The following is a 57671-nucleotide window of genomic DNA, read 5'->3' on the forward strand; positions in this document are numbered from 1 at the left end:
TCTTGGCGATATCGGATCTGTACAGCCCGCTGACCTTTCCCCAAGCGCCGCTGAAATCGCCGATACCGTATTGAATACGGTCGCCAACATGGCCAACAAACAAGGCATACAGGTCGCTTTTGTTGTATTCCTTCAGAACGTAGAAGTTTGGCGTAACCAGAAAAGCCGGACCATGTCGTCCTGCGGGCATCATCAAGTACCCGTCACCACGCAGCTCATGGGCCGGAAAGGGTTTGCCCGAGACGCGACGTATCCCCATCTCAACCCAGTCCTGTATAGGTCGCCCCTGATCGGGGCCTTCTAAAGCACAAGAGACATTTTGGGGCACGAAAACCTCGAATCCCCAGTCCCGTGCAGTGACCCAACCGTGTTTCATGAGGTAGTTTCCGATTGAAGCAATCGTATCTTCGGGTGACCCCCAAATATCAGCCGCCCCGTCGCCGTTGCCGTCGACAGCATACGACAAGTAGTTGGACGGCATGAACTGAGGCTGACCCAAAGCGCCAGCCCAACTGCTTTTCATTTGCCGGGCAGGCTGATGCCCTGCTTCTGCGATTTGCAGAGCGGCAACAAGTTCGGCTGTGAAATAGTCTGCACGGGTGCTCATGAAAGCCTTGGTCGACAATACCCGGAAAGCATCATGCCGGATCGGAACCTGTCCGTATCCGCTCTCTCTTCCCCAGATCGCCAGAATAATGCGGGCAGGAACGCCGGTTTCGGCTTCGACCGCCGCCAGAGTTGCGGCATGGCGCCGTGCCATATTCCGTCCTGCCGATGTTGCGCCTTGTACCGACCCCGGATTGAAGTAGCGACCGGGTGAGCCAAACTCGGCCTGCTTCTGGACCTTGGGTGTTTTGCGCGCGCTTCCCGGTGGCACCAGATCCGGCAATTTCCAGTCAATGGTCACGCCGGAAAGGGCTGCTTGCATCGTCTTGTGTGTCACTCCTTTGGCCTTTGCCCGAGGCCAAATGGTTTCCTGCAACCACGACTGAAATTGACTTTCGATCGCCGCACGATCCTGTGCCAACGAGGGCTGAAAGAGCAGGATGAACCCGAAAGAGAATACCAGAATACGCATCGTCATTTTGTCTGTCCCGGTTGGGATTGCAAGTCAACGGGAAGATGCCGCAGTGGCTTGGGCCCATTTACCCGAAGTTGAATCGGGATTAACTTTGGCAATTAGCGGTTTGAAAAACTCTTGAGAAAATTCACGTACTTGTCGATATTCGAATGATATTTTGTTTGAGGAAAGGGCAGTCAGTTATGGCACTAGAAAAAACGCCCAATCCAATCCCCTTGCTTGCGATGGCGGTGATCCTGTTTGTGTCGATGTCGCAAATGGTTGCCGCCAGCGACAGTTTCATGGATCCGCAAGGACCCATTGCCGCCATCCAGAAAACGCATCTGCTGCGGGCGACCGCTTTGATCATGGTTGCTGTTATCCCTGTCCTGGTACTGGTGCCGTTGATCGCGTTCCGATATCGCCGCCGAAGGAACAGTCACGCAGCCTATCGACCGGATTGGGATTTTTCCGCGAAACTGGAATTCCTCATGTGGGGTGTGCCCGTTCTGATTGTGGCGCTCCTGTCGTTCTACCTTTGGAAGGCCACCCATCGGCTTGACCCGTACGCATCGGCGTTTGGCGAAGACCCGGCCTTGCGCGTGCAGGTTGTCGGGCTGGATTGGAAGTGGCTGTTCATCTATCCCGATCTTGGTATCGCCAGCGTGGGCGAGTTCGGCATTCCCACCAAAAGGCAAGTGGCCATGACGCTGACCACCGATACCGTCATGCAATCCTTCATGATTCCTGCGCTGGCCGGCCAGATTTACGCGATGCCGGGAATGACCACCCAACTGCATCTGGTCGCGGACGTCCCCGAGGTCATGCAAGGCGAGAACACGCAGTACAACGGGCGGGGTTTTACCAAACAGAAATTTCGCACCGTTGCCATGCCCAGTGATGAATTCGAAAGCTGGGCACAGAAAGTCCGCGAAAACGGTATCCGACTGGACCCGGAAACGTATCAGATGCTCGCGATGCGGACAGATAGGGATGAGATGCAGGCGGCGCTGGGCACCGACAAGATGCCAAGGGACGCGCTGTATTTCACGATGGAACAAGATTTGTTTCAAACGATCCTGCACCGCTATCACAGCGGCAAAGCGCTGCCGGTTGATCAACAGCCGGGAACGGCATCCTTCGGGCAGGAGGTGCAGCAATGACGCCGTCCTATTCAGGGTTCCTCGGCCGCCTCGACTGGGATGCGCTTCCGATCACAGGGTTGATCCAGAACCCGAACGCGAATGAGATCGTTGCCAACGCCGCTGCCGCAATCGTCTTGATTGGCGTTGTCGTCGTGGTCGGCCTGCTCAGCTGGTTTCGGTTGTGGACGCCCCTTTGGCGCGATTGGCTGACCAGTGTGGATCACAAGAAGATAGGGATCATGTATGTCGTCTTTGCCATCGTCATGCTGGCGCGCGGCGTGTTGGAAGGCGTTGTCATGCGCGCGCAGCAGGCCGCCGGCCCGGGCGACGGGTTCCTGGAAGCCGAACATTTCGCCGAGCTGTTCAGCACCCATGGCACGATCATGATTTTCTTTGTCGCGGTGCCCTTTGTCTTTGGCATCGCGAATTATGTCGTTCCGCTGATGATCGGGGCGCGCGATGTGGCGTTCCCACGCTTGAACCAGATCAGTCTGGGCCTGACGGTGTCCTCCGGCATGATGCTTATGGTTTCGCTGGTCGTAGGGCGGTTCTCGACCGGTGGCTGGACGGCCTACCCACCGTATACCGGGGCCGCCTTCAATCCGGGCGTTGGGCCGGACTACTGGATCTGGGCGATCGTTGTATCGGGTGTCGGCACGACGCTTACCGGTATCAATTTTGCCGTTACGATCTACAAGATGCGCGCGCCGGGCATGACCTTCATGCGGTTGCCGATGTATTGCTGGACCATCATATGCAGTTCGATCCTGATCGTCTTCGCCATGCCGCCGTTGGGCGTCGCGGCGCTTTTGCTGGCCGCAGACCGCTATTTGGACTTCCACTTTTTCACCAATGACCTCGGCGGCAACATGATGAACTACGCCAATCTGTTCTGGCTGTTCGGCCACCCCGAGGTTTACCTGCTGGTTCTGCCCGCTTACGGCATCTACTCCGAAGTTTTTGCGACTTTTTCGGCCAAGAGGCTCTACGGCTACAACTCGCTGGTCATAGCCACGATGTCGATCGCGGTTTTGTCGTTTACCGTCTGGCTGCACCACTTCTTCACCATGGGGCAGAGCGCCCTGATAAACGCCGTTTTTGGCATCGCAACCATGCTGATCGCCATTCCCACCGGTGTAAAAGTCTATGACTGGATGGCGACTTTGTGGCGGGGGCGCATCCGATTCTCGGTGCCGATGCTGTATGGATTGGCCTTTTTGATGTTGTTCGTGATTGGTGGCCTGAGCGGGGTGATCCTGGCCAATCCGACCGTGGATTATCAGGTGCACAATACGCTGTTCCTGGTGGCCCACTTCCACAACGTACTGTTGCCGGGTGTGCTGTTTGGACTGTTGGCCGCCTATAACTACTGGTTCCCCAAGGCATTCGGATTTCGCCTGAACGAATTCTGGGGCCGCGTGACAGTCGCCCTCTGGACCATAGGGTTTTTACTGACCTTCATGCCGCTTTATTTCGTCGGGCTGATGGGGATGCCGCGCCGTTCTTTCAGCTATGATGACCCATCTTTCCATCCCTTCATGATGGTGGCGATCGTCGGGGCGCTGGTGATTACCTGCGCGTTGCTCTCGGTTCTGATCCAACTTTGGGTCAGCATCCGCGACCGCGAAAAGACCCGCGTTCCCGTTGGAGATCCATGGGATGGGCGGACGTTGGAATGGTCTATCCCGTCGCCGCCGCCGCCGTACAACTTTGCGATCATCCCAACCGTTACGGACCGGGATGATTTTGCGGCAGCAAAGGAAAAGGGGGCGGCCTATCCAACGCCCGACGCCTATGAAGATATCGATTTGCCGCGCAATACGGGCATTGGTTTCGTCCTGTGTGTCATGAGTGGTATCTGGATGTTCGCGCTGGTCTGGTGGATCTGGTGGTTGGCTGCATTGATGACGGTTCTGATGATCCTGGCGGTGATCGTCTGGACGTTCGACGACAGTACCGAGCTGACCATACCTGCGGAGGAAGTGCGCAAGGATCACGAAGCCTGGCTTGCACTGGTTCACGGTGAAAAGGCGGTGGATCGCGATTTCGAGACATCTCCGGAAAATCGCGGCCTCGCACGCCCCGATCTGGAGGCGGTGACATGAAGCGCGCGCCCACCCACAGCTATCCAGGTATCAACCTGGGGGAACGTCACGCGAGTGCTCACAAGGCGACCGAGGTCGTCACCTTCGGGTTCTGGGTCTTTTTGATGAGCGACCTGGTCTATTTCGGCCTGATGTTCGCGATTTACATCACGATGATCGATGCACAGGCCGGTGGTCCCGGCCCGCACGAGCTGTTTGATCTCAAAAGCGTCTTTGCGCAGACGCTCATCCTGTTGACAAGCAGCCTGACGGTTGGCCTTGCCATGCTGGCGCTGAAATACAATCTGCCGCGCGCTCGCATTGTCTTGTGGTTTGGCGTCACGCTTTTTCTGGGCATCAGTTTTCTGGTGCTAGAGGTGCGTGATTTCATTGCCATGGCGGAACAAGGTGGCATTCCGCAGCGCAGCGGTTTCTTGTCGGCCTTCTTCGGACTTGTTCCGCTGCATGGCCTGCATGTCGCCGCGGGGTGCCTGTGGCTGATCGTTCTGGGTATTCAGCTGCGCGTGAAAGGGATGACGGACGTCATTATCTCGCGCGTGGTGCGGTTGGCCCTGTTCTGGCATTTTCTGGACCTGATCTGGATCGGGATCATCACCATCGTTTATTTCGGAGGTCTGACCTATGGATAAACGCTCGGAAATGCACCGTCGCGAGCGTCGGCGCTATGTGATCGGATACGGTGGTTCGCTGCTGTTGACTTTTGCGACCTTCGGCGTGGCCCATCTGTTTGGGATCGAAACCCCCGGTGTTTACCTGACAATTGGATTGTTGGGTCTGGCCCAACTCGTTCTGCAACTTGTTTATTTCCTGCACATCGACCGCCGGCGCAGCAGCCGCGAAGACCTGCATCTGGTTCTGTTTTCCACGATGGTTCTGTTGATCATGATTTTTGGAACGGTCTGGGTGCTGGGCAATCTGGCAATTCGAATGCACATGCATGTGATGTGATGCGCATGGGTCGTGTGCAGAAAGAGATACGAAAATGAAGCCACTTAAAATCGCAGCCGTGGCTTTGATACTTGCAGCAATTGCAGTCGGTCTTGTTCTGTTCTGGAGGCACGAAGAGCGGTACCCGTCCACTCAGGATGCATATCTGGGCGCGAACATCATTTACGTCGCTGCGCAGGTGACAGGGCAGGTGGATGATGTACATGTGATCGAAAACCAGCCCGTGAAAGATGGCGATCTGCTTTTCACGATCGACGACACTCAATTCAAGGCTTCGGTGGATGCAGCCAAAGCCAATCTGGACAGTGCGATACAACAGGCCAAATCCTATTCCACACAGATTGCCGCGGCTGAGGCTTCCGTGGACAGCGCCCAATCGGCCTACGATACCGCATTGAAGAGTTTGGAACGTGCGAAGGCATTGTTTGCATCAGGCGATGTCGCACAGGCATCGCTTGATCAGACGGCATCGGAATTCGCGCAAGCCTCTGCAAGGTTGACGACCAGCCAGTCCAGCCTTTTGGCACTGAAAAGCGGGTTGCAGGCGAAACAGGATGATATCCTGTCTGCGCGGGCACAGCTTGAAATTGCGCAAACGAACCTTGCCTGGACCAAGATCCATGCCGCGGCCGACGGATGGATCGCCAATCTGACCCTTCGCCCCGGATCCTCGGTGTCCGCCAACGCCCCGCAATTCTCGATTGTCGAATCGTCCGATTGGTGGGTGGACGCGAACTTCAAAGAGACCGCATTGGCGCGCATTCGTCCGGGGCAGCCGGTCACGATACGTGTCGATATGCTCCCTGGAACGACGCTCACAGGTAAGGTGGCGTCAATCGGGCGAGGGTCCGGGGACACGTTTTCCTTGTTGCCCTCGGAAAACGCGAGCGGGAACTGGGTCAAGGTCACCCGGCGATTTCCGGTTCGGATCGCGCTTGACCCGACCGATGCGCCCTTGCGTGTCGGAGGCAGCAGCAAAGTTGTCGTAGATACAACAGGTCCGGTGGACGGCAAATGACCCCTGCGGCGTCCGGCCATGTGAACATGGTGATCGTGATCGCCGTCGTTCTCAGCGCCATACTGGAAGTTCTGGACAGTACGATCGTCAATGTGGCGTTGCCGCATATCCAGGCCGCATTCGGGGCGACGACCGATCAGGCGACATGGATTTTGACCAGCTATATCGTTTCCGCGGTGGTCATCATGCCGTTGACAGGGTTCGTCGCCCGACGCGTGGGCCGACGACGGTTGATCCTGACGGCGGTGACTGGTTTTGCCGTCATGTCGATGATGTGCGGCATGTCCTGGAGCCTTGAGGTCATCGTTGCCTTTCGGCTGGCTCAGGGCATGTTCGGCGCTTTCCTGATCCCCTTGTCCCAGTCCATTCTGTTCGATGCCTTCCCGCGGGAAAAGCGCGGACAGGCAATGGCCATCTTCGGTCTGGGCGTCGTGGTGGCTCCGGTTCTGGGGCCAACGGTCGGTGCAATCCTGACCGAGTATTTTTCCTGGCGGATGGTCTTTTTTGTAAATCTTCCCGTGGCGGCCCTTGCACTGCTTCTGCTGGCCGGAGAATTGCCGGAAGACAAAACCGAGGACGTTCAGATCGATTGGAAAGGCCTTGCTCTGCTGGCTCTTGGAATCGGGTGCCTTCAATTCGTTCTGGACCAAGGCGAGACACTGGACTGGATGTCGTCCCGCGTCATTCAGGTGGCTGTGATCGCAGCAATTCTCGGGGCTTTTGGTTTCATTTTTCACGCGTTGACCTCTCGCAATTCGGTTGTGGACCTGCGCTTGTTCGCAGATCGAAACTTTGCCCTGTGTAATCTGATCATCGCGGGTTTTGCCGTGTCTCTGTTCGGAGGTATTGCGATTTTGCCGACGCTTGTTCAAAGCCTGCTGGATTTCCCAGTCATCGCGTCGGGCCATCTGTTCATTCCGCGTGGACTGACCGCAGGGCTGTCCATGGTTCTGACCGGCGCAGTTCTGGTAAACCGCTTTGATCCGCGCCTGCTGGCGGGCATCGGTCTGTTGCTGACAGCGATCGGGAATTTCATGATGGGTGCCATCAACCTCAATGCCGGTTTTTGGGAGCTCGCATGGCCGGGGGCCATCAGCGGCCTCGGGATGGGTCTTGTGTTCGTGCCCATGTCGATACTGGCTTTCGAGAGCATCAGTAAAGGCCGGCAGGACGAAGCCTCTGGTCTGTTCAACGTGACAAGGCAATTGGGATCGTCGGTTGGCATCTCGCTGGTCGGCACCTGGGTTGTACGTGGGTTGCAGACCAATACGGCGGTGCTGAGCCAGAACGTGACGCCTTACAACCCTGCGGCCCAGGCGTATCTGAGCCCGCTTGGCCTCGCGCCAGACAGCGCCGAAGGTGCTGCCATTCTGGGCCAGGAAATCATGAAGCAGGCCGAGATGATTTCCTATTTGACCGTATTCAACAATCTGGGTCTGCTTGCCTTGGCCACAATTCCATTACTTTTCTTTTGTCGCGCTCCGAAGCTTGGGTCACATGTTGCCGCTCATGTGCATTAGCGCGTCAAGGTTAGCCCAAGCCACAGGGCGAACCAGCACAGCGCCAGGCTGATCAGGATATTGCCAGCTGCCAGAACCAGAGTCCGCTCGCGCCGAAGTTCAAGAGATTGATAGGCAAAGCTGGAAAACGTCGTAAACCCGCCGCAGAATCCAAAGACCAGCCGTCTTTGATCCTCGGGGATGTCGACAGGGCCGCCCAAATAGCCGATCCAGATCCCCAGTAGCAGGCTGCCCAACACATTTACGATCAACGTTGAAAACGGCAAGTCATGCCGCACTTTCAAAGCCAGCCAATGACGTAGGACCGCCCCCAGGCCTCCGCCCAGTCCGAACATCGCATGAAGATAAAGGTCATTCATGACGGTGACCTCTCGGAATGAAAATGGTTGCCCAGCTTCTCTCCGACCAGTGCAGCGCCGATTCCGACAACAATTTCCAACCCGACAGCAAGGGGGACGGCCCACAGATCACTTTCGGCAATACGTTCCAGATCAGCTACAAAAGATGAAAAGGTGGACAACCCACCACAAAATCCGACCGCGCCCAGATGCAGCACATGCGCGTGCACCTTGTGGCGTATTGAATACAGCCACCCCAAGACGAAACAGGCCGCCACGTTGATGCCGAAGGTCGACGTGAGGAAACTGAGGCCGGGGATTTCCAGCGCGAATATTTCGCGCAACACCGATCCCAGCGCCCCTCCGGCAAAGACGGCGAGAAACATAAGGCTCTTTCGGTCGCGCCGGGGTTGGGAATGGGTCTTTGTCAAGTGTATGCCTGTCGTCCTCTGGTATGCGTGGCATATCCACTGGCGACACCCTGTTCAACTGTTGAGCCGCTGTAACGCGTTTTCACGTTTTTGTCTTTGAGCGGTTAAATTCCCGCGAAAGCTTGCAATTAAAAATCAATCTGTTTCACGTTGAGTGCTGTTGGAACGCGCAACTACCGGTCTGAAACACGAGGAGACAGGAACATGATTGTACGCAGGATTTACTATTTTCTGAGCTATGTCTGCCTGCCGCTCGTGTTGCTGTTGGGGTTCTTCTGGCCACCCGTACATTGGCTTTTGGTCATCTTGGTGCCTTACGCGGTCATCGGCCTCTATGATGTTTTGACTACCAAGCATAATGTGCTGAACAACTATCCGGTGCTGGGGCATTTTCGGTACATGCTTGAATTCGTCAGCCCGGAAATTCGACAGTATTTCGTTGAAACCAACGAAAGCGGCCGACCTTACAACCGGATCGTACGCGGGCTGGTTTATTCTCGCGCCAAGGGCCAGATGGATACGCAGGCCTTCGGAACACAATACGACATAAACGAGGTTGGATATCACCGCGCAAATCATTCGCTTGCGCCCAAGCACGTGGACAAAAGCGAAGATCGCGTCATGTTGGGCGGGCCACAATGCACCAAGCCATACAGCGCCTCGCGTCTCAATGTTTCGGCCATGAGCTTCGGCGCGCTGAGCGCCAACGCCATCCGCGCGCTCAACGGCGGGGCAAAGGATGGAGGTTTCGCCCACAATACCGGTGAAGGCGGGTTGTCTCCTCACCATCTGGCCGAAGGCGGTGATATCATCTGGCAGATTGGGACGGGTTATTTTGGTTGTCGAACGCCGGAAGGCGGGTTTGACAAGGACAAGTTCGCCGAAAAGGCCACAAAGGATGTGGTCAAGGCAATCGAGATCAAATTGTCCCAAGGTGCCAAGCCTGCGCATGGGGGCGTTCTGCCCGCTGCCAAGGTCGATGCCGAAATTGCCGAAATCCGCGGGGTGCCCGAGCACCAGGATGTGATATCCCCCCCAACTCACAGTGCCTTTGACGGGCCGTCGGGGTTGATGCACTTCGTTCAAGATCTGCGCGAAATGTCAGGCGGAAAACCCGTCGGCTTCAAATTGTGTATTGGCAAACCTTCCGAGTTCATGTCGATCTGCAAGGCCATGCTCGAGACAGGGATTTTGCCGGACTTCATCACCATTGATGGATCAGAAGGGGGTACAGGCGCGGCCCCGGTCGAGTTCACCAACCGTCTGGGCATGCCCCTGAACGAGGCGCTGATTTTCGTAAACAATTGCCTTCGTGGCGTTGGGCTGCGCGACAAGATCCGGATCATTTGTGCGGGCAAAGTGGCGACCGGATACGACATGGTCGAGAAATTTGCGCTTGGTGCGGATATGTGCAACGCGGCACGGGCGATGATGTTTGCGGTGGGCTGCATTCAGGCGTTGCATTGCAACACCAACCGTTGCCCGTCCGGGGTCGCCACCCAGGATCCCGTTCGCGGGCGCGCGGTGAACATCCCGCAAAAGCGGCGGCGCGTTCACCGGTATCACGACGCAACGCTGGAAAGTTTCCGCGAACTCTTGGGTGCGATGGGAAAGGAAAAAGTGTCCGAGCTGCATCCACGCGACATTTTGCGGCGCACGGCGGACGAGCATGAGCGCACCTATGGCGAGCTTTACACCTATCTGGAGGATGGTGCGCTGCTGGCAGGTGTTGTGCCCGAGGAATTCGCGGCGGATTGGGAACGCGCTTCGGCATCTCGTTTCTGAGACCCGATCCGTTACAAACAACCGTTTACCCAGAACAGGTGTGGGCGAACTGCGACCGCGTTCACCGTTTTGACATGTGGCTTAACTCAACTGGGGTTCGATCTGGGATTGTTGGCCACATGCGTGCTGATCCTGCGAATGCTCCATTCAACGGCATCCCGCATCGCGCGCCCCAAGGCCAAATCAAACGCTTTGATCAGATCTGATGTCTGGTCGCTTGCGGCAACGACATTTTCCTGAAACGAATTCGAAGCGATGATCTTGTCGTCGTATTCATCGATGACCTTGATGTTCATCCGCACTTCGATACGGATTTTATCTCCGTTCTCGGGGTCCGCGACAACAATGCCCTGAAACTCGCGCAGGTCCGGTGCGATCACGTAATCAGCGCGCAGACCAACCGTTGACCGGCCAACGGCAGCGACTTTGCCAGAATTCTCAAAGCTCTCGATCAACAGCGTCTGAACGATCAGGGGTGCGCGATCCACCCAACGTGCCCGCGGCAAATACTGAACCTGTAACGGGGTGGGCTGAATGGCGATCTGATCCGTGTTCACAGCCGCGGTTGCTGTTGGTTCTTCAACGACGATCTGTTTCTGTATTCGCGGCAGCGCCGACGAAAACGTGCTTTTGGGTGTCAACAGATACAAATCGTTGGGTTTCGCGGCTTGTTTCAAAGTGCCCAACCCGGCACATCCACCGACCAATGCAAACGTCAGAATTGCAATTGCAGGCTTGATCATTGACGGAACTCCGATGCTTGGGTGCCCAGCAGAAACCGAGCAGGATCACGTTCGACCTTGTCCACCAGACGGTCGAGGCTGATTACCAGGCGTTGGGATTCTTCGACAAAGCGGATAAATTGCGGCAGACCCACACGCAGGAAGTCTGACACCTGCCGGCGGTTGGTCTGAACGATGCCGTCAATTGTTCCCAGCAGCTCTGACGCAGAGTTCGAAGCGCTCAGCACATCGTCTGAAATCTGATCGATCTTACCGGTGATGTTCGAGACTGTTTCGGTGACCTGGTTGGCCGCCTTCCGGATATCTTCCGCAACGGGCGCTACGTCTTCTTCCATGACGCGATTGGCTGATTCAAAGGCCGTTTCCGCCGAAGACAGCGCGCCCTTGGCCGAGTCCATTGCAGATGTGATCGATCCAAGTGTCGTGTTGGCGTTCAACACGGTCTCGTTCACGATCCCCAGCGTGACGCTGCCTTCGTCCGACAAGAGGGTCAACCGTTCGGCCAGTTGCGATCCGCGCTCGATGAAAGGTCGCACGTCCTGCTGCAAGATGCGGTCTGCCGTTTCGATCGTCATTTTCGCTTCGTCCAGCGCGGCCCTGGCTGACTCGGACGCGGACTTGACCGAATTGAGCGTGTCCGTGCCGGTCTTGAGGGTCGTATCCGCCGTTTCGATCAGCGGATCCAGACGTTTTGAAAATTCACCAATATCCTTGGCTGCACTGCCTATGTCGCTGGCCACGGATTCAAAGCTTGTCAATGTTTTGTCCAGCCGGCCAGTCGCAGAGGCAAGGTTGTCCAGAATGCTGCTCACGGCTTGCCGGTTCTTGTCGTCAACGACCTTGTTCAGGCTTTCCAGAAGTGTAACGGCCTCGTCCAACACTTTTGGTGCGCCTTCAAACAATGACTGGATGGTGCTGCGCTTGCTTTTGATCACGCTGTCCTGCGGCAATCTTTCGGCAGTCGGCGACCCGCCGGTAAGTTCAACGTAACCGACGCCGGTAACACCCAGCGATTGAAGCTGGGCGATCGTTTCTTCGGTGATCGGAATATCTGCATCCACTTCTATACGCACGCGAACCTTGGACGGATCGTCCTCGTCCAGGTTCAGAGAGATCACCTGCCCAACAGGAAGGCCGTTGAAATTCACCCCGCCCGCCGCCGAAAGCCCCGAGACGTTATCGAACAATACATCGTAATAAGCGTATTGCCGGGTCACTTCGAATTTCGCCAACCACAGGAAAAAGCCGAATACGCCCAACAGCCCCGCAAGGGTGAACGCGCCGATCAGGATGTAATTTGCTCTGGTTTCCATCGCCTTTACCTGTCCTGACCCTTCTGTTGCGCCGCGCGGGCGCGGGGGCCTGTGAAATATTCCTGCACCCAAGGATGATCCACTTTGGTCATATCCTCAATCGGACCTTCAACCAGCACGCGTTTTTCTGCAAGCACTGCAATTCGATCACAAATGGCGTAAAGGCTGTCCAGATCATGTGTGACCATGAAAACAGTCAACCCAAGTGCTCGCTGCAACTCGCCGATCAGTTCATCATATGCAGCCGCGCCAATCGGGTCCAATCCGGCGGTCGGTTCATCCAGAAAAACGATTTCGGGATCAAGCGCCAGTGCCCGTGCCAGCGCCGCGCGTTTTCGCATGCCGCCTGACAGCTCCGATGGAAATTTGCCGCAACTCAGCTGGGGCAGACCCACAAGGCTGATCTTCAACGCACCCAGCGATTCCATCAGTTTTTCACTGATGCCCGTATGTTCTCGCAGTGGGGCCATCACGTTTTGCAATACGGTCAGCGATGAAAACAGCGCACCGTCCTGAAACGCCACGCCCCAGTGGCGTTCGATCCTGCGGCGTTCTTCCTCGGGGCCGTTCAAAACATCTACTCCCAACACTTCTATACTGCCCGCAGCAGGTTTGTTCAGACCCACAATTGTACGAAGCAAGACGGATTTTCCGGTTCCGGACCCGCCGACAATGCCCAGAACCTCACCGCGCCAGACATCAAGGTTCAGATCGTCATGAACCACCTGCGTTCCGAATTGGTTCCTGAGACCGCGAACGCGGATCACGGCGCCACGCTGCGCGGCGTTCTGTTCCGTTTCGTGTTGCGTGCCATCGTTCATGTCAGATTCCGATTTCGGAAAAGAAAATCGAAAACAATGCGTCGATTGCAATCACCATGAAAATGGATTGCACAACCGAGGCGGTTGTACGCTGCCCGACGCTCTGGGCCGACCCTTTGACCTGCAAGGCCTGCCAGCATGCGATGACCCCGATGACCAGCGCAAAGAACGGCGCCTTGATCAACCCAACCCCAAGTTGCCAGACATCGGTGTTTTCTTTCAAACGGGTGACAAACATGCCCGGGCTTACGCCCAGATCGATCCAGCTCATCAGCGCGCCGCCGAACAGGCCGGCAACATCTGCGACAAAGCCAAGAATGGGCAGCATGATCAGCAACGCCAGGACACGTGGAATGACAAGAACCTCGATAGGGTCAAGGCCCAGCGTCCGCATGGCGTCGATCTCTTCCTGTACTTTCATCGAACCGATCGAGGCCGTGAATGCCGAGCCCGAGCGGCCGGCGACAATAATCGCGGTCAGCAAAATTCCCAGCTCTCGCAGAATTGAGATTGAAATCAGTTCGACCACAAAGATCTCGGCCCCGAACTGTTTCAGTTGTGTCGCACCCTGAAAGGCCAGCACGACACCGATCAGAAAACCCATCAGGGCCACGATGGGAAGGGCTTTGACCCCGGTTTCCTCCATATGTGTGACAAGGGCCGCTTTGCGCAGGCGCCACGGCATGACCAGGGTCCGAAACAAGCGGTGCAGGGTGAGGCCCAGAAATTCGAGGATCGACAGGGTATCCTTCCAGGCCCCGAATGTGCCCTGACCCACATGAGCGACCCAGTCCAGAAAACCGCGAGGCTCCTCAAGCTTGCCGGGTTTGTCCGGGATGCTGCGTGTCACCGTGTCTATCAGTGTCGCATGTGCGGGTTTCACACCTTGAAACTCCAGCGTGGCACCGTTTGACGTGAACCTCCGGCCAAGGTCCGCAACCAGCCAGGCTCCGCCCGTATCCAGTGCTTCTATGCCAGACAGATCAAAAATGACCTTGCCCCCGCAAGGTTGGACCGCAGCAAAATCACGCTCCACGGTTTGCAGGGATTGTGTGAGCAACTCACCAGAAATGCGCACTTGATTGCCGCTGGCGTCGCGCTCTGATGTGATCGTTGGCTGCGTCATGGTGCCATGTGAAGTAAAACATTCAATGCCTGCAATGACTTTGTGCCCTTTGACCCGGTTTTTGCCGCAAAGGATGGCCTTGGCGTCACGCCGGACCATGAGTTGGAGCAAGCGTAACTGTAAACAGGGGCGTCACTTTTCTCGGCTCAAGTCAGGCCGGAAAAGAAAACGCAGGGCTGTTCGACTAATCGGTTGCGCAAAAAACGGAAGCGGGACACATTCCGCTGCGGAACCCTGGGTGCGGAATTCGGAGAAGTCGGTATGCATCACGCCAAAAACGTTCTGTTCATCATCATCGATCAATTGAGGGCAGATTGCCTGAACGGCGCTCTGGCCGAGCACGTGAAACTACCGAACCTGCGGGCTTTCATGGACGAGGCGGTGAGTTTTACGCGCCACTTCTCTGTCACTAACCCGTGTGGGCCATCCCGAGCATCGATTTTGACCGGCCAATACGCGATGAACCATCGTTCCGTGCGAAATGGTACTCCGCTGCGTCATGACACTCCGAACATCGCCACAGAAATGCGAAAGGCGGGTTATATGCCGATGCTGTTCGGGTACACCGATACGTCTGCCGATCCCCGAGTCCATGATCCCAACGACCCCGTGCTCAAATCTTACGAGCAATCGATGAACGGGTTCCTTGAAGTTGTCGAAATGCGCCTGGAAGAGTCATACCCCTGGCGATCATATTTGATGAAAAATGGCTATACGTTCGATACATATTGGGATGTCTACAAGCCTGTCTCACCGAATGGTCAAACGCCCAAGCTGAACGACCCGGCCATGTATCGGGCAGAACACAGCGACACAGCCTTTCTGACCGATGCGTTTCTGGGCGGGATTGCACCACATCAAGGCGAGGGATGGTTTGCTCATCTGACTTACATCCGTCCGCATCCACCATTGGTTGCGCCTGCCCCGTATAACGACATGTACGATCCGGCGGGAATCCCTCTGCCGAAATGCCTGGCGAGCGAAGCCGCTGAAAAGGCGCTGCATCCGTTTTTCGGGCCAAAGCTGGACGCCTATACGGCAGAAAAGTTTGTTCATGGTTTTGCTGATGTTGAGCCAACGGATGAAAATATTCGCACTTTGCGTGCCGTTTATCTGGGGTTGGCGACCGAGGTCGATCACCATATCGGGCGCGTTGTTCGGTATCTCAAAGACAGCGGGCAATACGACGATACCATGCTGGTTATTACGGCTGATCATGGCGAAATGCTGGGCGACAGGTACAGCTGGGGCAAAATGACTGTGTACGACGCGGCCTATCACACACCGTTGATGATACGCTTGCCAGGGAACGAGGCCATGGCCGGCGCGAAAGTGACTGTTCCTACCGAGTCAATTGATGTCACGCCGACTATCCTTGATTGGATTGGGCAGACTGTTCCAAATGCAATGGATGGCAGGTCTTTGTTGCCCTTGTTGCACGGCGAGGTTCCCGATGACTGGCGCAGCTATTCCTTCAGCGAGCTGGATTTCTCGGAACCCGAAGAACCGACTCTCTGGCAACAGCGATTGGGAACGGGCAACAGTGAGTCATGTCTGGGAATATTGCGCGACGAACGATTCACGTTGATCGAATTTGCAGCTGATCTGCCGCCGATCCTGTTTGATCACCAGGGACAGGGAGAATTCGAAAATCTTGCGGAAAACCCCGCGTTCGCGGCTGATCTTGCCCGGTTGGGCAGACAGATGCTGCGCCATCGGATGCGAAACATGGATCATACCTTGTCGTTGCACTCCATCACTTCCGAAGGCGCGAAGTCCCGTTCCAGATATTAGGATCACTGCACGCTTTCGCGCTCTTTTCAGTCGGATCAGGCATATTGCATGAGACGTTTTGTCGTTCATCAATTCCACTACCGACGCATCAATTCTGATGGTACCCATGGGGTGTGGAGAAGACGAACCTGGACATCACCGAACAGCGCATAAAGGCGATGACGACTGCCGGACTGAATCTCATCGGTCAGGCGCTTTCGATCTATGACAGCAACCTGAAACTGGTGCTCAGCAATCGTCGGTTCAAGGAAATGTTCGACCTGCCGGACAAGCTGGTCGAACGCGGAGCCTTGTTTCGGGATACCATCCATTTTCTCGCCAGCCGTGGCGAATACGGTGACGAAGAAAGTGTGGAAGAAATGGTGAACCTGCGCGTCGAGCAGGCTTTGGCTTTCGAGCCTCATTACATGGAGCGCGTGAGGCCCAACGGGCAGGTTATCTCGATAGAAGGCGCGCCGCTGCCGCAGGGCGGATGGGTTGCGGTCTACACTGACATTACCGGTACCCGGCGTGCAGAAAACCTGCTGCGGGCGCGATCGGAAGAATTGTCGGAACAATTGCTCGGCCACGCCGAAGAACTGTCTGCAACAAACCGAAAGCTTGCGGCCACGATCACGGCATTGGAGGAGGCCAAACGCGAGCTGACCGAGATCGAAGCCCGCACACGCATGATGACGGAAATGATGCCGGCTCATATCGCGCATTTGGACAGTACTGGTCGATATGACTACTCCAACCGCCGGTTGAGTGCGGTCCTGCCCGGACGTCCGTCGGAAATTCTGGGGCTTCACATATCTGAAGCGCTTGGTGCCGCTGCGTTTCGGCGGGTCAAAGCGCATCTGGCAAAAGCATATGACGGAGAAACCTCCGTTTTCGAGTTCAACGAGGATCAGGATGCCCGCCGTATCCGCGTTTCATTCACGCCGGATGACGCCGGAGGCGTCTATGTAATGTCGGTTGATATCACCGAAGAAACGCAGGCGCGCGTCGTTTTGCAGCAAACGCGTCGCCGGGCTATGGCCGCCCAGATGACCAGTGGATTGGCTCATGACTTCTCCAACTTGCTGACGATCATCCTAGGGATGCAGTCCAAACTGAACAAAATGGACCTGTCGGATGAAGCACATGAGCTGGTTGCCGCGACACAGCAAACGGCGCGTCGGGGTGGGCAATTGCTGAACCGGATTGCGGACATGACCGGGAACCGAACGCCACATCCTCAGGCCACGGACATGAAGGCGCTGCTGGAAGACCTGAGAATATTGGCCTCACCTTCCTTGCCGCGCGGCGTCGGTTTGTCGGTGGTCAACACTTTGCCGGACAGGGCTTTGATGCTGGACCCGGGAATGGTGCAGGATGCGTTGCTGAACCTGGTGCTGAATGCGCGGGATGCCTGCGGCAGTTCGGGCCAAATTACAATCAGCGCGCATACCATCGGAGAAATTTGGGTTGAAATCACCGTATCAGACACTGGCCCGGGCTTTACACCAGAGGCGCTGGAAAAGGCGCTGAACCCGTTCTTTACCACCAAGGGAAGCGACGGGTCGGGGCTTGGTCTGCCCATGGTGTATGACACTGTGAAGCTGGCCGGAGGCGATTTGAACCTCAAGAACACGGTATCAGGCGCGTCCGTTGTTTTGCGGTTGCCCTATCGGCCAGCTCCGCCCGTGCAAGACGGTTTGGTGCTTCTGGTTGAAGACAGCGAAGATCTGCGGGGTCAGTTTCGGGATATGCTGGTAGAGCTGGGCTTCGCCGTCATCGAGGCCAATTCGGTAGATGAGGCGCTGGCGTTGATAAACAGCGTTGAAGACATTTCTCTTGTCCTGTCCGATATTCGTCTCGAAGGAAGTGGTACCGGTCTGGACATTTTGCGAAAGGTGAAGCCGGGATTGCCATGTATCCTTATGACATCGCTGCCCAGTTCGGACCCGTTGTACCAGCGCGCCCTTGCGTTGGCCCCGGTGTTGCGTAAACCGTTTTCGCAGGCTCAATTGTCCGCCCTGATCCAAACCGAGGCCGCCTGATGACGCAACCGCTGGTTACCATCCTCGATGACGAACCCGAAATCAGACGCATCCTGACGGACGCTCTGGAGGATGCCGGTTTCCGTACGCAGAGTTTTTCCCGCGCGCGAGAGTTCGAGGCTGCGCTCAATCGTGTGACGCCCGATGTCTGTCTGGTCGACCTGTCTTTGCCGGACACTGATGGGCTGGCGTTAGTTCACCGTCTGGCGCTGGAACAAGGCGCGGCCGTGATCATCATTTCGGGGCGCGCGCAGGTGCAGGACCGTGTTACGGGGCTGGAACTTGGGGCAGACGACTATATTACAAAGCCGTTTGATCCCGCGGAAGTGGTGGCGCGGATCAGGGCAAGATTAAGAACACCCCGCGCTCAGACTTCACATTCGGATACGGCGGAATTCAACGGCTGGACCGCACATTTTGACCGATACGTGCTTGAAAGTGAATCAGGTGACGAAACGCCGTTCAGCCATGCAGAGGGGGAAGTCCTGCGTCTGTTTCTGGAAAGTCCCAAACGGCTGATCAGCAGGGGGCAAATGCAGGAGTCCCTGGGCGGTGCAGCCGGAGACAGTTTTGACAGGGCGATGGACGTTCGGATTTCCAGGTTGCGCACCAAGCTGGGAGAGGACCCCAAGAACCCGCGGTTGATCAAGACGATCTATGGGGCGGGGTATATATTCTTGGGTGATGTTGGTTGGAAGTAGACGCTGATCCAACCGGCCGAGACTTGGTAAGATGAGTTGTTTTCCATGTCTGTTTGACCACTTCGAGCATTCCATGCTGAAGCTGCTGACACCGTGATATCCCTGTTGGAACTGGCTCGTCTGTCCCCAATTGCCTCATCGCTCATTCGCGCAATGCCTGATCCTTTATCTTCACAACCGGTTGCAGAATATAATCCAGCACTGTTTTGCGACCCGACAGAATGTCCACTTCGGCAATCATTCCAGGTATGATTTCGACTGCTATGCCATTCCCATCAAGCATGGTGCTTTTGGTTCGAATCTCGACCACAAAGACCTCTTCGTCATTCCGCTCAGATCGAGTGACCGTGTCTGCACCGATGCGGATGATTTCCCCATCCAGCGCTCCGTATCGTGCGAAATCATAAGCCGTGATTTTGACCTTCACAGGCTGACCAGCGTGCAGAAACGCAATGTCCTCAGGTTTTACATAGGCTTCAACCAGCAATGTGTCGTCCAGCGGTACGATTTCAACAAGGTCCTCTCCACTGCGGGCAAGACCGCCGATGGTTGAGCGATGGATCCGGTTTACAACGCCGCGTACCGGAGACCGAACCTGCGCTCTTGAGGCCCGGTCGCGCAAAGCGGGCAGGGCGGGTTGCAAGGCAGCCAACTCGGCAGTGGCAAGCGCCAGGTCCGTCAGCGCGGCGCTGCGAAACCGGCTTCGCACCGCTTGAATCCGATCGTCGATTTCGTCCAAGCCCGTTTGTAACCTGTTGGTTACAGCTTCTGCCCGCACCTTGCGACCGCGCCATTCGGCTTCACTCCGCCGCAACGCAAGCAATGTTGTTGCTGGCTCCATTTGACTCTCGACCAGCGGCGCCATGATAGCCCTCTCTTCGGCCAGGACCAGCAGGGTTTCCTCTGCCGTCACTTGATCGACCAGGCCTTCCTCAAACTCGCGCTGTTTTTGCTGACGCTGACGCTCCAGGATAGCGATTTCTGCCTCCAATTCAGCCCGCCGCCCTTGGTACAGTGCAGTTTCAGATTGCACGACGGCAGGCGCACCGTTGATCAGTTGAACATCGAAATCCAGTTGTGTCCCATCAATTTCGGACCGAAGGCGTTGGATGCGCGCCATCAGCCCGAACGCGCGTTGCTGTTCCTGACTGAGCTGACTGTCAATTTGGGTTGTTTCAAGCTCCATCAACAGTGAACCTTTTTCGACCAGCTGACCTTCGCGCACGTGCAATGACTGCAATACGCCGGGCTCGGTGGCTTCGATCAGCTGGATGTCGCCGGAGGGCACGATCCGGCCGTCCACGCGCGTGACATCGTCCAGCTCAGTCAGATGCGCCCACAATACGGCGGCGATCAGGCAGAGCAGAATCACCAAAAGCAGCAAGGAACTCCGAACAGGCGAGCGTCCCTGCATCTCTCGTGCCAGGGTGGCCAGATCAGGATGCTGCGACATTCAGGTGCCTCCCTGTCTGACGAACATGTTGCGTCAGCATGCTTTTGGGGCCATCCGCCGCGATTTTCCCGTGTTCAAGGATGATGACTCTGTCAACAAGCTCCAACAGGCTGGTTCTGTGTGTAATGACAACCATGGTGGACTCTGCCGTGCATTCCTTCAGACGTTGGATAACCTGGGCTTCGGTTTTGACATCCATCGCGCTTGTTGGTTCATCCAGCAGGAGAACCGGTGGACGGCCTATGAGTGCCCTTGCCAGAGCAATGGCTTGCCGCTGTCCGCCAGAGAGGCCTTCGCCGCGTTCCGCGAGTTGAAGATCGTAACCGCCGGGATGGTTGGCCACGAAATCCTCAACCCCGGCGGCGCGGCCCGCTTCGATCAGCTCGTGATCTTTTGGCCGGATTGAGCCGCTTGCGATATTGTCCCGGACTGATCCGGAAAAGAGCCATATGTCCTGCAGGACGGATCCGATATTGCGGCGCAGATCGCCAGGATCGATCTGGCGGATATCAAGACCGTCGAACGTAACAGTTCCAACACGCGGCGCGTACAATCCCAGCATCAGACGTGCGATGGTGCTTTTACCGCAGCCAATCTGACCCAGGATCGCCACTTTTTCACCCGGATTGATCGTGAATGAAACGCCTTGCAGGGTATCTTCCCCTTGGTCAGGGTAGGAAAAATACACGTTGTTGAAAGTGATCGCTCCTTTGAAATGCGGCCGGTTCACCCATGTTCGGCCTTGTGGGCGTTCGCTTTCCGCCATCATCAGCGCGTTGAGGTTTCGGTATGCGCTTCGGGCTTGGTTAAGCCTTGTCAACGTCTGAGCCAGCTGACCCAAAGGTGCCAGTGCCCGCCCTGTCAGCATCACTGACGCAACCAAAGCGCCCATGCTGGTCTGACCGTCTGTGATCAGAAAAACACCATAAAATACGATCAACACCTGTGCAGCTTGTTGCGTAAAACCGGTCAAGTTGAGAGCAAATTGTGTAACGGCCCGGCTCTGAGCGCTGTGCGAGGATTGCCGTTCTATTGCCTGCTCCCATCGGGAACGCATTTGCCGACCGGCAGCCGTCGTCTTTATGGTTTCAAGGCCCGAGACAGCTTCTACGAGGACCGATTGCTTGGATTGCCCGTCGGACAGGCTCTTTTCTGCCATGCGGGACAGAAGCGGCTGTACGGCCAAACCTGTCAGCAAAACCACAGGCACGGCCAAAGCCGGGACCAATGCCAGTTGTTCGCCGACCAGGTAAATCACAAACACGAACAACCCGATGAACGGCAGATCCACGACGGCAACAAGCGTTGCGGACGTGAAGAACTCGCGCAGGGTCTCGAACTCACGGATGGTACTGGTCATGGCGCCGGTGGAACCCGCGCGTGACTTCATCTGGATGTTCAGAACGTGGTCGAAAATTCGCCGCCCCATGAGCAAGTCGGCTTTTTGCCCGGCCTTGTCGATGAACGCTGCGCGCAGCAATTTCAGCGCGAGGTCAAATAGAAGCGCCAAGGCCACGCCCGCCGTCAAGGCAATAAGCGATTCGGTTGCCTCATTGGGCAACACGCGATCATAGACAACCATGATGAAAACTGAGGTCGACAAGCCAAGAAGGTTTGCCAGTGCCGCAGCAAGAGCAACCTGTATGTAAGTCCATCGATTGGCGGACAGCGCCGCGCGAAACCAATGACCTCGGTAAGCCTTGTTACCGGTGTCCAATTCATCTGTATGATTTCGCCGAAACAAGACCGCAAAACCGGTGTAGGACTTGGCCAGCTGTTCTTCTGAAACTTCGCCGATTCCTTCACCAAGTTCCGGGTCATAGATCAGAAAGGAACCGTTTTTTGCGCGGCCATGGTACACAACAGCCTTGTCTTCGGTCATCAGCAACAAGGCCGGAGCCAATGCTTCGTCAAAACTCGCGATGCGCCGCTCGCCATAGCCCGCCTGTAGACCTGTGTTTTCCGCCACCGAGAGGATGTCACGAACAGTCAGATCCCCGTCTGAACCGGTCTGCGACGCCTGGATCGTTGCAAGGGTCAGAGGGCGTTCAAGCGTCGCGGCGATATTCAGAAGGCAGGCTTCGTAGCATGTCAAACGAGCGCGGTCCTGCATTGATTTCAACGTGCTCATTTCACCTCGTTCCAATTGCCAAGCGAAATTCCGAGCAGGTCCAGAATGTCTCCGGTAAGGCTCAGTGCCGCGTAGTTGGTCAGAAAATAACTCTGTTCGGCCAGAATCAGGCGTTCTTGCGCATTTACGTAGTCGCGTTGAGCGTCCAGGATTTCGATCAGGCTGCGGCGCCCGATCGAGAACTGTGCGCGGGATGCAGCAACACTGTCGGCATTGGCACTTGCCGCAATCCGGGCCGCGCGCAGCCGTTCCGCGCCTGCTTTTTGATCGGATCGAATAAAGCCCAGTTCCCGCATGATTTCGCGAACCAATTGCTCTCGCGCGAATTCCGCTTCTTTCACCTTTGCTTCTGCGGCGGCGATGGCGGCGCGGCGTTGGCCGGTGCTGTCCAGTTCGTAGTTGAAAGAAAGATCCACGCCAAAATTTGCATCCCGAGTGTCATCCTGGTTGGCAAATGCGGCGACCCGAACGTTCGGTTTGCGCCGCGCCTGAGCGGCCGACCATTCGGCTTTGGCTGCCAGCAAGCCAGCGTCCGCCCTGCGGATCTGAGGGCTGTTCATCACGATCTGGGCATCACTTCTATTCAGCGGTGGGGCTGGTACAGGAGGGGGCAATGAGCCTGGGAAAGTTCCGAACACTTCTCGAAACCGCGCTTCGGCCCGATCAGCTCGTGCTCGTGCGTCAGCCAGTCTTGTACGTGCATCCGCCATTCTGGACTGTGCGGTCAGAACATCTGCATTTGAACCGGCCCCACCCGCTGTGCGGTGCGAAATCTGACGCACCAGTTCTTCATGGACCGAGACATTGTCGGCCGCGATACGGAGTAACTTTCTTTGATCAAGGACAAGCACATAGGTCTCGATGGCGGCCAGCGCCGTGGCCGATGCCGTCTGAATTTGATCGCCCCGTGATTCCAGAACACGTGCCCGGGCTGCCGTCAGATCCCCCGAGGCAGCCCCACCGTCATAAACCAATTGGGAAATTCTCAGATAGGGTGAAACATCTGCAATATCCGATTCGACCCGTTCGGACCGTGCATTTATTCCTAAAGAGATCTGCGGAAGAAAGGCGCCTTCGGCCGCATCTTGATTGGCTGATGCGATATCCATCCTGGTATTACTTTGCGCCAATGTCGGGCTTGTCTCCACTGCCTGACGCACGCGTTGCCCGAATGCACTATTGCCGAGCTTTGCCGATGGCTTTGCTGCCCCGGCACCGGTAGTCCCGGGTGCAAAGGATACTGCCGCTGAAGTCAAATCAGCGGGGGACGTGCAGGCGGATAACGGTATTGCAAGCAGAGCGAACGCAACCCAGGACAGCACTGCTTTACAGGAACGCATGGTGACCCTCCTGCCTGCAACGGTCCATGGCTTCTTCTTTCTGTTGCGCCGCAACCAACGCGTCCAAGAACCCAGAAACTCCGGTGGTCTGTTGTGTCAGAGAACCATCAGCTACCCGATGTGCGCGGGCATGAGCATGTGTCAGCCAGATGCCATGGGTCAGCGAAATCTGATGAGCGTGAATCAGTCGCAAACCCCCATTCGATGTAAGCAGTGACAAGTGCGCGCGGGGAATTTTCTCCAGGGCGTTCTGCGTGACGCCAAAATGCCCGCACGGGAACTCAACCCCCTGAAAAGAGGTAAGCGGACCAAACAATCCCATGTCAGCAAGAACACGACACAGATGAGTTGTGTATTTCATCGACTCTTTCAGGGCGCGAAAGAAGGCTGCGACTTTTTTCAGTTCCGGCGCAAATTGCCCAGATTTGTCGAAGAATGTTTCGTCCTCCGGATTGTCAGTGATAAGCCCCGCCGTTTCGTCGACAAGCAATTCGTCACTGCCGTCACCATCCGATTCAATCAGTCGTGGCCGGAACGGAGCACAGCGCAAGACGCATGGGACATAAGTCGCCAGCCATTTGCCATGTGCTGATACAAATGGCGTAGGCTGGTCTGGTTGCATGGACAAAACAGCCGCTGGGTAAAAGCCGTGTTCAGATTTCCGAAAAGTGATTGGAAATGTGGCGGCGGCCTGAAGAATTTCTGCTTCGACCACGGGGCAATCTGCCATAGTCCGTGCGAAATCGAACGAGGTGAACCGCCTCCAGAACCGATGACCATGTCGTCCAAGACTGACCGGAGTTAAGCCATTCTGTGCCATAACCGCCTCATGATATTGAATTACGTTTGTATGTGCGCCGGTCCGGATCAGGCCGTTGCCCCGGTCGGGTCGGTGTGCAGGATGTTATCTGCGGTCAGGCCGCTCAGATCACTCAGGTCTTGGAACGTGGCCACGGTTTCAACGCTGGCATCGTTCGCCGCCTGGAAATCTACCTTGACCAGAACACTGTTTGTTCCGTCGGTCGCCATCAGGTAAAGTTCATCGCCTGCCATGGCTCCGGCAAGACTCTCGACAGCGGCTTCGATTGTGCTGAGGTTGAGGTCTGTGAGTACCGTGCTGAGGCCGACAAATCCGGTGTTTGTGCCCAACGTGTCTCCGGCTGACAGCAATTCGAATCCGGTGCCATCACCGCGAAGCGTATTGGTGTCCAGCCCGTGGAACATCAATGCGTCGGTTACATCCGCAGCCGGGCCAATCGTAAAGCCAGTCACAATATCTGTACCATTGCTGGCCGGGTCCGCCTCGAAGACGACGATGTCTCGCCCTGCCGCAGAAACATCAATGGTATCGCCGCCGTCACCGCCGCGCGTGATGGTGTCCGTATTCGCAGCGGTGAGTGTGTCATCACCATTGGTGCCAAACTGCACTGTCGTTGGCCCGCCATCAGACGTTTTGATCGTCAGCTCAATAGGCTGGCTGGAGTCCTGGATCGTCATCGTGAAGGTGACAAGCGGCTGAGAAAGATCTGTAAAGGTTGTCGCGGCACCGGCAAAATTCATCGCGCCCCCGGCGCCCGGGCTGGCCAAAAACAAATCGAAGGCGTTGTTTTCCGAAACCGACGCCGTGTTGAATGTGACAACCGAAGGATCAAATCCAAGCTCTGCCGTCAATGCCAGACCGCCAGAGATATCGCGGTCGGCTTCAGCATAGATTGCGAACGTCACTGTAGATCCCGAGCGCCCAACTTCAGAAATCACATAGGCGGCGGGTTCGTGCGCAACGGCTTGCTCGGAAACCGGCAGCGGATCTGGTCCACCCGTAACTGTCGCCTGCGCGGAAAAGACAAGGTCATCACCTGCCTCCACTGTCGAAAAATTGGACGCCGCGACAGCCAGTGACCAGGATCCGTCTGCGGCCACCGTTGCAGATCCGACCGAATTGCCGTTTAACGTGACATCCACCGACTGGCCGATTGACAATCCGGTCGATGACCCGCCGAGAGTTATTCCGGAAGCTTTGGCATCGGCAAGAGCAATCGAATTGTTGACCCCGACATCGTTCAACGTCAACAGGGGGCGAAAATCTGTGGAAAGTGAGCTGTTCGCGGCGGAGGAGCTGTTTCCGGCCAGATCGTCAACAGTGGCGGAAATGGAATAGCTCGTTCCGTCAGAGAGCATTCCAAGATCACTTGCTGGAACCGTAACTGCCCACGAGCCATTTGATGCAACGCCTGTATAGGTTTGCCCGCCGAATGTGACCGAAACGGTCTGGCCATCTTCAGCCGTGGTTGTGCCCGAGATTGCAAGATCCACGCCCTTCTCGGTCACGTCCAACACGGCACCCACAGGCAGACTGTTTATGGTTATCGAAGGTGCTGTGAAGTCAGTGGCAAAACTTGTTGTGGTTTGATTGTTGTTTCCCGCTGCGTCCGAGATCGACGCATTGATATTGTAAGTCTCGTTGTCTTGCAGGGCAGACAAATCTGTCACGGTTGCCGTATAGGTCCAAGTACCCCCGGTTACCATTGCCGTTCCGGTGACGTCCGTAGTGCCGTCAGCGCGCGTGATCTCGACGGTAACAACTGTTCCGTCCGGCGCATCGGAAGTTCCTGACACTGTCAGGTCGGTTCCTTGTTCAACGGCGTTCATGACAGCCCCGTCGGATACGGTTGAAATTCCGATCGTCGGTGGCGTGAAATCGGTGGAAAAGCTGTTGTTCGCTTGCAGAGCCGGATTCCCGGCAGCGTCCGAGACATCCGCGGTTACGGTGAGGGTCGCCGCGTCAGAAAGACCTGCCAGATCCGAAGCAGGTACAGTTACGCTCCAGCTGCCGCCAGAAACCGTTCCGCTATAGGACTGCCCGTTCAGACTGACGGTTACGATTTGCCCGTCTTCAGCTGTCGTACTGCCCGAGATGGAAAGATCCGTGGCCCGCTCGGATGCGTTCATGACAGCTCCGTCCGAGAAACTATCGATGCTGAGCGTCGGCGCGGTCACATCCTTGGAAAGTGTCACTGCGGCCTGCGGTGCCGTCACGCCACTGGCGTCATCGACATCCGCTGTAACAGAAAAGTTGCCTCCATCCGACAGAGACGCCAGATCGCCAGCTGGCACAGTCACGTTCCAGGCCCCGCCGGATACTGTTCCGGAATATGTTTGACCATCGAGGGTTACGGTAACTTGCTGACCATCCTCAACATTTGACGTCAGCCCGCTGATGGTCAAGTCTGATCCGGCTTCGGTTGCGTTCAGTACGGAACCAACAGGAAGCGGTGTTATCGAAATGGAAGGGCCTGTCAGGTCCACGGGAACCGATACAAGAAGCGGTACTGCCGGATTGCCCGAAATGTCCTCGACGGCTACCAGAACAGATGCAGGTACTCCGGTGGAAAGACTGCTCAGATCGGAATTGGGGATCGTTACACTCCAGCTTCCGCCAGAAGCGGTGCCTGTATGCACTTGTCCGTTGAACGTGACGATGATGGTCTGACCATCCTCTGCCGTGGTGGAACCGGTCAAGGCCAGGTCGCCGGCTACGTCGATCAGTTCTATCGAGCCGCCAGCCACGGGATCCAGAGAAACAGTTGGTGCAGTAAAATCAGTATCAAAGCTTCCGCTCGCCTGTGGTGCGGAATTTCCCGCCGCGTCGGCAACATCAGCGGTAACGGCAATCGTCGCGCCATCAGGAAGGGCCGAAAGGTCTGCTGCCGGAACGGTGACGCTCCATTGTCCGCTGGATACCGTGCCCGAATAGTTTTGCCCGTTCATTGAGACGGTGACGGTCTGCCCGTCTTCTGCATCAGTTGTTCCGGTGACCGTCAGGTCCGTTGCCTGTTCGATCGCATTCAAAACAGCGCCATCGGAAAACCCGGTGATCGATAGGGTTGGTGGAATTGTATCAATATCGAACTTGACGGATTCGCTTGCCAGTTCCGTGCCTGAATCGTCCAGATGTCTGACTATCACCGTAGAGACGCCTTGCGGAAGCGCATTGGCTTCGGCAGCCGTGAGAGAAACGCTCCAACTGCCGTCATCGTTGGGCGTTACGGTTTTGACAAGCGAACCTATCGTGACCTCGACTGTCGATGTTCCTTCGGGTGCGGCAGCATTGGTAAGGGCGCTGTTCAATGCCGTTGCCTGAAGTTCGGCCAGGTTCAGGCTGGTATAGCTTGGTTCCGGTTGGGGTTGCGGTTCAGGCTCTGGCGCGACAGGTTCCGGGGAATCGCCGCCGCCGCCACCTCCGCCCGCAGCGGCAGCTGCACCAGCCAGCCCGAGGCCCCCCAGTGCAGCCCCGGCGCCGCTGATTCCACCAGCTGCTGCGCCGGCTTCAGCTGCGCTGAACTGGGCGATTTCGGCAACCGCCTCTTCTGCGATCATGATTGCGCCGCTGTCCAGGACCTGCACGTTTTCCGCCGCCACGATCATCGTCCGACCGTCAGCCATTTTCAGAAGAACATCGCCGTTTTTCATCAATTTGGCGAATCGTACACCCGGAATTGTCTCTGCAAACTGGAAGGCGTAAAGTTCTTCGATGGTTGCTTGTGACAAGGCAGGCAAAGCCATCAATGTGGACATGAGGCCGCCAGCCGCGCCGCGACCCGCCCAGCGACCAAGCTTTCCCTTGATCCATTGCTGAACTTGAGATTTGCGATCTCCGTCCGTTGAGTCAGCCGCCGGACGATTGTTGGCCTCAGGTGCTTTGGTCATCTTGCCCTCGCATGTGGTGTCCGCGATCATCGCAACAGGAAAGGATGTTCTGTTTGGCGTTTTGCTCATCTGTCTTTCCCATTCGTTGCCGTTGCGATCGGACCTGAAAAAATTGAGTTAAACTGAAACCGAACTTCTCGTTTTCACCACAATTCTGCTTTGGTTTCGGTCTGCTCATCTGGTCATCTTGCCGTAACTGCCAGGGGTGGCGCGGGAGGTGATGGCTGTGATGCTTCAGTTCGAAAGTGTAGTGGCAACGGGGAGCACGGCGCTCGATTCAGGTATCGGCGATACGGCTTTAAAAACGCTTAACGGGAATACGTATCTCTACACGGTGACCGGCCCGGGTGGCGGCGTCGCAGTCTGGCGGCTGGTCGACGGTGCCCTGCCGCAGCTGGTTGATACAGAGTATTACAGCGGTTCGATCACCTTCCAGGTCGGGCGCAGTGCCACGCCGATAACGCTGGCGGGAACCGAGCAGATCGCGCTCGACATCAACACTGCCGCGGGTCTGGTCGGGTATGACGTGAACGCGGACGGAACGATCGGAAGCCTGAAGGAAACGGGTGTTCTAAACGGAGGCGGAGATATCTCGGCCATCGTACAGTTTTCACTTGGGTCTTCGGATGTCCTTGCGATGGCGCATGAGGATACCGGCAATATCGGAACCTATCATGTGAACGCGAACGGGACGCTCAGTCTTGCGGGTTTGATTACCGGCACGGCGGATGCCATGCAGACGTTGCGGTCGGGTTCGGAACATTTTCTAATCTCAAGTGACGCGGCAACAAACGCTGTCTCGACGTATCGCATCGACTCCGGCACCGGCACGTTAACCGAGATCAACAATGATTCGGCGCTCGGAACTCTTGGTGTTTCTACTCCAACGGATGTCGAGACCGTGGAGGCATACGGTAAATCCTGGGTTGTGGTGGCGGGGTCTGGCAGCAACTCTCTCAGTGTTCTCCAATTGAACGGCGATGGGAGTTTGAAGGCGACGGACCATGTGCTTGATACGCTTCATACGCGGTTTGAATCGGTTCAGGATCTGGCGGTCATAGACGTGAACGGCCGGGTCTTTGTGGTTGCAGGCGGCGGCGATGATGGCCTGTCTCTGTTCACTCTGACACCCGAAGGTCAACTGGTTCATATGGACAGTTTCGCGGATACGGTGGCGAGTGGCTTGCAGAATGTCGAATCGCTGGCGGTTGCACATGTGGGCGACGATCTGCAAATTCTCGTAACGTCACAACAGGATGCCGGGGTGACCGTCCTGACGGTCCCGGTCGATGATCTGGGTGTGGTGCGCAAGGGGTTCGGTACCGTGAACGGGAGCGCGTCGGACGATATCCTCAGCGGCGGTATTTTGGACACGACCCTTCTGGGAGGCGCCGGAGACGACATTCTCATCGCGGGGAAGGGTGCGACGACGATGTCGGGTGGTGCAGGGGCCGACATCTTCGTGATGCAGTCCGGTAGTGGTCTAACCACAATAACCGATTTTCAGGCAGGTCTGGATCGACTGGATATGTTCGACTACCTGCTGTTGCGGTCGCCTCAGCAACTGACCTTTACCAGCACGGCAAACGGGGCTCAGATCGAATATCGCGGCGAGATCGTGCAGGTCCAATCCGCGTCGGGCAGCGCTTTGACAAGCACAGATATCTTTGGCGCAGGCTTCGCCGGACCGGATCACATCCCGGTAGATTTCGGGGATCTGGGCGGGCAGACACCGGGCAGCTCTGATGGATTGGTCGGGCAGATTACGGTGGACAGCGAGGCAGCGAATCCGGGGCTGACGGATGCGGAAATCCAGTTCACGCCGGACGGCGGGGGTACGGTATCCGCCACCGCAGATGATCAGGGGCGGTTTGATCTGGAATTGCCCGATGGCACCTTTCCCGGAGTGCTGGACATCACCAAACACTATTCCACGGCAAGCGGGAAGATTGACGCGCTGGACGCCTTGCAAGTGTTGCGTATCTCGGTTGGTCTTGACCCGACATGGGGTCCAGCGACCGCGGAAAACCTGATAGCGGCAGACGTCAACAGGGATGGCACCGTGAACGCCCTGGATGCGCTTGCAATTTTGCAAGTCGCCGTCGGGCAGCCCACGGCCCATGACCCGGAATGGGTATTTCTGGATGAGAACGCGGACCTTTCCGGAATAACCAAGGACAATGTAACCTATCAGACGGGTGTCGATGTTGTGGCGGTGGATGGGGTCATCAACGTGGACATGACCTCCATCTTGTTGGGAAATCTCGAAGCGGCCTGAGTGTCGAATGATATCTAGGCCAAAGCAGGGTTGTACCTTTTTTAGCGGTAAGGCGCGGACTGGCTTTTGCGGCCAAATCGGCACGACCCAGCCTCAGCGCTCGGATGCCGCCCCATGACGCGGTGCTTTTGCTTTCGGCCCAAGCGTTGTCGCGCCGGCGGCTACGTTACCTGTTCCATCCCTGTGTTTTCATTTGCAGATGGTCCAATAATTTCAATGAATTCTACCAGAATCGCAACTTGCCTGCGATAATCGCCTGACCTTTGGAACCGATAAGCCGCTCAAATTGCTGGTCGGACAACATTGGTCTTGGCGTCGGTGGAGCAAATGTGACATAGCAGGCCGAGACTTCAACACAGAGATGAAAATTAGTAACAATGGAAATATTGGCGCTTTCCATTCCGGAAGTGAAACTGATCACCCCGAAGCGTTTTGGCGATCATCGCGGGTTCTTTGAGGAAACCTACAATGCCGACAGCTTTGCGGCACAAGGGATTCATACGCAATTCGTTCAGGACAATCATTCCCTTTCGAGCACGGTGAACACGGTGCGCGGATTGCATTTTCAGGCTCCGCCAAGGGCGCAGGCCAAGCTGGTGCGCTGCGGTCGTGGGCGGCTGTTTGATGTCGCGGTCGATATCCGCAAAGGCTCGCCCACCTATGGTCACTGGGTCGGTGAAGAACTGAGTTTCGAGAACGGGCGGATGCTGTTGGTTCCTGCGGGGTTCGCGCATGGGTTCGTGACGTTGGAGCCGGAGACCGAGATCGTCTACAAGTGTTCTGACACTTACGCGCCGGAAACTGAAGGCGCGGTTCGTTGGGACGATCCCGATATCGGCATTGAATGGCCACAGAGCAATTCAGAACCCCAGCTGTCCGAGAAAGATCGGATCGCACCACTTCTGCACGAAATTGAATCTCCTTTCGTATTCGAGGGCACACAATGAAAATTCTGGTTACGGGCGGGGCGGGTTTTATCGGCTCTGCCGTTATCCGTCGCGCGATTGCCGATGGGCATTCGGTCGTCAATGTCGATGCCCTGACCTACGCGGCCTGTCTGGACAATGTTGCCGCTGTCGCGGATGCGCCGGGATACGTTTTTGAACATGCGGATATCCGGGATGCGGCCGCCATGTCGGCCATACTGGACAGGCACCAGCCAGACGCGATCATGCATCTGGCCGCTGAAAGCCATGTTGACCGTTCGATCGATGGCCCGGCCGCGTTCATCGATACGAACCTGACCGGTACCTATGTATTGCTGGAAGCTGCACGCGCCTATTGGGCGGGTGCCGGCCGGCCCGAGCATTTCCGGTTTCACCATATATCAACCGACGAGGTCTTTGGGTCCTTGCGTAAAACCGGGTTTTTCACCGAAGACAGCCCATATCAGCCGAACTCACCCTATTCGGCCTCGAAAGCGGGATCGGATCATCTTGTGCGGGCGTGGCGTGAAACATACGGCCTGCCAGTGGTTCTTACCAATTGCTCCAACAACTACGGCCCTTACCAGTTTCCGGAAAAGCTGATCCCCGTGGTCATCCTCAGCGCGCTGGCGGGCAAACCGATCCCGATTTACGGGAAAGGCGACAATATTCGCGACTGGCTGCATGTCGATGACCATGCCGAAGCCTTGTTGCTGGTACTCGAAAAAGGTGAACTGGGCCGCAGCTACAATATCGGCGGCGAGAATGAGATGACCAATCTTGATCTTGTCAGAATGCTGTGTTCGATCCTGGATCGCCTCAAGCCGGGTGAAACGCCCTATGCGGACCTGATCACGTTCGTCGCTGACCGCCCCGGTCACGATCAGCGCTATGCCATCAATCCGGCCCGGATTCGCACCGAACTGAACTGGCGTCCCTCCTACACGCCCGAGTCCGGGCTGGAACAGACGGTTCAGTGGTATCTGGACAACAGCGCGTGGTTGAACGCCTTGCAGGCCCGCAGTGGTGTGGGTGAGCGGCTGGGTGTTGCCAAATGAAGGCGCTGGTGTTCGGCCACGGGGGGCAGGTGGCGACCGAGTTGCGACGTCGTGGACAGGCGCATGGTGTCTTGGTTGAAGCTCTGGATCGCGCCGCGGCGGACCTGTCTGACCCGTCGCAATGTGCAGACGCCATCCGGCATACGGATGCGGACGTGATCATCAATGCGGCCGCCTATACGGCCGTAGACCAGGCCGAAGAAGAAAGCGACCTGGCGCAACGGATCAACGGAGATTCTCCCGGAGCAATGGCGCGTGCCGCCGCGGCCCGCGACCTGCCTTTTCTTCATATTTCCACGGATTACGTTTTTGACGGCTCTGGTACGACCCCCTGGAGCTCCGATGACCCGACCGGGCCCTTGGGGGCCTATGGTCGAACCAAGCTGGACGGCGAACACCAGATCGCAGAGGCTGGCGGCCACTATGCCATTTTGCGCACAAGCTGGGTGTTTTCGGCCCACGGAAAGAACTTTGCAAAGACCATTCTCCGACTGGCAGAGACCCGTGACAAGCTGACCATCGTTGCAGATCAGATCGGCGGGCCAACACCTGCTGCCGACATCGCCGAAACCTTGCTGAAAATGGCCAAGGCCGGCCTCGAAGCCAAAGGTGGCGTGTTTCACTATTCCGGTGCACCTGATGCTAGCTGGGCAGATTTCGCCCGTGAAATTGTTTCTCAATCCGGCTTGTCGGTCGAAATCGACGATATTCCAACCGAGGCTTACCCAACGCCGGCGCCGCGCCCGCTGAATTCACGTATGGACTGTTCGCGGTTGGAAAATGCGTTCGGAATCCAGAGACCCGACTGGAAAGCCGGACTGGCCGAGATATTGAGCGAGTTGAAGTCAGCGACCAGCTGAACCTTGAAAGGACAGATTATGCAGCGCAAAGGCATTATTCTTGCCGGTGGGTCCGGAACCCGGCTTTATCCGATCACCATGGCGATATCGAAGCAATTGCTGCCGATCTACGACAAGCCGATGATCTTTTACCCGCTGAGTGTTTTGATGCTGTCGCAGATCCGCGAAATCGCGATCATCACCACCCCCCAGGATCAGGATCAGTTTCAGCGCCTGTTGGGGGATGGCAGTCAATACGGGTTGTCCTTGACATGGATCGTGCAACCGTCTCCTGACGGTCTGGCGCAGGCTTATACTCTGGCCGAGGATTTTCTGGACGGTGCCCCGTCTGCGTTGATTTTGGGCGACAACATCTTCTTCGGACATGGCCTTCCGGACCTGCTGCTCGAGGCGGATCAACTGAAGCGTGGCGGTACGGTTTTTGCGTACCGGGTTGCTGATCCAGAACGCTACGGCGTTGTGGATTTCCAAGGGAACAAAGCCCGCGCGATCGTCGAAAAACCCAAGGTACCTCCGTCGAACTACGCGGTGACGGGTCTTTATTTTCTGGATGGCGATGCTCCGGCCCGCGCGCATGAGGTCAAACCGTCAGATCGCGGCGAGCTGGAAATCACGTCGCTGCTGGAGATGTATCTGGACGAAGGTTTGCTGGATGTGCAGACCATGGGGCGCGGTTTTGCCTGGCTGGATACCGGCACGCACGGGTCTTTGCTGGATGCGGGAAACTTCGTACGCACGATCACGGAACGTCAAGGTATGCAGACCGGCAGCCTGGATGAAATCGCCTGGGCGAATGGCTGGATCGACAACGAGGCTCTTGAAGCGCGCGCGCGCCTGTTCGCCAAGTCCACGTACGGCACCTATCTGAAAGGGCTTCTGAGCTAGGCCGGAAACTGTCTCATGGTTACGTGTTCAGGCTGGATTTTGCTTGGGCCGCAAACTGCTTCACGCTTTGTGATCAAGGTCTGAACGGGGCTGGTCGGACATTCCGGCCATGCCAAACGCCGCGCAAGAAGGCCCATTGTTTGGCGCGTTTTCGCGCTGAAAACAACACAACCGGTGACAGCATTTGCAGAAGCGCCGATGCCAGGGCTCGACCAAAGGCCATCGGGACTTCATGCTTGCGGGCGACATAAACGCGTGATTGCCCCATATACCAGCCCTTCAGACCAGCGATGGCTGGGCTTCCCGGCGAGGATTTGCCTCTGGCGTGGCGCATCTGAGCGTTGTGGACATAGTACAGTGGCCCGCAAACGGCTTTGAGCCGCAGGCTCAGATCATCGTCCTCATGATACAGAAAGATTTCGGGATCAAACCCCCCGACCGCTTCGAATGCTTCGCGGCGGACCAGGAACGCGGCGCCGACGAGGACCGGCAATTCAAAGTCGGAATCGGCTGTTTTCCTGGGCAGGGTTTCATTTCGGGGAATGATCACACTGTATCGCCTGAAACGAGGTGCCCCCTTCCGGTCCAGAATTGCAGGGTTGAAGGCTGACGCATCCGGATGATTGTCGGCCCCCTCTTGCAACGCATCCAATGCTCCGGGCAGCAAGTGGGAATCCGGGTTCAGAAAAAAAAGCAGGTCCGTTGTTGCCTTGGCGGCACCAAGGTTGCATGCGCGGCCAAACCCGATGTTGTCGGGGCTTTCGATCAGAGTTGCGCCATGTGCCCTGGCCATTTGCCGAACCGCTTCAATATCATCCGACCCATTGTCGACCAAAATTGTCGGCACGCCCTCTGGGATGGAATTCAGCATCTGAGGCAGTACGCCACTGCTGTTGTAACAAATGCTTATGATCGTAATCTGTGACAATCCTGCCTGCCGTATCTGTGGAATGGGCCTGATCGTTACTTCCTCGCAAACACAGTTAGGGTCAACCCCGGTTACAGTACGACCGATCCGGGCTGCTGAATGCGGTCCGTGATCTTGTGCGCTCAGCGACGACAATCTGAGAAATGATTGAAATGGTTCTGCCCCTATGAAGCGAAGGCGGGAAACCGATCATCAAGCGCGGCCGGATGGTAAAGCCGCATCAGTGGATGCAATGTCTGTTTGATCGGAGCGGTAAGATTTACCTCTTTGGTATTTTTCGATTTCCGGTGGCCGTTGTGAATGAGCAGATTGTTGCCAGTCGTCGGGTTGAAACCAGTAAGTCGCAACATGCCTGGAAGGTGATATCGGAATTCCGGCGCCATTCACTTGCCGGAATGAAGGCGTTGGCGGTTCTCAGAACGTTCTGCAAATGATTGCGGACGCAAGCCTGTACGCTCAACACCCTGCGCGCGTTTGCATGACCTCACAGAGCCAAGGCCGTGGTTTTCCGCGATATCGGTAAGCTGTTGAAAAGCGTATCAAGCATACCTCAGCCGAAGTGCGGCAGGAGCCCACAAGGTTCAACCCGACGCCCACGCGGATGCCGCTTCTTTTGCAGAAAAGGCCACGAAACAGAACCCTGTCAAAACATGCTTCTATGAAGATGGTTGCGTGGCGCCCTTGGTGTGAATGATCCCCGGGTGAGTGGTCATTGCCGCTGGGGGCGTTTTGTGCAACAGTATTCTCTGAGTTGAACGTTATTTGGGTACAACATCCAAAGCCTTAGGTATCGGTTTGGTATTGGGGATTGCAGAACCAGACCAAACTATATAGCAGCCGAATTGAAGCACGAAATAAGCATCACGGAAGAATTACAGTGAGCGATAGACATACTTACGAATACGACATTGATATGAACAGTGATGTAGCACCCGCACGTGTGCTGCGCATGGTAAAGCCCGGGTCCAAGGTGCTTGAGATCGGGGCCGGTCCTGGCTCGATCACACGCCATCTTTCCGGCACGTTGGAATGTGATGTTGTGGCGCTTGAGATCGACCCTTCGGCGATCGAAAAGCTAAAGCCGTTTGCCCGTTCGGTGTACCCGATGGATCTCAACGATGCTTCATGGAGTGACATCGTTCGCGAGAAAGACGGGGTATTCGACTACGTGATTGCAGCGGACGTTCTGGAACATGTTTACGACCCCTGGAGCGTTCTTTCAGGCATGAAGTCGCTGTTGAACGACACGGGATCGGTTATTCTTTCGCTGCCGCATGTTGGCCATGCAGCCATTGCCGGTTGTCTTGTCGATGAAGATTTCGAATATCGTGACTGGGGCCTGCTGGATCGGACCCATGTGCGGTTTTTCGGCATCAAAAACGTTCAGCACCTGCTTAATTCGCAGGGCATGAGCATTGAACAAGCCGAGTTTGTGGTTCGTTCGCCAGAAATGACGGAGTTTTGTCAACGCTGGAGCCGTCTGCCACAGGATGTTCAGGCCGCCTTGCAGCGCAATCGCTATTCCCATGTCTTCCAGGTCGTAAGCAGATCGGTCCCCAAAGAACGGGCAGAGAATGACATCTACCTGATGGGCTTGCCCGTCGAACAACCCGATGAAGAGACCCGGCAGCATTGGACCAACATGATGGCAGGCCTGCCCCTGTCCGAAGAGATTGATCTGCAATCGACAATCGGGCCGGTGGACACGAGCACCGCTTCCCGAGTCGAGCCCGGCCCACTGGCCAAGAAGAAAAAAAAATCGCTGGCGCGGCTGTTGGGGTTGAAGAAGTAATGTCCTCAAAAATCACGGATCGTGAATTCGGCAATATCAGGACAATTGCCTTCTACCTTCCTCAGTTCCATCCGATTCCGGAGAACGATGAATGGTGGGGCAAAGGGTTCACCGAGTGGACAAATGTTGCAAAAGCCAAGCCGCTTTTTACCGGGCATTATCAACCTCATCTTCCTACGGATCTAGGGTATTACGACCTGCGTGTCCGCGAAACGCGGCTTGAGCAGATCGAGATGGCCAAGGCCAGCGGAATTGATGGATTCTGCTACCACTATTACTGGTTTTCGGGAAAACGACTGCTCGAACGTCCCGTCGACGAAATGCTGGCGGATCCCGAAAGCGATATGCCGTTTTGTCTTTGCTGGGCGAATGAGAACTGGACGCGTCGCTGGGATGCGGCCGAGCACGAGATTCTCATTGAGCAGAAGTACAAGCCCGAGGATGATCTGGAGTTCATCAAGTCGATCGAGCCGTTTTTCCGGGATCCCCGCTACATAACAATAGATGGCGCTCCGATCCTGATTGTTTATCGGCCGCAGCATTTGAAGAACTCGCGCAAGACCGTGCAGGTCTGGCGCGACTATTGCGCGTCTGTCGGAATTCCGAAAATCCATCTTGCCTGTGCGCTGACGCATCGAAACTGGGACTACGCATCATACGGGTTCGATTCCGGTGTGGAATTCCCGCCCCACAGCATCAACGTGCCCAACCTCTCGCCAGAGGTGGACCTGTTCGACGATTTCCAAGGCCATTGCGTTGATTTTTCCGCGATCGCAGAACAGTACCTGGGTCACAGCTATGGACCTGAGAACAACGTTCATCGATCGGTTTTTCCGTCCTGGGACAACACGGCCCGGCGGAAGGAAAATGCCATGGTCGTTTTGAACGGAACGCCGGAAAACTATGAATACTGGCTTTCGCGTGCCTTGCACCAAACCGCTCAGGATTTCCCCGACCAGGAACGTTTCGTTTTTGTGAATGCATGGAATGAATGGGCTGAAGGATGTCACCTGGAACCGGATCGCGAGTACGGGCATGCGTTTTTGCACGCGACCAGGGCCGCTCTTCAAGGTTCAAAGCTGACCGACTGGACGCATGTGGGTGTTCCCGAAATTTCGGGCCGTGGCGAAACCACGGAAGGCATCGCGCATCCTGTTCCATATGGTGCCAACAAGCCGTTGGCCAAACGGGCTTTCCGTCTTTTGCGCGATACGGTCAGCGGTCGGTTGCTGAAGCAATGGCTGTCTGCGGCTCGTACAAAATAGAAAACCACGCTGGATTGAGTTGCATGAAAGTCCCAAGTACTTGTCATGCAACTCTGTCTCGTGCTTTGCGTGGAAAAAAAGGTTTTCTTTGTCATAGTCGGCACGACGCGCCTTAGTACGAGAAACTGCATGTCCATCAAAGATACCCTGATTTATTATTTGCTGACCGCTGCGTCGAAACTCAGCCCTCCTTTGTCGCCACGTACGGCAAGGCGGTTCAGAAATTCAGCCAAGAAAAGAGACCCCAAACGGGGTTGGGACAAACCGGGGCAATCAAACAGGCAGGGTTTTGAAGCCGTTGGGCAGGCTGAAGAGTTCAAACCCTTCGGCCCGCCTGCGAAAGCGGAACCCGCAGTACGTGCAATTGCGCATTACCTGCCGCAATTTCATCCCTTCAAAGAGAATGATGAATGGTGGGGCAAAGGCTTTACCGAATGGTCCAATGTCGGAAAGGCGGTTCCGAATTACCCGGGCCATTACCAACCTCATTGTCCGATTCATCTGGGTTACTACGACTTGCGGTTGCCCGAGATCATGGTCGAGCAGGCGCGGATCGCAAAATCTTACGGGATAGGAGGGTTCTCCTATTATTACTACTGGTTCGGCGGAAAGACCCTGATGGAACACCCGCTCGAACAAATGTTGGGCAATCCGGAAGTCGACATGCCTTTTTGCCTGACATGGGCAAATGAAAACTGGACGCGCCGCTGGGACGGGCGAGCGCATGACGTTCTTATCGCGCAGAACCATTCGATCGAGGATTCCCTGAACCTTCTGCGTCACATACGCAAGTACTTTGATGATCCGCGCTATATTCGGATTGATGGGAAGCCGGTTTTCATCGTTTACCGAGCGAACATCATACCGAATATCGAGGAAACGACCGCGGCTTGGCGAAAAGAGGCACAAAGCTGGGGCGAGCCAGACCTGTATCTCATAGCCGCTCAGACTTTTGATATCGGCGACCCCGAGAAACTGGGTTTTGACGCTGCTATGGAGTTCCCTCCGCATCAGGTAAAGCGCACCGACATCACGGATGAGATGGGGATCTACAACCCAGAGTTCACCGGAGCGGTTCTGGATTACCAGGCCGTGGTTGAGGCAGAACTTCAAAAGCCGGAACCCCGGTACAAGCTGTTTCGGTCCTCCACACTCTCGTGGGACAATACCGCGCGCAATCAGGATGCCCCTCGGATTATGGGACGGTTCACGATTGATGCCTACAAGCGCTGGACGGAACATTTGTGCCGCCAGGTTCTTGCGCAGGAAAAATACAGTGCGGACGAAAAAATCGTTTTCATAAACGCGTGGAACGAGTGGGCAGAGGGGACTCATCTGGAGCCTGACCGAAGATACGGCTTTGCCTATCTTCAGGCGACGTATGACGCGTTACCCAAGAAATCTGAAAGTCAGATAAGCACTTGATGTTTTGGACCTTTTTGGTTTCGAGGGCCAAAAAGTTGACGCCGCCGATATTCTGACGACACATGTTGCCAGCGGGTCAGCCTAAATTCGGGTCGACCCTATGATGCTGTTCTGGATCATTTGGTCTGCCGGTGCGACCTGCGATTTGGTCGAACATCCATTGTACGGCTTCGTCGCCATCGGAACGGATATGCCGATAAAGGCGAAGTTCGATCGGAGGCACTTCAACCGGCAGCTTCAACATGCGCAGCCCCATTTCACGCGCGCTGCATTCGGTCAGCGTGGCAACCATGTCTGTCTTGTGCAGAATATCCCGGATGTTCAGATAGCTTTGCATCTGAAGCCCGAGGTTGCGCCGCGCGCCCAGTTTGCGAAGGACGATGTCGACAGGACTCGCCCCCTGAGGTCGTGAGGAAACATGCAGATGTGTCAGCTGAAGATAACGCTCCAGCGACAATGGGCCCGAACCCAGCGGGTGGTCGGGTCGCATGGCGCAAACATAACGGTCCTTCATGATGGTCCGGCTGATCAGATCCGAACTGTCCGGCATCGGAATGTCCGACGCGATGTCGATTGTGCCCTGCTGCAACGCCTTGCGCGTATCCCGGCGGGGAATGCGCACGAGGCTGAGTTCGACCTGGGGTGCCGTGCGTTGAAACCCGGACAAAAGCCCGGGCAGGATGATGAGGCTGTGAAGGTCGACCAAACTGACCCGGAACAGGCGTTTGCTGGTGAACGGGTCGAACCGTTCACCCTGCGCTGATGCGGCTTGCAACTGGTGAAGAGCGGCTGAGATCCTGTCCGAAATGCTCTCTGCCAGCGCCGTGGGCTGCATCCCCGTGCCGGTCTTCACGAAAAGCGGGTCGTTCAGTGTCTTGCGCAACCGGGTCAGGGCGTTGCTGACGGCCGGTTGCGTGATCGACAGGCGTTCGGCAACGCGGGTCAGATTTCGCTCGGTATAGATGGCGTCAAAAATAACAAAAAGGTTTAGGTCGATCTTGTTGAGCTTGGTCGTCACGTCATTCACCAGAATTATGCTGATGATCATGCAAGTAAATTTCACAAATGTCATTGCGGGCGGTAAGCTGTATGGCATCCCGGCGGAATACGGAGTTTCATGCATGACCTCATCCGGCCTCGAACTCGATACCGAGCGGCTTTCGACATATTTGGGGCGCCATATCGAAGGTTTCGCCGGCCCATTGTCCTATCGGAAGTTTTCGGGCGGGCAGTCGAACCCAACCTATCTGCTGAAGGCCGGTGGTTCGAAATACGTGCTGCGCCGCAAACCGCCAGGCGACCTGCTGCCCTCGGCCCATGCCGTGGATCGGGAATTTCGTGTTCTCAAGGCACTTCATGGCACCGCGGTTCCGGTCGCCAAACCTTACGTGCTGTGTGAGGACACGGATGTCATCGGTTCCATGTTCTATGTCATGAGCTTCCAGGAGGGCCGGATTTTCTGGAACCCGGCGCTGCCTGAGTTGGACGTGGCCGACCATCCTCCGGTGTTCGACGAAATGATCCGGGTTCTGGCCGCGCTGCATTCGGTTGACACAGGCGCCGTCGGCTTGTCCGACTTCGGCAAACCGGGAAACTATTTCCAACGCCAGTACAGCCGCTGGACCAAACAGTATCGCGCCGCAGAAACAAGTACCCTTCCCGAGATGGAACAGCTTATGGGCTGGCTGTCCCACAATCTGCCCGATGGAGACGGTTCGGTCAGTCTGATCCACGGTGACTTTCGCATAGACAATTTTATCTTCGCTTCGGATGCCCCGCAGATCACCGCGATTCTGGATTGGGAACTGTCGACGCTGGGCCACCCGATGGCTGATCTGGGTTATTTCTGTGTGTGTCTCAGATTGCCGCCCACCGGTCTGATCCGGGGGCTTCAAGGGCTGGATCGCGCCGCTTTGAACATCCCTTCCGAAGCTGAGATGATCGAGCAGTATTGTTCGCTGCGCGATCTGCCGGAGATTGAAAACTGGACTTTCTATCTGGCGTTTTCCTTTTTTCGGATGGCTGCGATTGCACAGGGTGTTTACAGCCGTGCGCTGGCGGGAAATGCATCGAACGAGAACGCAATGGCGTTCAAGGGTCTGGTGGCCCCTTTGGCGCAAATGGCGCTCGACGAAATCGCCGCTGCAACGCACCAAAGAGGATGACAATGGATTTTGCTTTATCGCCACGCGCCGCGGAAATGCACGACCGGCTAAAAGCTTTCATGCAGGCGCATATCTATCCGCGCATTCGCGACCACAAAGAGGAAATAGAAGCCGGCAATTTCCCCGTTTCGTTCATGGAAGACCTCAAGTCGCTGGCCCGCTCCGAAGGGCTTTGGAACATGTTCCTGCCCTCCCTGCGGGATGATGAGCCCGGAACGCGGCTCAGCAATCTTGATTACGCGCCCCTGGCCGAGCTGATGGGCCAGGTGAGCTGGTCTTCGGAAGTCTTCAACTGCAACGCGCCGGATACCGGAAACATGGAATTGCTGCACATGTTCGCCACACCCGAGCAGCGCGAAGACTGGTTGGTGCCGCTGTTGAATGGCAAGATCCGCTCGGCCTTTGCCATGACCGAACCCGACGTGGCCAGTTCGGACGCGACCAATATAACGACGTCCATCCGGCGCGAGGGTGATGAATATGTCATCAATGGCCGCAAGTGGTTCATCACCAATGCGTGCCACCCCAATACCAGACTGTTCATCGTCATGGGCAAAACCGACCCGAACGCCGATCGCCATAAACAGCAAAGCATGATCATCGTGCCAAAAAATACGCCCGGTTTGGAGATCGTGCGCAATCCGACGATCCTGAACATGCACGATCCCGAAGGCCATGCCGAACTGGTGTTCAAGGACGTGCGCGTCCCGGTCGGCAATCTGCTGGGCGAAGAAGGCAGCGGATTTGCATTGGCTCAGGCGCGGCTTGGGCCGGGGCGAATTCATCACTGCATGCGCTCGATCGGGGCGGCGGAAATGGCATTGAACCTGATGGTGGAACGCGCCCAAGAAAGGAAGACCTTTGGCAAGCAACTCTCGGAACAGGGCGTGATCCGTGAATGGATCGCCAAATCCCGGTTAGAGATTGAACAGGCGCGGTTGTTGACCCTGAAGGCGGCCTGGAAAATAGATCAGGTGGGGGCGAAAAAGGCCTTCCGCGAAATATCCCTGATCAAGGTTGTGGCGCCCCAGGTTCATGCAAAGGTTACGGATCGTGCAATGCAGGTCTTTGGCGCAATGGGCATGACGCCCGACACGCCATTGGCCGACAGTTACACTTGGGCCCGGGCGTTGCGCTATGCGGATGGACCGGACGAGGTCCATCTTCAGGCTATTGCCAAGCAGGAGTTGAAGAATTCCAACTATGGGATGTCGGCGCAGTGGCTGACACCGCCGCTGCGGTAGGTCAGGGCAGGGATGGCATCCCCGGACGTTCTCTGAGTCACGCAATCCGAGTTGCCCAGTTTTCTTGGGCATTCGGATACGCGGCCTGCCGCGCTATGTTCCGGCGGCAAGCAAATCACTTGCCTTTTCTCCGATCATGATCGCGGGGGCGTTTGTGTTGCCGCTGACGATTTCGGGCATGATCGAACAATCCGCGACCCGCAGGTTGCCGATGCCGCGCACCTTTAGCGCGGGGTCAACGACTGCGGTTTCATTCGTACCCATCGCGCAGGTGCCTGTTGGGTGATAGATCGAAACGGAATTCGACCTGACCCAGTCCAGCGTGCCCTCGTAATCGTCGGTCGAGAGTTGTGACGTCGGGCGGAACTCTTCGGAAATCTTCGATGCCAGCGGATTGTGCTGTGCGATTCTGCGGGCGATGTTCACACCGTCGACGATGGTTCGGCAATCCGTTTCCGTCGACAGATAGTTGGGTATGATCTTTACATGCTGTGAAGGGTCCGGGCCGTTCAGATGCAGTTCACCCCTGCTTTCCGGTCGCAGCTGGCACACGGACATGGTGAAGGCGGAAAACGGGTGTACGCCTTCGCCGGGGCTGTCGGCGGACCATGGCTGTACATGGAATTGAATGTCGGGTGTTTCCACGTCCGGGCGTGTTTTCAGGAATCCGGTCGCAAGGCTGGCCGCCATGGTCATCGGACCTGCGCGGAACAAAGCGTATTTGAGCGCGATGCGGGCCTGATTGATCAGGCTGCGCACCTCGTCATTCAATGTGGGCTCGTTGCATTTGAAAACGAGACGGGCCTGCAAATGATCCTGTAATCTTTTGCCGACATTGGGTAAGGCATGGACCGGATCGATGCCGTTTTTCTTCAGGTGGTCCGGGTCGCCGATACCCGACAGCATCAGGATCTGAGGAGAGTTGATTGCACCGCCGGACAGGATGATTTCGCGCCGTACCTTCAGGGTTTTCTCATTGCCCGCGCGATCCCGATAGACAAGTCCTGTCGCCTGTTTTCCATCCAGCGTTATGCGTGTCACCAATGCGTTGGTGATGATGTTCAGGTTTTGCCGGTTTCGAACGGGTTTCAGATACGCCACGGCCGAGCTGCATCTGCGCCCATTGCGGGTGGTCAGCTGAAAATACCCTACGCCCTCCTGGCTTGCGCCGTTGTAATCCGGATTGAACGGGTATCCGGCGGCTTGCGCTGCCGCGACCCAAGCGTCGCAGATCGGTCGCTGAATGCGCATGTTCGATACCGACAGCGGCCCTCCGACACCGTGATACGGGTCTTCGCCGCGCTCTTGATCTTCGCTGCGTTTGAACAGAGGCAGCACGTCTTCCCAGCCCCAGCCGACATTCCCCATCTGGCGCCAGCGGTCATAATCTTCCTTTTGGCCGCGCACATAGAGCAGACCGTTCAAAGAGGATGAGCCGCCCAGCACCTTGCCGCGTGGCCAGTCGATCGAGCGCCCGTTCAGGCCTGGATCGGGCTCGGTCCTGTAACACCAGTCCACCGAAGGGTTGTGCATGGTTTTGAAATAGCCAACCGGGATGTGAATCCAGGGGTTGGTGTCGCGGCCGCCGGCCTCTAACAGCGCGACGGTCGTGTTGGGGTCGGCGCTGAGCCGATTGGCGATGACACAGCCCGAAGACCCCGCGCCAACTACCGCATAATCCACTTCCATGACCGCCTCCTTCCAACGTCGTTGAAAAAAACTCTATGCAAGATGCAAGAAGTATACTAGCCTTTTTTGATACAAAATGTCTCATTAATTGCGAACAGGGAGGTAAGCAATGGAGATTGGTCGGAAACTGAGTGGTATTTCACGGCGGGATTTTTTCCGGGTGGCAGGGCGCTATGGCATGAGCTCGACGCTGCTTGCAGCAGGAGGGTTTGGCGGCGCGATGAGCCTGGCCAATCTGGCGCAGGCGGCGGAATCCACGTATGAAAAACGCTTTTCGAAAGAGCCGAAGCACACGTTGAAATTTGGTGCGTCGGGCTTCAACACCCGCAACCTGCTGATCGAGCGCGCCGGCGCCATCGAATTTGCACGCGACCTGGAAGAACGGACCGATGGCGAGATTCGGATCGAGTTCATCGGCGACAACCAGATCTGCGGACAACTCAGCTGTGTTGAAAAAACGCAGCAGGGAATCGTCGATATCTACGCAGCCTCGACCCAGAATTCGGCCGGCGGTGCGCCTTATCTGAACGTTCTGGACTATGCCTACATGTTCCCCAGCCGGGCGGCGCAGTATCATTTCTTCTACAGCCCCGCCAGCCAGCGCATCCTGCGCGACCCGCTTGAAAAGCGTCACGGGCTGAAATTCCTGTTCACCCATTGTGAACTGCGCGGTCTGCAAATGGGCTCGACCTTTGCCGACAAGCCGACCGTCACCAAGCTGGAAGAGCTGTTCGGCACCAAGAACCGCGTGACGGGTACGCAGCTGGGTCGGATCGCGATGCAGCTGCTGAACCTGAACCCCGTGCCGGTGGCATGGGAAGAAACGCTGGATGCGCTCAAGACCGGTCTGATCGACGGTGCGGAAACCTGGGCCTCGGCGGTGGCGTATGCGAACATGGCACCTGTGGTCTCGCAATCGGTGAACCTGAAGTTCTTCTGCGGTACCGAACATACCTCGATGTCTGCCAAGGTCTTCGACGGGCTGGGCGGTGAATTGCAGGATGCCGTGATGGAATCGTCCTACTTCACCCAGGCCCTGATCCAGGGCGCGAACGAAGCGGCGCTGCTGAATACCGTCGGGTTCTCGGATCCGCAATTGCCGCAGACCATCTTTGCGGAAAACGGCGTGCGCCCGGCCTTCCTGCCGGACGACCAGATCAAGCTGGCCGAAGAAATGTGCGCCCCGAACTACAACCCCGAGCCGTGGGCGCAGTGGCGTGAACGGCTGAACAAATGGGCCGGTGGCATCGACACATACCAGGAAATCTACGATATCGCGCGCGAGATCCCGGCGGACACTCTGCCGGAAAATGTCGAACCGCGCCGTTGGTGGAAGGGCGAGGCCTGATTAAGCTGCCAGAACCGGCCCATTTGGGCCGGTTCAATTAAACACCGACTGGGAGGACGGGGTTCATGTCACTATGGGCAGACATTGGCGCTATTTTCAGCGCTTTTCTCAGCCAAGATTCGTTTGAGATTCAATCAGCTTTGGAATCCGATGCTGCGTGGATCGTCGGTGCGGTCGTTGCAGCGCTTGGGGGTCTGTTGGTCATGCTGATCTACCGCAAGGTGCCGTTCATTGAACGTCATTTTGAACGCTCGGTTATGGTGTACTCTTACTTGGCTATAGCGCTGATCATTTTCTGGGGCGTGATCGACCGGTTTGTCTTTAATGATCAGGAGCCCTGGTCCACGACCATTCCTCCGCTTTTGTTCATGGTGATGGCATGGTTTGGTGCCTCGTATAATGTGCGTCTGCGCACCCATCTGAGTTTCAGTGAATTCCGTACCGCCATGCCCCGCGGCGGGCAACTGGCCTGCCTGTTTCTTGACGCGGTGCTATGGTTCATCTTTGCGGTGATCGTCATCGTGACCACCTCGCGACTGGTGGCGCTTTCGGCCTCGAACTTTCAGATCGTACTGGGCACGGACAATATCATGCAGTGGTGGTTCCTGCTGGCTGCACCATTGTCATTCTTCTTGATGGTCGGTCGCGTGTTTCAGAACCTCGCCGACGACTTGCACAACTGGAAAACAGGCGAGCCGCTGATCAAGCAGGCCGTGATCGGGGCAGACTGATGACAGACGGAACACTTGTTACACTGATATCGCTGGGGGTCACCTTTCTGTTCATGCTGGGCGTTCCGGTGCTGCTGGTCATCGGCTACTGGGTCATCGGATGTTCCTTTGTCCTTGGCCTGACACTGGACAATATGGGGGCCGAACTGCTGAACGTCTTCAACAAGGGCTTCGCCCTGTTGGCGATGCCGCTGTTCATCTTGACCGGAGACCTGATCAACAAATCCGGTATCGCGCGACGGCTCAGTGATTTTGCCTATGCCTGCCTGGGCTGGATACGCGGCGGGCTTGCAATGGCGTCGCTGGGTGCCTGCGGGCTGTTCGCGGCGATTTCCGGGTCGAACTCGGCCACGACGGCGACCATCGGGTCGATGCTGCACCCCGAGATGGTAAAGGGCGGTTATGACGAACGGTTCAGCGCCGCGACCGCTGCTGCGGGCGGTACTGTCGGAATCATCATCCCCCCTTCGATCATCTTCATCGTCTATGGGTTTCTGATGAACCTGCCGATTTCAGAATTGTTTGTGGCCGGTATTCTGCCCGGTGCGCTGATGGTCGTCGGGATGCAACTGGCGTGCTGGATCATCTGCCGCATGAACGGGTGGGGCTATCTGATCCCACTGCAATTGAACCGGGTGCTGAAAACCGCCTTTGGTGCCTGGCTCGGCTTTTTCGCCATCGGTCTTGTGCTTTGGGGCATTTATACTGGCAAGTTCTCTCCGACAGAGGCCGCGGGTGTGACCGTGGGCTTTTGTGTCATTGCGGGGCTGGTCAGCTACCCCATCAACCGCATCATGGGGGCCCGGAACGGTATACCGCCAACCGAAAAGAGTTTCGCTGAAATGTTCGTGGTCGAAGGATTCACGATCCCTGAAATCCCCTCAATCGTTATCAGGTCTGCCCAGATTACGGGTATCCTGGCACCGTTGATCGCAATTTCGGTGGTGATGCAGCAAATCCTGTCCCTGCTTGGCGCACAGGAAACAATCGGAAACTTCGTGACCTCCATGGGGGGCTACCATGCGGTTCTGTTCACATCGATGGTGATCGTCTTCTTCTCGGGCATGGTGCTGGAAAGCCTTCCGGTCACGATCATCCTGGCCCCGATCCTGGCGCCGATCGCGGCTTCGGTCGGAATTGATCCAATCCATTTCTCGGTCGTCTTCCTGGTCGGGGCGTCCATCGGGTTTATTACACCACCATATGGGCTTAACCTTTACGTCGCTTCAGGCGTGACAGGTGTGCCGTATTTCCGGTTGTTGCGCTATACGGTGCCTTACTTGGTGGCCCTGTTATCGGTCTGGATATTGGTGTCGCTGGTGCCCGGACTGGCCTTGATCCTTCTGCCAAATAACTAGAATGTGAAGGGATGGCCGAGACCGACAAAAAAGACAGAGAAACTCAGATTCCCACCAACCTGCGCCTGTTGCTGATCCTGGAAGAGGTGGCACGGCGCGGCGTGGCGGTCAAACCCTCGGATCTGATCGATGCATTGGGGTTGGCCAAACCCACCATCCATCGCCTGCTGCAAACGGCAGAGGCAGAAGGGTTCCTGCAACGCGATCTTGACGGGCGGTCCTATGGTCCGGGCAGAAGACTGCGGTTGTTGTCCGTGAATACCATGTCCGCCGAGCATCTGCGGACCGCGCGTCTCGCCATCCTGCGCGGTGTGGCCGACGAAGTGGGCGAAACATGCAATCTGGCCACCCCGGATCGCGAAGGCATGATCTATCTTGATCGGGTGGAAACCAAATGGCCGTTGCGGATTCAATTGCCGATCGGAACCCAGGTGCCGTTCCACTGCACGGCCAGTGGCAAGATGTACCTTTCCACCTTGCGCCCCAAAACTTTGAATGGGTTTCTGTCAGCCGGAAAGCTGAAAGAACAGACCGCCCGGTCTTTGACAGAGCCGAAGGCCCTGCTGAGTGAAATCAAGATCACGGCCGAGCGGGGATTTTCCACCGACGACGAAGAATTCATGGCGGGCATGGTGGCGATTGCCGTGCCGGTGCAGGACGCGCAGGGCAGGCTGGTTGCCACTCTTTCAGTTCATGCCCCGACGCAACGGCATGATGTCGGCAGTCTGAAGTCTTTTCTCGACACCTTGCGCCGGGGGGCGGAAAAACTGTCGCTGCTGTTGGGCGAGTAAATGGCGCAACGGGATGACCGGCAATAATCAGGCCGACGGCCGTTTGTGGCAGTTGTATCGAGGATGCCGCAAAGCCTCGGAAGGCCTCTTGCCAAAACACATGACAATCCATCAGCACCGGAATGGCCGTCGTCGCGCCGGCATCGGAACCCTTGGCCAAAAGACCGCCTCAACATGCAGAACATAACACCCGGGACTGGGCGTCCCGGGTGGCGTATTTGCGGGCCTTTCAAGCTTTCGCCCGACAATTTTCCCGCGACATTCAGATGTCGAACTTGACACCCTGGGCCAGTGGAAGCTCGGCCGAGTAATTCACGGTGTTGGTCTGACGGCGCATATAGGCTTTCCACGCGTCCGAACCACTTTCGCGCCCGCCGCCGGTTTCCTTCTCTCCGCCAAAGGCGCCACCGATCTCTGCCCCTGAGGGCCCGATATTGACGTTGGCAATGCCGCAATCGGATCCGGCCGCAGACAGGAACTGCTCGGCCTCGCGCATGTTCAGGGTAAACACGCAGGATGAAAGGCCTTGCGGTACGTCATTCTGAAGCTCTACCGCGCCGTCGAAATCGTCATAGCCCATGACGTAGAGGATCGGCGCAAAGGTTTCGGTTTTCACGGTCGCGGTCTGACCCGGCATTTCGACAATCGCGGGTTCCATGTAAACGCCTGCCGGAACGCCTTCGGTAACGCGTTTGCCACCGAACACCGAACCGCCTTCCGCTTCGGCGGCTTTCAAAGCTGCGGTCATCGCCGCGCCCGCCGCTTCGTCCACAAGCGGCCCAACCAACGTGCCGTCTGTCAGAGGATTGCCAATGGGCAGACCCGAATAGGCTTTTTTCAGACGGCTCACCAGTTCTTCGCGGATCGAGTGGTGCACGATCAGGCGACGCAACGTGGTGCAGCGTTGACCGGCGGTACCAACTGCCGAAAAGACAATCGCGCGCACGGCCATCTCCAAATCAGCCGAAGGGCCGATGATCATTGCGTTGTTGCCCCCCAGTTCCAGAATGCACTTGCCAAAGCGCTGTGCGACGATGGGGGCGACAGCGCGGCCCATGCGGGTCGATCCTGTGGCCGAGATCACCGGAACATCTTCACTGGCCACCAGTGTTTTTCCCAGATCAGCGCCACCGATAAGCGTTTGCAGAAGACCGTCCGGCGCATCGCCAAACCGGGCCAGGGCGCGTTCGAAGATCTTTTGACAGGCCAGCGCTGTCAGCGGGGTTTTTTCGGACGGTTTCCAGATTACCGGATCACCGCACACGATGGCCAGAGCAGCGTTCCATGACCAAACCGCGACGGGGAAATTGAACGCGGAAATCACACCAACCGGGCCAGCAGGATGCCAGGTTTCCATCATCCGGTGGCCGGGGCGTTCGGACGCGATGGTCAGACCATAAAGCTGACGCGACAGGCCGACGGCAAAGTCACAGATGTCGATCATCTCCTGCACTTCGCCCAGACCTTCCGAGGTGATCTTGCCCGCTTCCCAACTGACCAGCGCGCCCAGATCATCCTTGGCCGCGCGCAGCTCTTCACCCAACAGGCGGATCAGTTCACCCCGGCGCGGGGCGGGGACCACGCGCCATTCCCTGAACGCGGCTTTGGCACGGGAAAAGATGGCGTCCATGTCCGAGATCGGCGTCTCGAGCACTTCGGCCAGCAGGCTTCCGTCAATCGGCGACGTAACCTTGAGCGTGCCGCCTTTCAGTTGGGCCTCGGTCAGATCCAGGTTCGCAAGCGTGGTTTGGGCTGTCATTACGATGTCTTTCATATCTCAGGCCGCCTTGTTCTGTTCGGTGACGTCACCAGCGCGATACAGCTGGCCAAATTCAGTGTTGAGGAAATCGTTCAGCTTGACTTGCTCCTGCCGGACAAAGCCTTTCGAAGGCAGTGCTCCGATCCGCATCAGATCGACCACCCCCAGCACGCCTGCGGCGGTCGTGACCTGAATGGCGCTCCAGACCTGTCCGTTGATGGTGCGGGCAAAGGATTTGTTGATCAGGGACTTTTCGCGCAGTACGCCATCAATCTTGCCCTTAGCGGTGCAATATACCAGCACCACGTCCTGATCGGTGCGGGGCAGGGCGGCCTCGAATATCTCTTTCAGCAGGTCGCGGCGGCGTTCCAGTCCCAGATCGTTCAAAAGCAGCTTCAGGATATCGCAATGACCCGGATAGCGGATCGAGCGATAGGACACATCCCGCGCCTTGCCTTCCAGCGTTTCCGGCAACGTACCCAGACCGCCCGAGGTATTGAAGCATTCGTATTCCACGCCGTCATGGCCCAGAATCTCATAGTTCTCCAACGGCGCGGTCTTGACCAGCTTGCCGTTCACGATGGCATCGCATGGGTTGCAATATTCGTTGATCAACCCGTCGGTGGACCAGGTCAGGTTGTATTTCAGCGCGTTGGTCGGATAAAGCGGCAATGCCCCCACCCGCATGTGCAGGCTGTCAATCTCGTCAAACTCCGCCGCCAGCGAAGCCCCGGCGATACCGACAAAACCTGGCGCCAGACCGCATTGCGGCATAAACGCAGTCGCGCTGTTCCCGGCCAGTTCACGCACCGCATTCGTGGCCGCAACATCTTCGGTCAGGTCGAAATAATGCGCACCCGCCGTTTTGGACGCTTTGGCGATCGAAGGGGTCAAGAAGAACGGCGCTGCCGAAATGACTGCATCGAAACCGGTCAGTTCCCGGGCCAGCCCGTCCGCGTCATTGGCATCGATCTGTCTGGTTCCAATGCCCATCTTCGAGATATCACCAAGCGCTTTCAGATCATGATCAGCGACCGTCACAGAGTAATTCGGCGAACCTTTCAACAGGGTTGCAATCATCTGTCCGATCTTTCCAGCACCGACAACGCACACATTCCAGGACATAAAGATCTCCGCTTTTTCCTATCCTGTTCCAAGCGTGACGCGCAGCCGCGACAATTCATAGGTGCCAATTTGACGAATTGATGTAATTGACTGTCATATTGTCGGAAAAAGCGATATTTTAACGAAAGCGCAATTGCCGCTCATGTGTCGCGACAGGTTCTGCCACCTGCCAGCGTGGCCTTTGGCCCGATTGCGCCGTGACCTTTTTTGTTTTGCGGCGCCTGACACCTGGGAAGTCCCACTTTCATAAGCGAGTCTCAGACCTTGTGCTCTGACTTCCGGCGCAACGGTCCGGTGATCGTGCAAGGCGATTGATCCGCTTCCATCCGGGCCTCGGAATGCAACCAAGTATGCGTCAACGCGGAATTTTGAGCGATGTTTCTCGTTTGCGACATAGCTTGGTCAAATCGAACAACTTCCTGGCTTTGCACGGCTGCATGGTACGTCCAGCGGTCGCCGGGGAAAGCTGAGAAGCTCGGTCGCGGCCGCCTTGTCGCGGGTTGAACAAGGGCAGGTGTTGCATTGATCGCGTTATGTCCCAAGGCTGAAAACTCTGCCTGTTCCGGGAAGGGCGGTGTGACCTCTTGCCTTCAAGCCGCTTCGCAACAAACACACCAAACACCCTGGGAGGGTCACAACGAATGACTGCAAGGCCGCTCGATCATATTCGTGTCCTCGACTTCGGTCAGTACCTGGCTGGTCCACTTGTTGGCATGATGCTTGCCGATTTGGGGGCAGAGGTGATCCGCATCGACCCGCCCGGTGGCCCGAGATTGAAAGAACCGGCCACAGACATGCTGTCACGCGGCAAAACCGCCGTGACGATCGACCTCAAATCCGAAGGGGGTTTGCAGGTCGCGCGCAAGCTTGTGGCGCGGGCTGACGTGGTGATCGAGAATTTCCGGCCCGGCGTGATGGAGAGGCTGGGCCTGGGTCCGAAAGCTCTGCGCGACATAAATCCGCGCATCGTGTCATTGTCATTGCCGGGGTTTGCCTCAACCGATCCCGCGCTGGCCGATCTTCCGGCGTGGGAGGCCGTGATCGCGGCCCGCACCGGGCAATTCACGGATATGGGGCTGAACCGGCGCCTGATGGGCATCAACCCATCCTTTTCACCTTTGACGCTGGCATCCGCCTATGGCGCTTCGTTCGGCGCGATGGCCGTGCAGTTCGCTTTGGCTGCACGTGACCGGAACGGAGGCGATCACATCGAGGTGCCTCTGGCTTCGGCCTTGCTGGAAGGGCTGGTCTACAATTGTGAGCAGATTGAAGACTATCCCGAACGCTACAAGTCCCCTCGCGAAGTGGAACTTGACAGGCGCGCAGCCGAAGGCTTGCCAACGGATCTGAGCTTTGCGGAACTGGAAGAGTTCCTGGACCCTTTCTATCGAACTTATGCCTGCGCCGACGGGCGCGGGTTCTATGTGGTCGCGGGCAGTGTGAAAACACACCCGCGGCGGGTGTTGGAGACGCTAGGCCTCAAAGACCTTGCCGATCAATTGCCGGACTTCGACGCCTATCTCGATACCGCAGACTGGCCGGATGAATGGTCGCTGCGCAACTACCCCGTCGGAGCAAGGGATCGCGCGCGTATATCCGAGGCGATGAAAGAGGCGTTTCTGACAAGGCCCTCTCATGAGTGGGAAGCCCTTTTCGGGTCTGCCAAGGCGCCCGGAACGGCGCAACGGTTCAGCAAGGAATGGCTGGCCGATCCGCACGCTTTGGCCTCGGGTCTGGTGTTGGAGGTAGAGGATCCGCGTCATGGGAACATGAAGCAGATGGGAAATGTTGCGTGGCTTGCGGATGATGGCGCTGCGCTGGTCAAAAAACCGGGCCCCGATCCCGATGACGCACCCGTTTCAACGATCCTTGCCGAACCGCCGCGCAGCGGACCGCCAGCCGCAAGCGGTCAGGGCTGGCTGGAGGGGTTGAAGGTGCTGGACCTGACCAACGTGATCGCCGGTCCGACGATTGGGTCCACGCTGGCGCGATTTGGCGCTCAGGTGACTTCCGTTCAGCCGACAGAGCCATCAGTCGATCCGTGGAACACCGTGGTTTTCGGCCTGCACGCACATCGTGGAAAACACAGCGTTTTGCTGAACCTGAGCTCGGATGACGGGAAGCAGGCGTTGCGACGGCTCATCGACTCCTCGGATGTCGTCACCATGAACGGCACGGATGAGCAGCGCGATGCCCTGGGGTTGAGTAAGGAAGAGCTGGCGGCGATCAACCCCCGCCTCATACTGGTGCAACTCGATGCCTTTGGTGGGCCTGCGCGCGGACCCAAATCGGACCATCTGGGGTATGACGACCTGGCGCAGGCGGCGACAGGGGTCATGGTGCGTTTTGGCGGTGGCATGGCGACACCCGAAGAACATGCGCATTTCGGTACGATTGACGTTCTGACCGGCTATTGCGCATGTGTTGCACTTGGCGCGGCCCTGCTGAGATTGCAGAAAACCGGTAAAGGCGGGATTGCGCGGGCTGCGTTGGCGGCGGCCGGCAACCTTATTCAGGCGCAGTTGATATATGATTTCGAAGGCCGCGCGCCCTTTGACGAACCAGCCGGGCGCGCAGCTATGGGCTGGGGACCATTCTACCATTGTTACCGTGCGGCTGACGGGTGGATGTTCTTTGCTGCACCCACCGCACTACGCGAAGCCCTGCGCCGTGTATCGGACCTCGCCAGTATGGCCGATATGCCGGAAAAGGAGTTGCCGGATGCGCTTGCGGATCATTTCGCAAGGCAACCTGTTGAATACTGGCAAAAGGCGTTTTCCGGTTCCGCCAGCACCGTCATGCCTCTGGGATCGCTGCATGACACGCGCGACGCCGTGTTGCAGCCGGAAAGTGCCGGGAATATCGACCTGACGCGGGGAACGTTCAGCGTCATTCGGCATGACATGCATCCCATGGGCCGGTGGTGCGATCTGGTTGCCCCAAATGCCGTGCGACCCGAACGCGCCCGGATCGTCATTCCCGGACCGATGCCGAAATACGGCGCGGATACTCGCAGCATTTTGCGAAACGTCGGTTATGCAGATAAGGATATCGACGCGATGATCTCTGCTGGATCGGCCGCCGAAAGCTGGTCGGAAAAGTACTTGCCCGAGTAGTCGCCCAGCCACAGACGGTTCGGAAATCAAGGAGATATGCCATCCGCCGCCACGGGCAAGGGTTCCCGGGCCTGGCGACGGGCGGTATCCGTCGTGACAAGCTTTGGGCTGGCACCCGCGCGACTTGCACAGAATATTCAACCGCTTTGCCACAGTTTTTTTTGCATGTCTTGCGGCAAGAACCGTCCTAGGTTCGGCAAAGCACTGCTTTGCACACACAACGAAAAAAGAACCACTGACCATGAGCCAAATATCTGAAAGCCTGCTGAACCAAATCCGCAGCCGCTTTGCCCAGATCGATCATTGCCCCGAACAGGGTGAACGGATCTTTTTCGAGAATGCCGGAGGCGCACTGACATTGAATTCAGTGTTGGAAAACTCGGTTCGTTACGCCGCCATCCCGGACAACCAGGGGCGCGACAATCCGGGATCCCATGCGCTGGTCGCCACGATCAACGCGGCCAAGGCGGATATGCGGGATTTCATGAACGCACCCGGCGGGCAGTTCTTTGTGGGTGAAAGCGGCACAGAGCTGTTGTTCCGGCTGATCATGAACGCCTGTCTGGGAACGGGTCCGGGCATTGTGCTGGGATCCACATTGGAACACCCGGCGACGCGATCGGCCTGTGATCGTTGGGTCCGCATTTCCGGGCAAACCCACGTTTTGGTGCCCCATGATGACGCCACCGGTACTGTCTCGGCCGAAGCCTATGCCGCGGCCGTGACACCGGATACCAAAGTGGCGACGATCCTGCATACATCGCCGGTGACGGGAATGGGCGTTGACGTCGCTGCCATCTCTCAGGCCATCCGCGCCGTGGCTCCGGATTGTTTCATCATCGTCGATGGCATTCAGCACGCAGCGCATGGCCGGATCGATCTGACCGCCTATGACGTCGATGGATATGTGATTTCGCCCTACAAGGTGTTTTCGCGCCATGGCTACGGCGTGGCGTGGATCTCTGATCGCTTGACCGCGCTGGAGCACAACGCCTTGCTGGATGGTCCCGCGGACAACTGGGAAATGGGCACGCGCGACACAGGGGCTTATGCCACGATGTCCGACGTCGTATCCTATTTCGAATGGCTGGGCAGTCAGGTCAGCGATGCCGAAGACCGGCGCGGCAAGTTTCTGGCGGCGGGTGATGCGATCCATACGCAGGAAAAGGCGCTGACCGACGCGATGATCCACGGCACCGGCAACCTGAGCGGCCTGGCCGAGATGGAAAAAGTCACCATTCTGGGCGGGGCCGACAACCCGGCACGAGAAGGTCTGGTATCGCTGCGTGTCGAAGGCGTGGCCTCGTCCGAGGTCGTCAAACGGCTGAACGAACACGGTATCCGCACGCATCTGCGCAAGGCGGATCACTATTCCGGCAACATCCTGACACCGCTGGGCTATGACGCCTGTGTGCGGGTCTCGATGTGTCACTACAACTCGATCGGCGAAGTCGCCAAATTCCTTGCCGTCATGAAAGAAATCGCCGCCTGAGCCGCGCCATATCCAAGGACATTCCCTCATGAAAACCCATGCACAAGCTGTTGTCATCGGCGGCGGCCTTGCCGGTACGTCGATCCTGTATCACCTTGCCAAGCTTGGCTGGACGGATTCCATCCTGCTGGAACGCGACGAGTTGACCAGCGGATCGACCTGGCACGCGGCGGCCAACATCCACGGTCTGCATGACAACAACAACATCACCCGCATCCAGCACTATACGATGAACCTGTACAAAGAGCTGGAGAAGGAAACCGGCCAAAGCTGCGGAGTGTTCCAGCCCGGATCGCTCTATCTGGCCCAGACCGAAGAGCGCGAACAGCAGTTGCGCCTGCAAGAGGCGAAGGCCCGGTTCTATGGGCTGAATTTCCACGAGGTCAGCCGGGAAGAGGCCAAAGAGCTGCACCCGCTGGCGCAGTTCGATGACATCCGCTGCATCATGTTCGAACCCGATGGCGGCAACGTGGATCCGTCCGGCGTACCGCATGCCTATGCCGCCGGGGCCCGTGCGATGGGGGCCACCATCGAACGGTTCTGCCCGGTGATCGCCACGGAACAGCAATCCGACGGCAGCTGGATCGTGCGCACGACGAAGGGTGACATTCATGCCCAATGGATTGTCAACGCCGCCGGTCTCTGGGGGCGCGAGGTGGCGGCGCTGGCGGGCCTGACCCTGCCGCTGCAACCGACCGAACATCAGTATTTCGTGACCGAAAGCATCGACGAGGTCGCCAGCCTGGGCCGTCGTTTGCCCTCGATCGCTGACCGCGACGGCGAATATTACTTCCGGCAGGAAGGCAACGGCCTTCTGATCGGAGCTTATGAGAAAGATATGAAATTCTGGGCCGAAGACGGCACGCCGCTGGATTTTGCCCATGATCTGTTCCCCGACGATCTGGACCGGATCATGGAAAACGTGATCCGCGC

Annotated in this window: 44 protein-coding genes (1 of these 44 running past the window's edge); 27 read left to right on the forward strand and 17 right to left on the reverse strand. The window is 56.9% G+C overall.

Annotated elements, in window-relative coordinates; all coding sequences use genetic code 11:
- Positions 1-1078 (reverse strand): lytic murein transglycosylase (locus AC2FNN_RS06230; protein ID WP_496757403.1); only part of this gene is annotated, 1078 nt, incomplete at its 3' end.
- 185 nt (positions 1079-1263) lie between these two features.
- On the opposite strand from AC2FNN_RS06230, the gene AC2FNN_RS06235 reads away from it, so the two are divergent.
- From AC2FNN_RS06235 to AC2FNN_RS06260, 6 genes are read left to right on the forward strand one after another with little or no spacing between them, the layout of a single operon-like run.
- Positions 1264-2223: a cytochrome ubiquinol oxidase subunit II family protein gene (locus AC2FNN_RS06235; protein WP_496757338.1), complete on the forward strand. Its 960-nt coding sequence runs from the start codon at positions 1264-1266 to the stop codon at positions 2221-2223.
- Positions 2220-4310 carry a cbb3-type cytochrome c oxidase subunit I gene (locus tag AC2FNN_RS06240; RefSeq protein WP_496757340.1) on the forward strand — a complete coding sequence of 697 codons (2091 nt, stop codon included), beginning with the start codon at positions 2220-2222 and terminating at the stop codon, positions 4308-4310. The genes AC2FNN_RS06235 and AC2FNN_RS06240 overlap by 4 nt, the downstream gene beginning before the upstream one ends.
- Positions 4307-4939, forward strand: coding sequence for a cytochrome c oxidase subunit 3 (locus tag AC2FNN_RS06245; protein ID WP_171233243.1), 633 nt, complete (start codon positions 4307-4309; stop codon positions 4937-4939). The genes AC2FNN_RS06240 and AC2FNN_RS06245 overlap by 4 nt, the downstream gene beginning before the upstream one ends.
- Entirely contained in the window at positions 4932-5258 is a 327-nt protein-coding gene (locus AC2FNN_RS06250) for a cytochrome o ubiquinol oxidase subunit IV (protein ID WP_224856200.1), read from the forward strand. The genes AC2FNN_RS06245 and AC2FNN_RS06250 overlap by 8 nt, the downstream gene beginning before the upstream one ends.
- Before the next feature lie 34 nt (positions 5259-5292).
- Positions 5293-6276: an HlyD family secretion protein gene (locus tag AC2FNN_RS06255; RefSeq protein WP_496757341.1), complete on the forward strand. Its 984-nt coding sequence runs from the start codon at positions 5293-5295 to the stop codon at positions 6274-6276.
- Positions 6273-7796, forward strand: a complete 1524-nt coding sequence (locus tag AC2FNN_RS06260) for a DHA2 family efflux MFS transporter permease subunit (protein ID WP_496757342.1) — start codon at positions 6273-6275, stop codon at positions 7794-7796. Before AC2FNN_RS06255 ends, AC2FNN_RS06260 begins: the two co-directional genes overlap by 4 nt.
- On the opposite strand, the gene crcB is transcribed toward AC2FNN_RS06260, so the two are convergent.
- Complete coding sequence (crcB, locus tag AC2FNN_RS06265) at positions 7793-8155, reverse strand: fluoride efflux transporter CrcB (protein WP_152460498.1); 363 nt, start codon at positions 8153-8155, stop codon at positions 7793-7795. The genes AC2FNN_RS06260 and crcB overlap by 4 nt on opposite strands.
- A complete protein-coding gene (locus tag AC2FNN_RS06270) occupies positions 8152-8520 on the reverse strand; it encodes a fluoride efflux transporter FluC (protein WP_496757344.1) in 369 nt (122 codons plus the stop codon). The genes crcB and AC2FNN_RS06270 overlap by 4 nt, the downstream gene beginning before the upstream one ends.
- Positions 8521-8769: 249 nt before the next feature.
- On the opposite strand from AC2FNN_RS06270, the gene AC2FNN_RS06275 reads away from it, so the two are divergent.
- Entirely contained in the window at positions 8770-10350 is a 1581-nt protein-coding gene (locus AC2FNN_RS06275) for an FMN-binding glutamate synthase family protein (protein WP_496757345.1), read from the forward strand.
- Positions 10351-10436: 86 nt separating this feature from the next.
- On the opposite strand, the gene AC2FNN_RS06280 is transcribed toward AC2FNN_RS06275, so the two are convergent.
- Genes AC2FNN_RS06280 through AC2FNN_RS06295 form a run of 4 tightly spaced genes read right to left on the reverse strand, consistent with a single transcriptional unit; the run spans position 10437 to position 14353 of the window.
- The gene (locus AC2FNN_RS06280) at positions 10437-11093 is read right to left on the reverse strand and encodes an ABC-type transport auxiliary lipoprotein family protein (RefSeq protein ID WP_496757346.1); all 657 of its coding nucleotides are present in this window, start codon (positions 11091-11093) and stop codon (positions 10437-10439) included.
- Complete coding sequence (locus AC2FNN_RS06285) at positions 11090-12406, reverse strand: MlaD family protein (protein ID WP_496757347.1); 1317 nt, start codon at positions 12404-12406, stop codon at positions 11090-11092. The genes AC2FNN_RS06280 and AC2FNN_RS06285 overlap by 4 nt, the downstream gene beginning before the upstream one ends.
- A 5-nt stretch (positions 12407-12411) precedes the next feature.
- On the reverse strand, positions 12412-13227 hold the full coding sequence (locus tag AC2FNN_RS06290; RefSeq protein WP_496757349.1) for an ABC transporter ATP-binding protein: 816 nt from the start codon (positions 13225-13227) through the stop codon (positions 12412-12414).
- A 1-nt stretch (position 13228) separates the two neighbouring features.
- The gene (locus AC2FNN_RS06295) at positions 13229-14353 is read right to left on the reverse strand and encodes an ABC transporter permease (protein WP_496757350.1); all 1125 of its coding nucleotides are present in this window, start codon (positions 14351-14353) and stop codon (positions 13229-13231) included.
- 261 nt (positions 14354-14614) lie between these two features.
- Here AC2FNN_RS06295 and AC2FNN_RS06300 point away from each other — a divergent pair, with 261 nt between their 5' ends.
- The 3 genes from AC2FNN_RS06300 (at position 14615) to AC2FNN_RS06310 (ending at position 18872) form a co-directional block, all read left to right on the forward strand.
- Entirely contained in the window at positions 14615-16147 is a 1533-nt protein-coding gene (locus AC2FNN_RS06300; RefSeq protein ID WP_496757352.1) for an alkaline phosphatase family protein, read from the forward strand.
- Between the two features lie 158 nt (positions 16148-16305).
- Complete coding sequence (locus AC2FNN_RS06305; protein WP_496757405.1) at positions 16306-18171, forward strand: PAS-domain containing protein; 1866 nt, start codon at positions 16306-16308, stop codon at positions 18169-18171.
- Positions 18171-18872, forward strand: coding sequence for a response regulator transcription factor (locus tag AC2FNN_RS06310; protein WP_496757353.1), 702 nt, complete (start codon positions 18171-18173; stop codon positions 18870-18872). The genes AC2FNN_RS06305 and AC2FNN_RS06310 overlap by 1 nt, the downstream gene beginning before the upstream one ends.
- A 142-nt stretch (positions 18873-19014) precedes the next feature.
- Here AC2FNN_RS06310 and AC2FNN_RS06315 read toward each other — a convergent pair whose 3' ends face one another.
- From AC2FNN_RS06315 to AC2FNN_RS06335, 5 genes are read right to left on the reverse strand one after another with little or no spacing between them, the layout of a single operon-like run.
- The gene (locus AC2FNN_RS06315; protein ID WP_496757355.1) at positions 19015-20325 is read right to left on the reverse strand and encodes an HlyD family type I secretion periplasmic adaptor subunit; all 1311 of its coding nucleotides are present in this window, start codon (positions 20323-20325) and stop codon (positions 19015-19017) included.
- Positions 20309-22456, reverse strand: a complete 2148-nt coding sequence (locus tag AC2FNN_RS06320; protein ID WP_496757357.1) for a type I secretion system permease/ATPase — start codon at positions 22454-22456, stop codon at positions 20309-20311. The genes AC2FNN_RS06315 and AC2FNN_RS06320 overlap by 17 nt, the downstream gene beginning before the upstream one ends.
- The gene (locus tag AC2FNN_RS06325; RefSeq protein WP_496757359.1) at positions 22453-23796 is read right to left on the reverse strand and encodes a TolC family protein; all 1344 of its coding nucleotides are present in this window, start codon (positions 23794-23796) and stop codon (positions 22453-22455) included. Before AC2FNN_RS06325 ends, AC2FNN_RS06320 begins: the two co-directional genes overlap by 4 nt.
- Positions 23783-24616, reverse strand: coding sequence for a SapC family protein (locus AC2FNN_RS06330; protein WP_496757360.1), 834 nt, complete (start codon positions 24614-24616; stop codon positions 23783-23785). The genes AC2FNN_RS06325 and AC2FNN_RS06330 overlap by 14 nt, the downstream gene beginning before the upstream one ends.
- A 47-nt stretch (positions 24617-24663) precedes the next feature.
- The gene (locus AC2FNN_RS06335) at positions 24664-28572 is read right to left on the reverse strand and encodes an Ig-like domain-containing protein (RefSeq protein ID WP_496757361.1); all 3909 of its coding nucleotides are present in this window, start codon (positions 28570-28572) and stop codon (positions 24664-24666) included.
- Positions 28573-28732: 160 nt separating this feature from the next.
- Here AC2FNN_RS06335 and AC2FNN_RS06340 point away from each other — a divergent pair, with 160 nt between their 5' ends.
- The 5 genes from AC2FNN_RS06340 (at position 28733) to rfbA (ending at position 34510) form a co-directional block, all read left to right on the forward strand.
- Entirely contained in the window at positions 28733-30781 is a 2049-nt protein-coding gene (locus tag AC2FNN_RS06340; RefSeq protein ID WP_496757363.1) for a dockerin type I domain-containing protein, read from the forward strand.
- 377 nt (positions 30782-31158) lie between these two features.
- Positions 31159-31728, forward strand: coding sequence for a dTDP-4-dehydrorhamnose 3,5-epimerase (gene rfbC, locus AC2FNN_RS06345; protein WP_496757364.1), 570 nt, complete (start codon positions 31159-31161; stop codon positions 31726-31728).
- Entirely contained in the window at positions 31725-32765 is a 1041-nt protein-coding gene (gene rfbB, locus AC2FNN_RS06350; RefSeq protein WP_496757366.1) for a dTDP-glucose 4,6-dehydratase, read from the forward strand. The genes rfbC and rfbB overlap by 4 nt, the downstream gene beginning before the upstream one ends.
- The gene (gene rfbD / locus AC2FNN_RS06355) at positions 32762-33625 is read left to right on the forward strand and encodes a dTDP-4-dehydrorhamnose reductase (RefSeq protein WP_496757368.1); all 864 of its coding nucleotides are present in this window, start codon (positions 32762-32764) and stop codon (positions 33623-33625) included. Before rfbB ends, rfbD begins: the two co-directional genes overlap by 4 nt.
- An 18-nt stretch (positions 33626-33643) precedes the next feature.
- A complete protein-coding gene (rfbA, locus tag AC2FNN_RS06360) occupies positions 33644-34510 on the forward strand; it encodes a glucose-1-phosphate thymidylyltransferase RfbA (protein WP_496757369.1) in 867 nt (288 codons plus the stop codon).
- Positions 34511-34583: 73 nt separating this feature from the next.
- Here the strand turns inward: rfbA and AC2FNN_RS06365 are convergent, their stop codons facing one another.
- Positions 34584-35438 (reverse strand): glycosyltransferase family 2 protein, encoded by an 855-nt coding sequence (locus AC2FNN_RS06365; RefSeq protein ID WP_496757370.1) that lies wholly within the window; start codon positions 35436-35438, stop codon positions 34584-34586.
- Between the two features lie 877 nt (positions 35439-36315).
- Here AC2FNN_RS06365 and AC2FNN_RS06370 point away from each other — a divergent pair.
- From AC2FNN_RS06370 to AC2FNN_RS06380, 3 genes are all read left to right on the forward strand, one after another.
- On the forward strand, positions 36316-37230 hold the full coding sequence (locus AC2FNN_RS06370; protein WP_496757371.1) for a class I SAM-dependent methyltransferase: 915 nt from the start codon (positions 36316-36318) through the stop codon (positions 37228-37230).
- A complete protein-coding gene (locus AC2FNN_RS06375; RefSeq protein WP_496757372.1) occupies positions 37230-38495 on the forward strand; it encodes a glycosyltransferase WbsX family protein in 1266 nt (421 codons plus the stop codon). The genes AC2FNN_RS06370 and AC2FNN_RS06375 overlap by 1 nt, the downstream gene beginning before the upstream one ends.
- Before the next feature lie 129 nt (positions 38496-38624).
- Entirely contained in the window at positions 38625-39920 is a 1296-nt protein-coding gene (locus AC2FNN_RS06380; RefSeq protein WP_496757373.1) for a glycosyltransferase WbsX family protein, read from the forward strand.
- A 76-nt stretch (positions 39921-39996) separates the two neighbouring features.
- Here the strand turns inward: AC2FNN_RS06380 and AC2FNN_RS06385 are convergent, their stop codons facing one another.
- Positions 39997-40968 (reverse strand): LysR family transcriptional regulator, encoded by a 972-nt coding sequence (locus AC2FNN_RS06385; RefSeq protein WP_496757374.1) that lies wholly within the window; start codon positions 40966-40968, stop codon positions 39997-39999.
- On the opposite strand from AC2FNN_RS06385, the gene AC2FNN_RS06390 reads away from it, so the two are divergent.
- The gene (locus AC2FNN_RS06390) at positions 40961-42085 is read left to right on the forward strand and encodes a phosphotransferase family protein (protein ID WP_496757375.1); all 1125 of its coding nucleotides are present in this window, start codon (positions 40961-40963) and stop codon (positions 42083-42085) included. The genes AC2FNN_RS06385 and AC2FNN_RS06390 overlap by 8 nt on opposite strands.
- A gap of 2 nt (positions 42086-42087) precedes the next feature.
- Positions 42088-43329, forward strand: coding sequence for an acyl-CoA dehydrogenase family protein (locus AC2FNN_RS06395; protein ID WP_496757376.1), 1242 nt, complete (start codon positions 42088-42090; stop codon positions 43327-43329).
- Positions 43330-43422: 93 nt separating this feature from the next.
- Here AC2FNN_RS06395 and AC2FNN_RS06400 read toward each other — a convergent pair whose 3' ends face one another.
- Entirely contained in the window at positions 43423-45018 is a 1596-nt protein-coding gene (locus tag AC2FNN_RS06400) for a GMC family oxidoreductase (RefSeq protein ID WP_496757377.1), read from the reverse strand.
- Positions 45019-45127: 109 nt separating this feature from the next.
- Here AC2FNN_RS06400 and AC2FNN_RS06405 point away from each other — a divergent pair, with 109 nt between their 5' ends.
- The 4 genes from AC2FNN_RS06405 (at position 45128) to AC2FNN_RS06420 (ending at position 49246) form a co-directional block, all read left to right on the forward strand.
- Positions 45128-46366, forward strand: a complete 1239-nt coding sequence (locus AC2FNN_RS06405; protein ID WP_496757378.1) for a TRAP transporter substrate-binding protein — start codon at positions 45128-45130, stop codon at positions 46364-46366.
- 65 nt (positions 46367-46431) lie between these two features.
- Entirely contained in the window at positions 46432-47097 is a 666-nt protein-coding gene (locus tag AC2FNN_RS06410; RefSeq protein WP_496757380.1) for a TRAP transporter small permease, read from the forward strand.
- Positions 47097-48455: a TRAP transporter large permease gene (locus AC2FNN_RS06415; protein WP_496757382.1), complete on the forward strand. Its 1359-nt coding sequence runs from the start codon at positions 47097-47099 to the stop codon at positions 48453-48455. The genes AC2FNN_RS06410 and AC2FNN_RS06415 overlap by 1 nt, the downstream gene beginning before the upstream one ends.
- Positions 48456-48466: 11 nt before the next feature.
- The gene (locus tag AC2FNN_RS06420; RefSeq protein ID WP_496757384.1) at positions 48467-49246 is read left to right on the forward strand and encodes an IclR family transcriptional regulator; all 780 of its coding nucleotides are present in this window, start codon (positions 48467-48469) and stop codon (positions 49244-49246) included.
- Positions 49247-49508: 262 nt separating this feature from the next.
- Here the strand turns inward: AC2FNN_RS06420 and amaB are convergent, their stop codons facing one another.
- Together amaB and AC2FNN_RS06430 are read right to left on the reverse strand one after the other, a co-directional pair.
- Complete coding sequence (amaB, locus tag AC2FNN_RS06425) at positions 49509-51005, reverse strand: L-piperidine-6-carboxylate dehydrogenase (protein ID WP_496757406.1); 1497 nt, start codon at positions 51003-51005, stop codon at positions 49509-49511.
- Positions 51006-51023: 18 nt separating this feature from the next.
- Positions 51024-52130 (reverse strand): saccharopine dehydrogenase family protein, encoded by a 1107-nt coding sequence (locus tag AC2FNN_RS06430; RefSeq protein WP_496757385.1) that lies wholly within the window; start codon positions 52128-52130, stop codon positions 51024-51026.
- A gap of 641 nt (positions 52131-52771) precedes the next feature.
- On the opposite strand from AC2FNN_RS06430, the gene AC2FNN_RS06435 reads away from it, so the two are divergent.
- From AC2FNN_RS06435 to AC2FNN_RS06445, 3 genes are all read left to right on the forward strand, one after another.
- Complete coding sequence (locus AC2FNN_RS06435) at positions 52772-55246, forward strand: CoA transferase (RefSeq protein WP_496757386.1); 2475 nt, start codon at positions 52772-52774, stop codon at positions 55244-55246.
- A 241-nt stretch (positions 55247-55487) separates the two neighbouring features.
- A complete protein-coding gene (locus tag AC2FNN_RS06440) occupies positions 55488-56738 on the forward strand; it encodes an aminotransferase class V-fold PLP-dependent enzyme (RefSeq protein WP_496757387.1) in 1251 nt (416 codons plus the stop codon).
- Between the two features lie 28 nt (positions 56739-56766).
- Positions 56767-57671: the beginning of a GcvT family protein gene (locus tag AC2FNN_RS06445; protein ID WP_496757389.1), read on the forward strand. The gene runs 1513 nt beyond the window's last position; only the first 905 of its 2418 coding nucleotides appear in the window; it begins with the start codon at positions 56767-56769; its stop codon lies beyond the right edge, outside the window.

The organism is Ruegeria sp. BHSA118, assembly GCF_059613405.1.

Excerpts from the sequence above, each read along its gene's own strand:
- AC2FNN_RS06235 (WP_496757338.1), top strand. The coding sequence starts at position 1,264 with ATGGCACTAGAAAAAACGCCCAATCCAATCCCCTTGCTTGCGATGGCG.
- AC2FNN_RS06240 (WP_496757340.1), top strand. The coding sequence starts at position 2,220 with ATGACGCCGTCCTATTCAGGGTTCCTCGGCCGCCTCGACTGGGATGCG.
- AC2FNN_RS06245 (WP_171233243.1), top strand. The coding sequence starts at position 4,307 with ATGAAGCGCGCGCCCACCCACAGCTATCCAGGTATCAACCTGGGGGAA.
- AC2FNN_RS06250 (WP_224856200.1), top strand. The coding sequence starts at position 4,932 with ATGGATAAACGCTCGGAAATGCACCGTCGCGAGCGTCGGCGCTATGTG.
- AC2FNN_RS06255 (WP_496757341.1), top strand. The coding sequence starts at position 5,293 with ATGAAGCCACTTAAAATCGCAGCCGTGGCTTTGATACTTGCAGCAATT.
- AC2FNN_RS06260 (WP_496757342.1), top strand. The coding sequence starts at position 6,273 with ATGACCCCTGCGGCGTCCGGCCATGTGAACATGGTGATCGTGATCGCC.
- crcB (WP_152460498.1), bottom strand. The coding sequence starts at position 8,155 with ATGAATGACCTTTATCTTCATGCGATGTTCGGACTGGGCGGAGGCCTG.
- AC2FNN_RS06270 (WP_496757344.1), bottom strand. The coding sequence starts at position 8,520 with ATGTTTCTCGCCGTCTTTGCCGGAGGGGCGCTGGGATCGGTGTTGCGC.
- AC2FNN_RS06275 (WP_496757345.1), top strand. The coding sequence starts at position 8,770 with ATGATTGTACGCAGGATTTACTATTTTCTGAGCTATGTCTGCCTGCCG.
- AC2FNN_RS06280 (WP_496757346.1), bottom strand. The coding sequence starts at position 11,093 with ATGATCAAGCCTGCAATTGCAATTCTGACGTTTGCATTGGTCGGTGGA.
- AC2FNN_RS06285 (WP_496757347.1), bottom strand. The coding sequence starts at position 12,406 with ATGGAAACCAGAGCAAATTACATCCTGATCGGCGCGTTCACCCTTGCG.
- AC2FNN_RS06290 (WP_496757349.1), bottom strand. The coding sequence starts at position 13,227 with ATGAACGATGGCACGCAACACGAAACGGAACAGAACGCCGCGCAGCGT.
- AC2FNN_RS06295 (WP_496757350.1), bottom strand. The coding sequence starts at position 14,353 with ATGACGCAGCCAACGATCACATCAGAGCGCGACGCCAGCGGCAATCAA.
- AC2FNN_RS06300 (WP_496757352.1), top strand. The coding sequence starts at position 14,615 with ATGCATCACGCCAAAAACGTTCTGTTCATCATCATCGATCAATTGAGG.
- AC2FNN_RS06305 (WP_496757405.1), top strand. The coding sequence starts at position 16,306 with ATGACGACTGCCGGACTGAATCTCATCGGTCAGGCGCTTTCGATCTAT.
- AC2FNN_RS06310 (WP_496757353.1), top strand. The coding sequence starts at position 18,171 with ATGACGCAACCGCTGGTTACCATCCTCGATGACGAACCCGAAATCAGA.
- AC2FNN_RS06315 (WP_496757355.1), bottom strand. The coding sequence starts at position 20,325 with ATGTCGCAGCATCCTGATCTGGCCACCCTGGCACGAGAGATGCAGGGA.
- AC2FNN_RS06320 (WP_496757357.1), bottom strand. The coding sequence starts at position 22,456 with ATGAGCACGTTGAAATCAATGCAGGACCGCGCTCGTTTGACATGCTAC.
- AC2FNN_RS06325 (WP_496757359.1), bottom strand. The coding sequence starts at position 23,796 with ATGCGTTCCTGTAAAGCAGTGCTGTCCTGGGTTGCGTTCGCTCTGCTT.
- AC2FNN_RS06330 (WP_496757360.1), bottom strand. The coding sequence starts at position 24,616 with ATGGCACAGAATGGCTTAACTCCGGTCAGTCTTGGACGACATGGTCAT.
- AC2FNN_RS06335 (WP_496757361.1), bottom strand. The coding sequence starts at position 28,572 with ATGAGCAAAACGCCAAACAGAACATCCTTTCCTGTTGCGATGATCGCG.
- AC2FNN_RS06340 (WP_496757363.1), top strand. The coding sequence starts at position 28,733 with ATGCTTCAGTTCGAAAGTGTAGTGGCAACGGGGAGCACGGCGCTCGAT.
- rfbC (WP_496757364.1), top strand. The coding sequence starts at position 31,159 with ATGGAAATATTGGCGCTTTCCATTCCGGAAGTGAAACTGATCACCCCG.
- rfbB (WP_496757366.1), top strand. The coding sequence starts at position 31,725 with ATGAAAATTCTGGTTACGGGCGGGGCGGGTTTTATCGGCTCTGCCGTT.
- rfbD (WP_496757368.1), top strand. The coding sequence starts at position 32,762 with ATGAAGGCGCTGGTGTTCGGCCACGGGGGGCAGGTGGCGACCGAGTTG.
- rfbA (WP_496757369.1), top strand. The coding sequence starts at position 33,644 with ATGCAGCGCAAAGGCATTATTCTTGCCGGTGGGTCCGGAACCCGGCTT.
- AC2FNN_RS06375 (WP_496757372.1), top strand. The coding sequence starts at position 37,230 with ATGTCCTCAAAAATCACGGATCGTGAATTCGGCAATATCAGGACAATT.
- AC2FNN_RS06380 (WP_496757373.1), top strand. The coding sequence starts at position 38,625 with ATGTCCATCAAAGATACCCTGATTTATTATTTGCTGACCGCTGCGTCG.
- AC2FNN_RS06390 (WP_496757375.1), top strand. The coding sequence starts at position 40,961 with ATGATCATGCAAGTAAATTTCACAAATGTCATTGCGGGCGGTAAGCTG.
- AC2FNN_RS06385 (WP_496757374.1), bottom strand. The coding sequence starts at position 40,968 with ATGATCATCAGCATAATTCTGGTGAATGACGTGACGACCAAGCTCAAC.
- AC2FNN_RS06395 (WP_496757376.1), top strand. The coding sequence starts at position 42,088 with ATGGATTTTGCTTTATCGCCACGCGCCGCGGAAATGCACGACCGGCTA.
- AC2FNN_RS06400 (WP_496757377.1), bottom strand. The coding sequence starts at position 45,018 with ATGGAAGTGGATTATGCGGTAGTTGGCGCGGGGTCTTCGGGCTGTGTC.
- AC2FNN_RS06405 (WP_496757378.1), top strand. The coding sequence starts at position 45,128 with ATGGAGATTGGTCGGAAACTGAGTGGTATTTCACGGCGGGATTTTTTC.
- AC2FNN_RS06410 (WP_496757380.1), top strand. The coding sequence starts at position 46,432 with ATGTCACTATGGGCAGACATTGGCGCTATTTTCAGCGCTTTTCTCAGC.
- AC2FNN_RS06415 (WP_496757382.1), top strand. The coding sequence starts at position 47,097 with ATGACAGACGGAACACTTGTTACACTGATATCGCTGGGGGTCACCTTT.
- AC2FNN_RS06420 (WP_496757384.1), top strand. The coding sequence starts at position 48,467 with ATGGCCGAGACCGACAAAAAAGACAGAGAAACTCAGATTCCCACCAAC.
- amaB (WP_496757406.1), bottom strand. The coding sequence starts at position 51,005 with ATGACAGCCCAAACCACGCTTGCGAACCTGGATCTGACCGAGGCCCAA.
- AC2FNN_RS06430 (WP_496757385.1), bottom strand. The coding sequence starts at position 52,130 with ATGTCCTGGAATGTGTGCGTTGTCGGTGCTGGAAAGATCGGACAGATG.
- AC2FNN_RS06435 (WP_496757386.1), top strand. The coding sequence starts at position 52,772 with ATGACTGCAAGGCCGCTCGATCATATTCGTGTCCTCGACTTCGGTCAG.
- AC2FNN_RS06440 (WP_496757387.1), top strand. The coding sequence starts at position 55,488 with ATGAGCCAAATATCTGAAAGCCTGCTGAACCAAATCCGCAGCCGCTTT.